Source organism: Listeria fleischmannii subsp. fleischmannii LU2006-1, assembly GCF_000344175.1.
Taxonomy (GTDB): Bacteria; Bacillota; Bacilli; order Lactobacillales; family Listeriaceae; genus Listeria; species Listeria fleischmannii.
Genome location: NZ_ALWW01000026.1, coordinates 1 through 40387 on the forward strand (window position 1 = coordinate 1; position 40387 = coordinate 40387).

Consider the following 40387-nt stretch of genomic DNA (forward strand, 5'->3'; position numbering starts at 1 on the left):
AACGTTCCGCACAAGATGTTTTTGACGAAGCGATTAAYRCGAGTTTTTTTGAAGCATCAAACGGAGGCGTTACCGTGAGTGGCGGAGAACCACTCTTACAAATTGATTTCTTGATTGAGTTCTTTACTTTATGTAAAAAAGCTGGGATTCACACGACGATCGATAGTTGCGGCGGATGTTTCACAAGAGAACCAGAATTCATTGAAAAATTAGACCGGCTCATGGATTTGACCGATTTAATTTTACTTGACATTAAACAAATGAATCCTGAGAAACATCTTAAACTCACAACGAAATCCAATGCGCCAATTTTGGACTTCGCGCATTATTTACGTGACAAAAATCAACCTATCTGGATTCGTCACGTTTTAATCCCAACAAAAACAGATGACCCTGCGGATCTAACATCCCTTCGCGACTTCATAGATACACTCCCTAATGTAAAACGCGTGGAAGTATTACCTTATCACACAATGGGTGTCTACAAATGGAAAGAAATGGGCATTCGTTATCCACTTGAAGGCATTGAACCGCCTGATGACGAAACCGTTAAAATGGCCAATGATATTTTAAAAAACGGCCACATACGCATAAAAAATAAGCCTTCCAGAAATGGAGGCTTATTTTTTATGGTTTAAAATATCTTCACACCAATCCATTTCTGCAAGAATTAAGTCGCGTCTTCGCAAATAGATTTGATAAGACATATTTTGCATAAAATCATCTTCACTTTCTAACCCTAATAACTTTTGAAAATGTTCTAAACTATCTTCAGCAAGCTTTAGCTGGCTCTTCAAATAGGCCACGCGTTCCTCTAAAAGAATCGCCGTTCGATCAGGATTTAACCAGTCAAGTTGCAGTTTGATAATAAATTCATCTCTGGTAACAGGGGTTTTTAAAGCTGTCTCAGACCATTCTTTTAATAAAAAAATACCTTTTTCAGTGATTGCATAAATTTTTTTATTCGGTTTACCTTCTTGGACCTGCGTATGTACAGTTAAATAGCCTTCTTCTTCCAGCTTTGCGAGCATCGGATAAATCTGACTGTGATTTGTATTTTGCATGATTCGGAGGCGATTCGCTAAATCATATCCACTGGATGCTTCCCGCGCAATCATTTCAAGTAGGGTAAAGCCTAGTAAATTAATATTCGTCTTCACAATCTTACTTCCTTTCAAGAACCTATCTATTGCCCATTGTAATCTATTTATTTCAAAAGTGCAAAGAGAAAACAAAAATTATACATATGTAAATATTGACATATAAAAGAAAAAGCGATACACTTAACAAGTTGAAAAAAATAGAAAGAAGTGGAAAGAAAATGTTAACTGAACAAGAAAAAAACACTGGCAAATGGATTACAGTAGCAGCCTCATTGCTAGCGTTTATGGGAATTGGGATTGTTGATCCGATATTACCAAGTATCGCATCAAGTATTGGCGCTACACATTCGCAAGTAGAAATGCTATTTACCGCATATATTTTTACAATGGCGATAATGATGATTCCAATCGGGATTGTCGCAAGCAAAGTGGGGGATAAAAAGTTAATCGTGAGCGGCCTTTTTTTTAGTCACGATATTCGCTCTTTTATGTAGTTTCTCTAATAGCATTGGTGCTTTATCTATCTTTAGAGCAGGGTGGGGACTTGGAAACTCCATGTTTCTAGCGACAGCCATGACTCTACTCATTTCGCTTTCACATACAACTTCTCACGCAATTGGCCTGTATGAATCTGCAATGGGACTAGGTATGGCGTTTGGTCCATTAGTAGGCGGCATTTTAGGGAATATGTCGTGGCGTTATCCGTTTTTAGCAACAGCTGCACTCATTTTCATTGCTTGTTTACTCATTTTATTTAAAGTAAAAGTACCTCAAAGTGTTGACCAAAAAACAAGTTCCAATCAAGCAAATGTTGCATTTGTTTACCTATAAACCATTTTTACAAATTTCCTTAAGTGGGATGTTTTACTACTACTGTTTCTTTACAATTCTCGCATTCTCGCCACTTGTCCTTGGTTTATCCGCGATTAAAATCGGTTTTGTCTTTTTCGCCTGGGGACTATGCCTTGCATTTGGCTCTGCCAAAATTGCGCACGATTTAGAAGCAAGATATAATTCAAAAACTATTTTAAAATTCACATTGATTGCATGTGCGATTATTTTAATTTTACTAGGTATCATTCATGTTTTATGGGTTAGAATTGCACTCATCATCATTTCCGGTCTAATTTTAGGCATAAACAACGCATTATTTACCACAACCGTTATTGAACATTCACCATACGCACGTAGCGTTACAAGCGGTGCATATAATTTCGTTAGATGGCTCGGAGCAGCATTTGCACCATTATGTTCCGGAATAATAAGTGAAACGCTAGGTACAAGTTATCCATTTTTAATTGCAGCCGCATTAGCAATAATCGGTATGGCTATTTTATTTTTAAAAGTCACACAACCAGCTGAAAAACAAATCGAAGTCATGGAATAATTGATTAAAAACGTTTTCTTAATGAGAAGGCGTTTTTTATTTTAGTTTACGATAATAACCATTACTTCCTATAATATATATTATGTAAACTAGAATTTTTTAGTTTTAAATAACGGACAGAACCTTGCCTTCCCTTACTTTTGAATTTGTTTTAGCATTAAAATGCCAACTTATAATGGAAGTCTAGCACTTATAGAATAAACTATTAAATTTGTTTTAATAGTTTATGGTGTTAATTGAATACCCTGTATTAAACTCCTCATTATAAAAAATCCCAAATGTTAGATTTCGATTTAACATTTGGGATTTTTAGCTATGCTTTTCCTCATTAACTTCTGAGTCCGCGTCCTTTTTCAATCAAATACCAGCAAAGAAAATAAAGGGCTGCGATAAATAAAACGAGTATGCTAATGGATACCCACAGCGAAACGTCTGTTTTTCCAAGGAAACCGTAACGAAAACCGGAAATCATATAGACAATTGGGTTGATCTTGGAGACAGCTTGCCAAAATGGTGGTAACATAGCCACGGAATAAAATACTCCGCCTAGATAAGTCAGTGGTTGCAACACAAAGGTTGGTACAATGGATACATCATCAAAAGATTGTGCAAAGATACCGTTTAATAAGCCGGCTAGAGAAAATAAAATGACAGTTAGTAAAAGCGCGATAATGATAATCGGCCATGAGAAAACCTGAAGTGGTACAAAAAATAAAGAAATTATCGTAACAAGTGCACTCACGAGAATACTTCTACCGAGTCCCCCGACGACAAATCCCCAAATAATCACGTGTGTGGGTACGGGTGCTATCATTAATTCTTCAATATTTTTTTGGAATTTTTGAGAGAAAAAGGAAGAAGAGACATTGGAATATGAACTCGTGATGGCAGACATCATAATCAGACCAGGAACGATGAATTCCATATAAGAAAATCCGTCCATCTCCCCGATTCTACCACCAATTAAATTACCAAAAATAATAAAATAAAGCGATGTGGTAATGACAGGTGGTACTAAAGTTTGAACCCAAATTCGCATATAGCGATTAGTTTCTTTAACAGCTAAGCTTTTTAATGCGGTGTAATAAAGACTAAACATTTTTTTCCTCCACTAAGTGTTTTTCTTCTGTTAATTTTTAAAAATAATTCTTCTAATCGATTGGATTTATTTCGCATGGAAAGAACTTTGACGCCCTGAGCAGAAAGTTGTTCGAAAATTTCGTTCACACCTTGATTTCTCTCGACTTCAACAGCAAGTGTGAGATCATCTTCAAAATACGTTTTATAACCCGAGATTTGTGGTTTGTTATCAGAAGCTGCCAAATCAAAAATAAAGGTTTCAAATTGCAATTTAGCTAGCAAAGAGCGCATACTTGTGTTTTCGATTAAAGTTCCAGATTGAATGATTCCGATATTACGGCAAAGCATTTCGGCTTCTTCTAAATAATGGGTAGTTAAAATGATGGTCGTCCCACCCTCGTTTAGTTCTTTTAAGTACTTCCACATTTCGCGGCGTAATTCAATGTCTACCCCTGCTGTCGGTTCATCTAGAATGAGCAATTTTGGTTCATGCATAAGCGCTCGTGCAATCATTAAACGGCGTTTCATTCCGCCTGATAGCATACGGGCACGCACATTTCTTTTCTCCCATAAATCGGATTTTTTTAGATAATACTCACTACGTTTTATGGCTTCTTTTCGTGGCACTCCGTAATAGCCTGCCTGATTGACTACAATTTGCTGCACCGTTTCAAACGGATTAAAGTTAAATTCTTGCGGAACAAGACCGATTTGTTGTTTCGCTCGAACTAAATCTTTATCAAGATCATAGCCAAAAACGTTTACCTTCCCAGAAGTTTTATTGACTAGAGAAGTAATGATACCGATTGTTGTTGATTTACCTGCACCATTTGGGCCGAGTAAAGCGTAAAAATCGCCCTCTTCCACTGTTAAATTAATGCCACGTAAGGCATGTACACCAGTCGCATAAGTTTTTGTTAAATTTTGTATTTCGAGTGCGTATGTCATTTGATATAACTCCTTTTTTCCGAGTATGGAATTTTGTTTTTCCAACTTTTCTATTATACATCAAATTAGGAAATTATGTTGTCAGTTTGATTGATACCCCGTTTGCAAAAAAGATTTTTATTGAAACTAAAAAAAGGCCCCTTCCAAAAGGCTCTTTTTAGTTTCATTTTCACCCATCTCAAAAGGTGATAGAGATTCATCAAAATAGCTTGATAAATCATGTTCACTATATCACAAAATTGAAAGCTATAGAGTAAAATTCCCTAGAAACCCTGTTTTTTGTCCTAAATAGCCATTTTTAGACTTAAAAACACTATTTTTGTACATTATCTTTATTTTTCTATGTTTGATTAGGCGATGAGCGGACATAGAAAAAAGACTACCATGCTAGTGGTAGTCTTTTAGGCTATACTTTACGATATACTTTCATCCCAGCGATATAGGAAATAATGAGGATTGCGGCAATCCAGATAAGCGAAACCCATGCATCGCTTGTTAGTGGCTGGGCATTAAATAAATTCCTTAATGTTTGAATAATGGGCGTCATCGGCTGATTTTCGGCAAATATCCGAACAATTTTTGACATCCCTTCGACTGGAACAAAAGCAGAACTAACGAACATTAGGAGTAAAATCACGTATGAGAATGCGCTTGCTCCCTCCACGCCTCCAGCCATCAAACCAAATGGGACTGAGAGCCATGTAAGCATAAAAGCGAATAAAACAAGAAATAGGATAATCATTAGCCATTCTAAAAAGCTTGCATCAGATCTAAAGCCAATTAATAGGCCTACTAATAACACTGCTGCACATGAAATGAGCATAAAGATTACGGAAGCGACAACATGGCCACCTAAAACTGCTGATTTAGCAATAGGCATCGATTTAAATCGCTCAAACATCCCTCTCGTTTTATCAAGGTTAATTCGTAGTGATGTATAGGCCGAGCTTGAGGCGATTGTAATGAGTAAAATACCTGGCATAATATAATCGACATAGTCTTGACTTTGAACACCTTGTAGCTGGATGGATCCTCCGAAAATATAAACCATTCCAAGCATAATCATAATGGGCATGATAACAACGGTTATCATTGTATCTACACTTCTTAAATTATGTTTAATAATTCGGCCAGAAAGCGCGAATATATCATTAAAATACTCTTTCATCATTTTTTCATCCTTTCGTAAGTGTTACAAATACATCATCAAGAGTTGGACGAATGGTTTCAAAATCCGTTGGTTCGAGTTGATTAGTATTTAACACTTTTAATATATTTAAAACGCTTACCATTTCTTCAGTTAGTTCGATTGATAACATGTCACTTTCAATCCGTTTTGGTTGGAAGTCTTCTAAAATTTGTTCGGCTTTTTCTATATCTTCTACTGAAAAAGATAAGTGCAAACGATTTTCGCCGGCTAAACGTTTCATTTCTTTCGGTGTTCCTGTCGCAATAATTTTCCCATCTTTTAAAAATCCAATGGTATCCGCTAATTGATCCGCTTCCTCAAGATACTGGGTTGTTAAAAAGATGGTTTTTCCATTTTCTTGAAGATGTCGAATTACTTTCCATAAATCTAGGCGACTTGTAGGGTCAAGACCCGTAGTTGGTTCATCAAGGAATAAAATTTTGGCATCTCCTACAAGGCTCATAGCTAAATCTAGGCGGCGTTTCATTCCACCAGAATACATCGATACAATTTTATCTTTTGCATCAAGTAAATCAAATTGTGCTAATAATTCGAGCGCTACTTTTTTCGGTTGATTGACATGGCGTAATTTTCCTATTAAAACTAGATTTTCAAAGCCGCTAAGCACTTCGTCGACGCTTGCGTGTTGAGCATTATAACTAAACAGTTTTTGCGCTTCACGAGGATTTTTATCAACTGGAAGCTGATCAATTTCAACCTGCCCCCCGTCGCTTTCGATGAGTCCAGTAATGATTTTTAATAGTGTGCTTTTTCCTGCCCCATTAGCGCCAAGCAGAGTATAAATACTTCCTCTTTCGACTTGAATAGAAACATCTTCCAAAACAGTCTGCTTTTTAAAATTTTTCTTAATATTTCGAATATCAATAATAGGCATCATGGCCTCTCCTTTCTATTTGAGCGTTTTCCGTAATTTATTTCGTTGCTTTTCCATCCATGTTTCTTCCGGGAATTCATTTAAAAGGCTATCTGCAAAATCAGCTAAATCTTCTTCTACAACATCGCGCACTTCTTGACCATCCACAACAGCATTCTCAAACATTTCGAGGACATTAGTTAAAACTTCCATCATGCCGGAGCCACCTGCAAAAGTCCAAAGATAGGTTTGAATCCCTTCCATTACATCGCGAAACTCTGCTGGCAAAGCATCGACTCTTTTCTTATAGGCTTTATACGCACGTTTTTCCGCACGATATTTTGTAAACCAATTTGTCATTTCGCTTCCCCTCCTTCTACTTCTTTCATTTTCAAAGCAATAAAGTTCCATTTTTCCCAAAAAACTTCTAGTTCTTCTTTTCCCGCATGATTTAATGTGTAAAACTTTCTAGCTGGGCCTAAAGCAGATTTTTTCTTCTCCACTTCAACCAATCCTTTTTTCTCAACTCGTAATAAAATGGTATAGACAGTTCCTTCCACAATTTCATCAAAGCCTAAGTCATTTAGATATTTTGTAATTTCATAGCCATACGTTTCGCCATTTGAAATCTTTTGTAGAATCATTCCCTCAAGAACACCTTTTAACAGTTCAGTTAGGCCTTTCATGTTTTCCACCTCTCTACTTTGTATTACTAAGTACAACTATATAGTAATACAAAGTAGATTAATTGTCAACAAAAAAAAACAACAGTTTTTTTTCTGTTGTTTTTTTGTTCCACGTATTTAGCTAAAAATAGTAGACATTTTTGGCGCATCGAAAACTTCATAATGAATTTTCTCTTCTAGAACACCAATTTCTAAAAGGGCTTTTTTAATACCTATAGTAAATTCAGGCGAGCCGCACAAATAAAATTGACCAAAAAGTTGTCCGTCCAAGAAATCTTCTAATTTATTTTGATCAAGTCGTCCCTCGGTCTCGCTAATATTTTGATACATTTTAACTGTACTCGGTAATTGAGAAATCTCCGCTTTTAAAGCAGAGCCAGAACTTTCTCGGTAGTTTTGAATCCATATTACAGCTTGGTTCTCTTCACTTGCCATTTTAGCCATTGGTAAAATCGGTGTCTCCCCTATACCGGAACTAATGAAAACTTGTCTAACATCCTTATGTAACTGAAAATCACCCGCTGGAGCACTTAAATAGATTTCATCATCAAGTTGCACTTTCTCATTTAAATAATTTGAAACCACACCTTGTCTCTCTACTCGAACAGCAATAAAGATTTGATTAGTTGCTTCATCAAACTGATATATAGAATAATGCCGATTTGAATAATAAGTGGCGTCCCTATCTTTTATTCGTACTGTTACGTATTGACCAGGTTCAATTTTTCCGATAGGGAAAGTAGACGCGAGCCCTAACTTAATGATCCCTTCTATAGGCTTATCAATATAAATAACACGAAAAGCCTGGAAGCCTTTCCAATTTTCAGCCTGGTACATCTCTGCTTCGACATCAATAAATACTTGGGCAATTTCAGAATATGTTTTTTCCCATGCTTCCATAATTTGTGTTGTTGCCCCGTCACCTAAAACAGACTGAATAGCCTCTAATAAATGATACCCAACAATGGGATAATGCTCTGCTTTTACTTGCAAAGCACGATGCTTATACCCAATCTGCTGAATATAATCTGCTAAAACAGACAAGTCATCAATATGTTTTGCAGCCGCTAGAACAGTATTAGCGAGTGCTTTTTGCTGTAATCCTTTTTTTTTGATTGTTTTCATTAAAAATATTCAGTAGCTCGGGGTGCGCTGCTAGCATATTCTTGTAAAAAAGACTGGTAATTTCTGTCCCTTTCGCTTCTAAAAAGGGAATTGTTTCTTTCACAGTTTGTTTCGTTTTTTCGTCCAACATGTTCCCACCTCATTCATTTAAATTTGTTTGGACAAAAAAGAACCCTCTTCCAAAAAGGTTCTTTTTTGCTTGTCTTCATCCAATTAATAGCAGACTTTTTATTAATTCAATTCCGACGTACTTATCAAAAAAAGGATTAACTATAGTTTACCATAGAATATAAGCCAAAAATCGATTTCACCCTAGAAAGCCTGTTTTTGACCCTAAATAGCAATCGGAAGCGCTTTCTGTATGTGTTATTGCATATAAAACTGAATTGTCTGTTAAAAAATTCACAAATAAATCACCCTTTTTAATAAAAAACACCACATGTAAACAGTATCATTCCCCACGCCAAGCATGCTATACTACTGTAGAAAGCGTATTTTATTTAAGGATGTGAAATATTTGAAAAAGATATTGGTTCGATCAGGAATGACACCATTAGATAATTTTTCAGCTAAAGACATTTACTTAAAAGACCGGACAGGATATAACAACGGAAATCTTGCGTATCAATTTAGCATATATCGCACGCTTTGGCAAGAAGATGTGGAGATGGATGCAGATGGATTAACTTCAAATCCCAATTTAGCAGCTAAAATTAACGAAGAGTATGATTTTTATATTCTCCCTTTCGCAGATGCTTTTCGCGAAGATTTCCGTGCTACCTTACGCAATTATACAGCTTTAATTCAACAACTAAAAATCCCTGTTATTGTCACAGGAATTGGCTTGCGTGCAAACTATGAACCAAATCTAAAAGAGGGATTCCCGTTTGATGATGATGTAAGAGCTTTTGTCAAAGCGGTTTTAGAAAAAAGTACTAAACTCGGTTTGCGCGGGCAAATCACGGCCGACTATTTACTACATTTAGGATTTCATGAAAGTGATTTCGAAATTATTGGCTGTCCTTCCCTTTATACATTCGGTCGGCATCTACATATTCGTGATTTGCAATTAGAAACAGATTCTTTACTGGCCATCAATGCCTCTCCTTTATCAAGAGAAAGCTCTTTACAATTTTTAAATCAAACCATTGACACTTACAAAAACTATTATTTTATTCCACAGCACCTTGACGAACTGTATATCGCCTATGCAGGTGGTCCTGACATTTCAAGTGAAGAGCCAAGTTATCCGACCTCAATCGCGCATAAATATTACAGAGAAGGACGCGTAAAATACTTTACCTCCATGCCAAGCTGGTATGATTTTATGAAACAAGTCGACCTATCAATTGGTTCTAGGCTCCACGGCAATGTTATCCCTACCATTTGCGGAACACCCAATATTTCTTTTGTCCAAGATGCAAGAATGCGTGAACTAGCCTCATACCACAATTTACCCCATGTCACAGCTGATAAGTTGGAAACGATTCATGACCTAGACGAATTACTCCAAACCGTCGACCTAAAATCAGCCGAAAAAGTACAAGCTAGAAATTTTGATAACTTTATCTCTTTTTTAGATGAAAATGAGTTAGCGCATATTTATAAAAATGATAAAAATCGGCTAGACGCTCCTTTAGATGCTGAAATAGCCCCAATTGAATTCAACAAAAGCCCAACCGTGGTCACACAATTAAAAGGCGATCAATTACTCGAACGAGTTCACCTCGCATCGAACCTGCAAAATGAACGACAAGATTATCGCCTTCGTTACCATATTAATTTGCGTCAAAATCAGATCAAACAACTGAAAAATAAAATTGAGGAAAATGGACAAATTATCGCAAAGCAAGACGTGACCATCCAAAACTTAGAACAAAAAGTAAATCAACTAGACAAACATCTGTCTGAAAAAGATGTCTTACTTCAGGCAGAACAAAATCAGTCTTTAAAATTAAAGCAAGATATTCAGCATTATCAAGGCACTTTAAATCGGAAAGCCGTCAAAACGACTCTTCGAATAGCCGATTCATTTGCCTCGCTTAAGAAGACATAATAAAAGGAAGTCGATATAAACAGTATTCAAAACAGCTTACAAAAAAGAGGCGTATTTAGGTGAGAATAAGTACGCCTCTTTTTATTTAGAAAATTATAATCAACAAACTGATACAAACGAGTAAAACGCCTTCAAAAAGAATAATACTCCATACATAACTTTTTCTTTTTATATCTACTAGACCTGTACTTAAAAAGGCTATTAATAATACTAGATGTAGCCATACAGGAAACCCGATTCCTTCATTATTTCTAATCATTGAAACGCTCATGGCAACACATATAACTGTCCAAATAACTAATACACTTGTCAAAATTACCTTCTTTGTCATGCAAATTTCTCCTCTTAATATGGTTTAGAACTAAAATACCAACTTCCAACACTTTTTAACAGCATCCCCATCAAATTCTTGTGTTTCTACAGTTGGTGGTAACATTCCAACCTATAAAAATAAGCACAGTATACACTAAGACAAGACTTAATGTAATTTTTGCTAAATTATTTGATTTACTTTTAAAACTACTTTTACGTTTCTATTTCGATTAAACGGCTACTATTCCCTAATCAAAGTATTTTTCTCGATGAAAATTTTCTATACATCCACTTTTAAATTCAGAAATTGGCTTTAATCGTATGAACTTATCCGCGCATAGGTGACAATTATATCTTTTTCCTCCCGAATTTCAAACCATTTATTTGACACCTTAATTTTACATTTAAAAACGGCAAAAAGCCATCTTTTTTATTTGTCCATTTAGGATATACCTTAAATGGACATTTAATGATTAAACTAATGTTGCATATTCTTATTTTATTCTCATTGGATTCCTAGTTCATTTTAAAGTTCAACCGATATACTAAGTTTATCAAATGAAAGACATCTATTTTTACTCCCTTTTTATAGATGTTTTTCTATCCCCTTTTTCACCAGTATGGTTTTCTCCCCTTTCCATATTGGTGTTTTTTTTGTTTATTTTAAATCTAATTTATCTTAAAGTGAGATTGCCTACATAGTTATTCAGCTTGGCAAATTACCTTTACTTTTATTTAGTTACTTCCTTTCCTTCAAAAGTAAACTTTTAAAAAATCACCCTACACATGCGGATTTTGAACAATTCTATTGAACATACTTTAAAATCGTGCATAGCAACAAATCTCTAACTGTACACTAGGTTATACTCTATTGGCACTTAAATTGTTTCCTTATCAAGAAGCATTGAATGTTTTCTCTTGCAAAATCCTCAAAAGTGCGTAGGCTTTCCCCGATAACTTTAAAAAATCATCCGTCACCCTTTTAGCGGTTCCCATTCTTGTCATAAAGTATAAAGCAACCGTTACATTCACATATCCTTTTTCAAGTACCTGTTTTTGAGTTGACTTCCGTTAAGATGGATTATGTTGATTAATTTTTATACATTAACATAAGAGTCATGAATATCCTCTTTAAGTAAATGCTAGATTTTTATTTTTTTCTTCTTAAAATCAAGCATCCTCCAAAGATAACTAGTGACATACCCGATAGCATAAAATAAGTCGTTTCCGAGTCCCCAGTCTTGGGCAGCCGTTTTTTATCTTCATTTAAACTTTTCTTATACGTTTTTTTCTCTGTTGTTTTTTGCAACGTTTCTTGTGCTTTTTCTGAAGAAATAACCTGCTCTTTATTGGATCCAACTACCTCTTCAGATTTTTTATTTACTTTACCTATCTCTTTCACTACTTCAGGATTTTCAAAATTTGTTATATCTTTAGTAACGACTACAACTTGTTTAAATTCTGCACGATTTCCATCTTGATCCACGACTTCATAAGTGACTGTATAGCTACCTTGCTTCGCTATATCGACTGGATTATCTATCATTTTCACACGACTAGTTAAATCGCCATCTTCTTTATCTGTAGCATGAATTGTTTCCATAGGGCTGTAAGTTTCATTTTCCGTTATCTCCACTTTCTCTTCTCCCGTAATAATCGGGGCTTCCGTTACAATAACTGTGCGAGTAAAAGTTGCTTCATGATTATCTAAATCAGTCACTTTATAAATGACTTCATAACTTCCAGATTGACTTGTATCCACTGTATTACTAACAATTTGTAATTGATTCGTTAAATCCCCATCTTCTGTATCTATTGCTTCTATGCTACTCATAACGTCAAAATCTTGATTAGGATTTAGACGTGTTTTTTCTTCCCCAGTAATAGTGGGGGCTTTATTCTCTAAAACCGTTGTTCGTGCTTGTAACCCTCCTGCTACTTGACTATCAAAAACAATAATTACATCACCACTATTTAAACGCTCACCTTCAGCTAGCGAGTAAGAATAATTTCCTTCACTATCAACCGGAATATTCAATCCCTTTTGCTCACGTTGTGTCGAATTTAAAAAGTTTACATAATGTCCAGGTATACCCTTCCCTGTAATGGTTCTACTCTTATCCTGAATTGGATCAACAGTTAATTCCTGCGTATCTATTTTCTCATCATTTGATCGTTCTGTGGCATAGACTGTATTTTCTTGAAAAGAAAAATTTCCCACAACCATAACAGAAATGATACAAAAACTTATAAGAATTTTTTTCAAAATAATACCGGCTCCTTCACAATGATTTTAATAAACTTAGCTTTTTAACCTATTTGTGCCATAATTCATGGTTTAATTGGCCTTTTTTATGAAAGAAGAGCCCTTAATTAATAAGGGCTCCCATTTTAGTTTCAAATTTTTCTTTGTTTATTTTGCATTTTTTTGTCGGCGAGTAAATAATGCCAATACTCCTAGTAATAACGCTCCTATACCTACTAATATACCGCTGTCTAATGTTTGATCTCCTGTTTTAGGAAGGCCAGTTTTTGATGTTGCTACCTTAGCTGAATTATTAGAAGTTGGATCTTTCACTGTATTTTTCTCTTGTACATTCATGTTTGTAGTTGGTGTGTTTTTGTCTGTTGTACCATTTTTATGGTTATTATTGTCTGCTGATTTTTTTTCATATACATACGTAACTGTTTGTGCTGCATTACTAAATGTTCCTGTTGCATTTGCTGGTGTTTCTTTTAATGTGTAACCATCAATTGTTTTTGCTTTAGATGCATAAGCATCACCTACGTTACCACTTAATGTTGCAGATGTTGCTAATTCATTACCATCGGCATCTACATATTTAACCGTTACATCTTGTCCTGCTACAACCACCGCATCTTTTTCATACACATACGTAACTGTTTGCGATGCATCGCTGAATGTTCCTGTTGCGTTTGCTGGTGTTTCTTTTAATGTATAACCATCAATTGTTTTTGCTTTAGATATATAGTCATCACCTACGTTACCACTTAATGTATCTGTTGTGGCTACTTCATTGCCGTCAGCATCTACATATTTAACCGTTACATCTTGTCCTGCTACAACCACCGCATCTTTTTCATACACATATGTGACAGTTTGAGCCGTATCACTGAATGTTCCTGTTGCGTTTACTGGTGTTTCTTTTAATGTATAACCATCAATTGCTTTTTCTTTAGCTGCGAATGCTTCACCAATGTTTCCTTTTAGTGTCTCAGCTACTGCAAGTTCGTTGCCATCTGTATCTACATATTTAACGATTACATCTTCACCTGCTACAGCATCTTTTTCATATACATACGTGACAGTTTGAGCTGCATCACTAAATGTTCCTGTTGCATTTGCTGGTGTTTCTTTTAATGTATAACCATCAATTGTTTTTGCTTTAGATGTATAACTTTCATCTATATTACCACTTAATATATCAGCTGGTGCTAATTCATTGCCATCGGTATCTACATATTTAACCGTTACATCTTGTCCTGCTACAACAGGATTTTCATCACTTATTTTTTTATAGTATAGTGTGACCACAGGTCTATCTTCACCCGGATACGTAGCTGGCATAATAGACGGTAGGGCAGGACTTTCTTTTACAAATTCATAAGAACCACCTGTTCCTATTGTACCATCTGCATATTGATATCCTTCGTCCATCCCTACATAAGTTTGTTGATAGGAGAAATCAATTGTATCTCCTACACTACCAGTAATATTATCAAATGATTTCAAACCTTGCTTTAGTTGATCTGGGTCAAATGGGTTATGAACATAAATACCTTTACCAGTGTCAATATCTTTATATAGAACTTGTATGTTCATAGCATTTTTGAAAGGTGTATATTCATATGTTACTGTTTGGGGCTCTGTAGAAAACGTTCCTATAGGATTTCCTGTAGTATTCGTAAGTCTCCAGCTATTTTTTCCATTTTTAGCACCTGCACTAATTAAATCCTCTGATGTATAAGTTTCACCAACTGTTCCAGTCAGTGTTTCAGTTTTGAAAATAGTTCCATTATATACATGATTGACTGTAATTGGTGCAGCTGTTTCAGCCTCTGCTCCTATTTTGTTATTTGTTACTACCTTTTCCTCACTTTTACTAACGCTAGCTGCATGAACTTGTAAGGGTGCTTGTACAACCAAAGCTGTTGCTAGTGTTAAAATACCAAGTTGACCTAATTTCATTTTTTTTGCTCCTTTGATAAGTTATTAAAAACCATATTTACTTCTACTTGAAAGACGGATATGATTTTCTCCAAAAGTATAGCATGGACTATGGATTGCCCTGTGGGTATTTTACACATAGCTAGAGTGTAAATGTGAAATTTCTGTGAAAGACTTCTAATAAATTACTTCTAAACACAGGCTCTGCCTCATATTCCTCATTTTATGAACTTTTAGTCACACAACCTACTTTTTATCTGTGTAAAATACACACTGTTCCGGACGTTACCTTTGCTATGATTAATGCTATTAAAGTAAAAGGAGCGCGAAAGATATGTTGAAAAATAAAACCTCTGAAATTTTACTAGACCTCAATCAAAATAAGGCTGATTCTGACTGGGTTCGTATTATGTCAATTCCCAAAACTTCTAGTATTCCAGGGAAATATTTTAAAGAAGAATTTATTATTGTATTAGAAGGCGTGCTACATTTAGGAAACAAAAACAAACAAATTATCCTCTTTTTTTCTGAAGGAGATGTTATCAACCAACAAGTATCTGATTTGAACATTACTAATAAATTAGAATTAATATGTGATACAGATGTAAAACTTGCCTTTGTTTATCGTGAGTATTTTCTCAACTTCGCAACGAATAAACCTTCCTATTTAGAATGGCTTCTTGAAATGTCTCTTTCTAATAATCTGAACTTATATAATGAAATTATGAAACATGATTATTCAACTGAGGATCGCTTAATGTACTCTCTTCGCTATTTAAGCGAAAAATTAAATATACCTTGCGAAGATGGCTTCTGTAAACTACCTCCTTTTATAAATAAAGTAAATTTATCGAAATATAGTAACTTATCACGAAAGTATTTGGATATAATGTTAGATTCTCTCGTCCAACAGAATTTAATTCGTATAGAATCAAAGTCTATATACGTTAAGGTTTAAGAGCAGCGTCACCATATATTTTTGAAGAAAAGATTTTACATTTCTAATAAATAGCTCCTTTTTATGATAAATATTTAAAAATTAAAAATTGTAGTATTAAAAACCACTCTATTCATTTGTTAGAGTGGTTCTTCAATATTGACTTATTTATTTTTTATTGCCAATATAAATGCTGACACTTCTGTTGCTCACATAATCATCAACAAATGACGGGTAAGATTCATTCGTTCCACTCGTTTCGTAAGGAAGGATTCTTCACACTTAGTATATTTTTTCGTCTTTTAATTAGGCCTCTTCGCTCTAATTTCTCTAAGTAGGTATACATACTCTTCCGTGATACATGACTATATCGAGAAAGGCTCTGTAGATTGATAAAATGAGGTAACTCATAAAAATCCCCTCTACTCTCCAAATTCAAACTGTGAATAAGCTGTTGAAAAGAATACATCAACTTATCTTCTCCAGTTATATCATTTCGCATAAGCTCAAACATAAATGAAGCTGCATTAGCCACAGTTGCACGCATAAGTTTTTCATAGTAGTGCGGTTTATTCGCCGCATAATTTAGAAAAAATTCTCGATGGAGTAAAACTATTTTAGCATCTACTTCAGCTACTAACATGAGCTTATCTTGCACTCTCAATTCATATGGCGACTGATATAAAACACTATCTGGCGCAAAATAATGTAAAATTTGCTTATTTTGATTTTCCAGCCGGAGTACTCCTTCTAAGATAAGAATAAAATGGGGTTCTAATTTTTGAATTTCAAAAGGTTTTGCTTCAGGAATATTTTCTCTAATAACCCAACTGGCTTCTGGGGAATTTGTTTCTAATTCATCAACTAAAGACAGCCAGGCCCGTGAATTTCTTTTCTCCAAATTTTCCTTCCCCTTTCATTTTGAATGTGGCATACGCAGATAAAAACAAATCTTTTTTTAGAAAAAGATTGCCTGAGTACTCCTCACAGTGAAGCTAGCTCCCGCTAGACATATTTAGTCATTCCCTTCTTATAGATATTCAAACCGATAGGCCTTGTTTTTTTGGTATAATTTCCCAAAGCCACTTCAAAATCAGACCATTTATCAGGATTTTCAGTTATTTCTTTATAAATATGATTTCTTTTTCTTTTTTCATCACGTAATTGTTTATAGAAATCACTAAATTTTGTTTTAAGACCTATTTCTATATCAAATCCATTACCAATAAGAAAAGTTATATTCATCTATATATTCCCCTATCTTTTATGATGTCCTTTCATTTATTAGAATATCGTACAATCATATTTATCGCATGTTAGTTAATAATTTTACAAATAATTCCCATACAAAGAGACATCGTATGTCAATTTTATTAAGAAAAAACTACATTTTATAATCGGCATTGACACTTGAATTTAAGGAGTCCAGCAATCATTACTGCTAAACTCCTTGTTTTCGAATTGACATCCTTTAACAGATGCTATGTTAAAGGAATGTTTATGCATATAAAAGGCAGGACGACCAGGATCCAAAATTTTTTTGAATCAGTCTTCTATCATTCGCCAAGACCAATCAAGCATTTCTTCAATACTTTCCCAGAATCTTTTTCCAAACACAAAACAAGAGACCGGTTCGGCGGCCTCTTGTTTTGTGTTTTATTCTACACCTTTAATAGCTTCAATCATATCTAACTTGCGGATTCGACGTCCAATTAAGAAACTGGTTGTTAATGAAGCGACGATTGTAATAATTGAGGCGATGATAATGCTGACCACTGAAATTTTGGGATAATATGTGATTTGATAAGTGGAAAATGTACTCACATATTGATCTAAAAATAAAAATCCAAGTGGTAATCCGATAATCCAACCAACCACGGTAGTAAAAATATTTTCTTTAATGGCAAGCGAACTGATTTGGCTTTTTTGATAGCCTAAAACGCGTAAGGTGGCATACTCTCTTCTTCTTTCTGTGAAGCTAAGCGCTCCTAGGTTATATAGGATGACAACGCCTAGTAAAATAGCAAATACTTTGATGAGCATAAAAATACTTTCTAAACTATCAACTAGTTCTGTTGCAACCTTGCGCTGTTCTTTCATGGAAATAATTTGATGAATTTTTGTATTTTGGTCTAATTGCTTATAAGTTACATTATCCCCAACCATTAAAATCGTCGGTTGATAGGTCCCGTCCATTTTTTTCCACATTTTTTCGGTGATATAGGCGCCTTGCGGGACACTTGAATGAATAATACCGCTTATTTTTAGTTTATACCTTTCTTTTGACCTTGAGACGAGTAATTCAATGGTCTGTCCTTTTGCTAAACCAGCCGCATCAGCCACACCTTCTGTCACATAAACGCCATCATCCGAAATACTTTTTCCGTCGGTTGTTTGGACATTTACATAATTTCCTTTTCCAAGAATATTTAACACATAATCATAACCATCATCTGGATAAATACGTGTGGATACACTCTGAATGGACTGCGCATCAGGCAGCTCTTTTTGTAATGCGGGAAGATCATTTGCTGTTGTTTCAACTCGGTAAGTATATGTAAAATCTTCTCCGTAAGAATCTGTCACTTGGCCGTTCATAGAATCAGGCATTCCAAATCCTGCCATAAGAAGCATCATACAACCCGTTACACCGATGATTCCCATAAGAACGCGAACTGGGCTAGACATCGCATCACGTAGAGCCCATCTGTCACCATAACGTAACGCATTCCAAAATCGGGTGTTTTTTTTCTAAGAAAATATGTTTTGAATTTTTAACAAGGTTTCCTCTAAAGTATTTGACGGGAAGTCCTTTAATGGCTTTTCTAGAAGCAAAAAAAGCGGCGAGCATACAAATTGCGAGCACTAAAAGGGTTACTCCGACAGAAGACGCTGTATAGGCTATGTGCCAGTTATCTAGAGCAAACATTTGTTTTTGCGTGCCAAGGACAAAATTGGACATGATAGGCGCTATTCCCCAACCTACTAATGCTCCAATACCTCCGACTGCTAAACCGAAAGATGTATAATGCCAACCAAGTTTTGCATTTGAATATCCTAATGCTTTTAAGGTAGCGATATCTTTTGTTTGTGTTTCGATAAGGCGTTTAATGGTTGTATACATGGCTAAAATGGCTAGTAAGATAAAAATAAATGAAAAGAGTAAGGATAAATTTTGAATTTGTCCCACGCGGTCGAGTGCAGCTGAAACATCAGGCAGTGTATGTTGATTGTAATAGGCCACGTAGCGGTCGCCCAAAATGTCTGGGGCCTCTTTTCGTACGTTTGTTTGGCCACCTTTTACTTCTAGAATGTTTGGCGTGTTATTTTCATCCAAAGTAGCTAAACTCTCTTGATTCATTATTCCGTAGCCGTAAAGATGAGGTACAGGGGCAACAAACTCCGGTGTGCCTGTATAATATAAGCGATCGGGTGATAAAATCAGGCCAACAACGGTTGGATTCGTGGTTTGATTTTGATAATGCAATCTGATTTTATCACCTAATGAATCTGATTTGCCTTGGCGTAATCTTCGTTTAAAAGAATGCTACTTGAATCCCCTTGTTTAAGTTGTTTCCCAGCGACTAAAATAGGTTTCGTAATCTCGCCATCAATCGGTGTATCGAGGTAGAGATAATTATTTTTATCTTTTGTTAAAGCTTCTGCTAGAATACGCTTTTTTGTTGCCGTTTCATTCACATTTTTAATGGACTTAAAGGAATCAACATCTTCTGTAGTAAAATCGGTGCTCATCACCCACGAGTCTGCTAAATCTCCTCGTTTGGTGAAATCATCTACACTTTTCTCCATACCATGATAAGCACCTTCAAGCCCTACATAAATTAAAACACTTAGTAATGCCATTAAAAAAACTGAAAAAAACTGGCTCCAATTTTTTAAAATATCGCGTCGTAGTTTCTTGTTTAAAAATTTCATTTACCAAGAAACCTCCTTCACCGTAAGCGGCGTCTCGTTCTCGGTAATGGATTCAATTTCTCCGTCGTGTAACCGGATAACCTTATCCGCGATATGAGCTACTTCCGCGTTATGTGTCACGAGAACAACAGCAGTTTGTTTATCACTCGCCGAATGTCTTATCAGTTCCAATATGCTTTTCCCTGTCTCAGAATCAAGTGCACCAGTTGGTTCATCGCAAAGTAATAAACTAGGTTCTTTTGCTAAAGCTCTGGCGATGGCAACGCGTTGCATTTCACCTCCTGATAATTGGCTTGGGAAATTATTTTTGCGTTCGCCTAAACCAACTCGTTCAATAAAGTTTAGTGAATGATTGCTTTTGCCTGTTAGTTGAGCTGCAATTCCCACATTTTCAAGGGCGGTTAAATTAGGAATTAAGTTATAAAATTGAAAAACAAAGCCAACCTGATCTTTTCGATAGTTTGAAAGTGCTTTATCGTTATAATCGGTGATATCTTCCCCGTCAAGCAAAATTTTCCCACTTGTTACTCGGTCCATCCCGCCAAGCAAGTTAAGAAGGGTGCTTTTCCCAGAACCTGAGGGGCCTAAAATGACCGTGAGTTGTCCTTTCTTGATTTCAAAACTTACTTTTTTTAATGCTTCCACTTTTTGCTCCCCAACGTAATACGTTTTCTCTACTTCTTTAAATTTTAGCAAGGTAATGCCTCCGATTTTAATATTTTGAAAGTATTTTTACTTTTTCTTTTTAATGTTGGCTTTTCATATTGTTCGATTATTTTTTTAGAAACAGCTTCCCGATTTGTTGCAATGATTTTTTCTGCGCGAAGAACAGCTTCTTGTATGGGTACCACAACTGGCAAATCTAACCAATCAATAATTTGTTCTAAACGCTCTTCTTGTGTTCCCCTTACTTCATATTGCGGGAAATGATATTTTGCGAACTCTTGGCGGATATCCACTTCGGAAATTTGACGATATTTTTCTGAAACAGGCCTGTGACCATCTTTTTTCATTTCAAATTCGATAGGAAGATGGACGACATGTGTATACGTTCTTTCCGTGTGAAGGGAAACAACTTGCTCATAGGCTTGCATATATTTTTTTAAAAAGGATTTGGCGGGTATGCCGAGGACGGCTTTTACCATTTGATGAAAAAAAGCTGCGCCTGGATTAATCCCAATTTTCAAACGAACTGTACCATATATCCATTCGTTCAAAACAGACCCATCTGAAATAAAGCCTTTTTGGAGCGTGTCGAGTTCAGCTTCAGCTTTAATTCGCTCCTCCATTCTTTTTAAACCGAGAGCCATCAATTCCGTTAAATTCATATCTTGAAATCGTCTTCCTGGATACAAATCAGTTAATATTTCACGTGCTGATAAAGCATTAATCATCGGTATACCTGTTGCAATTGACAATGCCGTTGTTGTTGTCGTTTTTCCAGTAGAGTATGTCCCAGAAATGACTAAGTTTAGTGGTTTATAATCTTTATTCATTGCGCCTTAACTCCTTTATGTGATGGCAACTGATGAGCCACTTTTGCTTCAAAAATAATCTGGTTCTTGGCATCTTGCCCTATCATATGTAATGTTCGCCAGTTGACTCCGTGTAACGGAAGCAATTTAGATTTTTTTATATGAGCTTGAATTAAAATAGGTTCTTCATTATCAAATATTGGAATTTTATTTGTAGCTTTTACTTCTCTCATCCAAAAGTTTTCAGATTCATCCCGATTTAATTGATCATGATGATAGGCTATAATTTGTCCAATTTGAGAAAAAATGACAAGCCATTCCACTAATGAAATTTCAAATTGATGGCCACTTTGTATCCCTGTAAATTGTTCTACACGATTTTCATTGAAAGAATGAACAACACAATTCATTTCTTCTTTATCGAAAGTAATTTTAGATATTTCCTGTTTTTTATCTATTAAATGATGGCTGATAAATGCTTTTTTTGTACTACCCTCTGCTTCGCTTAAGCTTTTATGTTTCACATAATCGAGTTCTACTTGTACACGCATATCCTCCACAAAAATGGTAGCCTTCACGCCTTTATAATCCCAAGCTATTTCCTCTGTACGAATCTTGATATGCGTAAGATCTTCGATTGCTTCTGCCCCTGCTTTAATCGCAAAAGATGTTAGAAATAAATTTTGTACACAATACTCACTATTTTTGGTAGAAATATACATTTCAATATGCATTAAACTTAAAATCAAACAATCGATGGTACTTACATGTTTCTCCAACTGCTTTCCCTGCTTTTCCGACCAAAGCCCTTCATGATACACTTTTCCAATTTCACCATTTGTTGATATGGCATATCTTGCACTTCGATGTCCGTCTCCGAAATACCGATGTCTAAAATCTCCTAGAAAATCATCTGCTGTATACATAATATCCCCTCCAGTTATTCTTTTTGTACATGAAAAAGCAAGTATTCTAGATGTTTTGCGTATGAGACAGTTAATCGTCTTATAACGATTATGTAAATAATATCACAATTAAACTTTCGATTGTGAAAAATTCCCCAGAAACCCTATTTTTAATCATAAATAAAAAAAGAAAGCGTTTTCCTTTATTTTTTTGCGCATAAATTGTAATTTTCCGGCTAAAAATAGTCAATAGTTAAAAGCCAATAACAAAGTTATTGGCTTTTAACTAGATGCATATGTTTAAAAATAACTAAATTCATTTGAATAAGAAGGTAACCAAGCATTATGCCAAAGACATTTAGAAAAATATCCCCCGTATCGAAGTAACCAAGTGAGAAAATAAACTGCAAGCCTTCAACCGTGAAAATGAGACATAGTGCCAGTATAAGCGCTGGAATGAAGCGTAATTGATAAAATAAAAAACCAATCGGCATAAAGAGAATAATATTCCCTAGGGTAATCACGCGTAGATTTCCTTCTAGAAAAGGAAGAATAAAATCAAAAGTTTGAAACGAGGCTCCTTGAACATGTGAAGCTTTCCCAAATAATAAAAAGATTAAGCAGGCAAAATAAAGTACATAGATGATAATCGTTAGCTTTTTAGAAAATTTCCATTCGATTAGTTGGATACCAATCAAATAAATAAAGAGCGCGGTTAGACCAATCACAATATAATCAATACCTCTTATCGTTTCCATAACATGATGTAAATAAAAAACCATCCATCCTTTAAAAAAATAAAGGTATAAATAAAGCGCAGCAGCTACGGAAACAAAAGGGAAAATACCTATAGATGCAACTTTTTTCATTTTGTCTCCTCCTAACATCATTGTTTGTCCTAGTATAGCTTTAAATCATAAACAAATCGTTAAAAGGAACTAAAGAAAGTTTAAATTTCTTTTTCACGAACAAAAAGAAATAAAGTGCCCCCTATTATGAAAAGAACAATTAAACTAGCAACCCCGTAAGAAGTATTTCCTGTAAGTTGCGTAATCACACCTAATAAAGCCGGCCCAATAATCGCTGAAAATTTGCCAAAAATATTATAAAACCCGTAAAATTCATTTGAACGTTCTTTCGGAATAATTTTCCCATAAAAGGAGCGACTAAGGGCTTGAATACCACCTTGGCTTGTACCAACCAGTATCGCTAAAATCCAAAAATCAACCACAGTATCCATAAAAACAGCATAGATACAAATGATAAGATAAATAATAATAGCAACTAAAATCATACATTTTGCTCCCCATTTTTTGGCAAAAAAGCCGTATAAAATAGTAAATGGAAAGGCAATCAGTTGCGTGACGAGCAAAATTAAAATAAGCGTTGTAGCCGAAATACCTAAATCGATCCCGTAAGAAGTGGCCATTCGAAAAATAAGTATCCACACCATCAATATAAAAAAAGTAAGCAATTAAAAATAACGCAATCGTTCGGTAAGAACGAATTTTTGCCTAAGCGTATTAAATAGACGCTTAAAGCTCGCCTGAATGGGTTTTTTCGCCTTTTTAAGATAATGATTTTGATGGACATTTTTAAAAAATGGTATGGTGAAGCCTAACCACCAAATAGCGGTCATCAAAAAACCGATATTAACAAGCGTCACCTCTTCAATTGGCAAAATCCCCGTTACTTTTAAAACAATAAAAGTAATAAAAGGGATTGAGCTTCCTAGGTAGCCATAAGCATATCCCGCAGAAGAAATCCGGTCCATACGCTCATTCGTTGTCACATCAATCAAAAAACTATCATAAAAAATATTTGCCCCCGAAAAACCAATTAACGATAACGCATACAAACCAAGTAACATTAACCAGCCATCATAAGGCACAAACATAAACGAAAGCGTACAAGCCACCCCTAAAAAAGTAAATAAACTAAAGAATCTCTTTTTGAAAAATTGATAGTCTGCTATAGTTCCTAAAATAGGAGCCAAACAGGAAATAAGTAAGGTGCCAACCGAATTGGTGTAGCCCCAATACGCCGTAGATAGCGAATCACTAATTCCAGCATTTGCGGCAACACTTTTAAAATAAATCGGTAAAATTGCCGTTGTAATCATGATTGAATAGGCAGAGTTTGCCCAATCCTGTAAAATCCAACTTTTTTCCTCTTTTGTATACATGCCGTTTATTCTCCCTCAAATAAGTCCGAAATAACCTTTCCTTCCACATTAGGCATTTGAAAACCTAATATTTTAGCAAAAGTTGGCGCTTCATCAATTAATTGCGCGTTGTCGATTTCTTCCCCGCGTTTTATTCCGGGACCACTCACAATGAGCGTTGTCTGGTAATCTTTTTTATCCGGATGATAGCCGTGAACTGCACGATAATAATCCGGCTGCCCGATTTTTTCATCCGTCACTTCTTCTACTAAAGGCCCCTCAACATTTTCCATAAAGTAGCAGCCTGGTATCGCTTCAACCATGAATGTAGCCTCAGAATCTGCCCCTAAATGAACAATTTCCGATGTAGTGTACACTTTTTCAATGCCAGGAAGCTGATTTAACGCCTCGTAAACATGATTTTGAAGTGCTTGGTTTTTTATGTAAATATAACTTGACCCGTCACAACTTTTTGCATACACTTCCCATTCGATAATCTCATTTGTTGCATCTATTGTTAACCAATTTTGCTCAGCAAATAGAATATTTAATCGTAATATCGTATTCACATTTATTTGATAATGATCCCCTAAAATAGCAAATGTACTTTCATCAAAAATACCCGCTTTTTTAGTAGCCGTAATCAACTCGCCTAAACGATTATCGTGCCGTTTGAGCGCCTCATTTGCCTCGTTTGAGGTTACGCCATATTGATGTCGCATGCTATCTAAATCAACAAAATGAGCCATCAAAAGACCCGGTTTTCTAGTCAGAATCGTATCAATGACCGAAGCCGTTATGAAATCATCTAATTGGGGTTGTTTAATGCCCTTTCGCAGATGACCAAATTTTTTATTCATATGGAGAAGAAAAAAAAGGCGAACTTCCCCAAAGTGAAACGAGAACCTGATTTAGCCAAAAACGGTTTGGAAAAATCTCAGCAATATTGTAATCAATACCGCTTTGAGCAGCAACTGGCCATAAAAAAGAGGCCGTTTTATATCCTTTTGCCTTCGCGATTTCATACAATGTAGGTACTTTAATAGCATCTTTATACCAATACCAGTCAGGTGAAGTTCTGTTAGGTTGAATCTTTGTATTATTCACAATTCCATGTGTAATAGGATAATGACCCGTAATAATAGACGTATGGGCTGGATATGTAAGAGAAGGATAAATTGAACGAACTTTTTTAAATATGTGTGCCAGTTTCTTTTTATTTTTTTTAAAATTAGGTAAACTTTCAATATCTTCTAAATCTTTCGCGCCTAAAGCATCAAAAGAAAGGATAAATAAATAACGAGTCAACGTTTAAACACCTCTTTCTATTCCTATTGTAACAAAAACAGTTTAAAATTACTCAACAAAAAACCTAGGCAATACCTAGGTTTTTTGTTTTTTTTTCAAGTAAATGTTCAGCTTGATCGGTTACACCAAGAACGTCCAGGAAGAACATCACAACTGGAATTCCTACAATTAAGCCCCAAACGCCAAAGAAATGTTCACCAAAAATTAAAATGACAAACGTATAAAAGACAGGTAAGTCCGTTTTAGCAGACATTAATTTAGGGTTTAACACATACGATTCTAGCGCATGAATAACTAATACAACGAGTAAAATATAAAAAACATACTGGAAGCCGCCAACAGAATACGCAATTATGGTTAGCGGAATCATTGAAATAATAACACCCGCAACGGGAATTAATCCTAATAAGAATACCATAATAGAAAGTGTTAATAGTTGAGGGAATCCCATAATCCAGAGTGCAATGGTTGTTAACACACAGTTCACAACTGCAATAAGGAACTGGGCTTCAATCACTTTCCCGAACGTACCAACAAACTTTGTCCCAAAATATTTAATCTCATCGTAAACGAAAGAAACTTTACTAGTCGCAAACTGATTGGTAAATGTAATGAGTTGGTCTCTTCCAAGAGAGAAGAAAAGACTTAAAATCAGTGCAATAAACACATTAAATGCCACAACACTTATATTCGTTAAATAGGTCACGATAATTTGAACGCCTTGTTCCGTATACTTCATCACATCAACTTCATTCGCCACTGTAATCACATAATTAACAAAATCATTATTCGAATCCTGCGTAAAGAATGTGTTTATAAATTTAACTAGCTGACTAATTTGTTCGGTTAAAATAGGTATGTATTTCACAACGACAAATGCTAGTCCTAGTGCAATAAGCGCATAGAGGATTAATACAATAATCTGCCTATAAATCGAGATTCGCTTTAAAATAAAGTTTTCAAGTCTCGTTATTAAAAATGAGAAAATAAAGGTTAATAAAATGATATCCATCATACTACGAAGCAAATAAAGAACGAAAACGACTGCTAAAAAAACAAGTATGCGTCGTGTACTTTTTTTACTTAAAATTTGAATTAAACTATCCAATAAACCACCCTCCAAATTCATTTGCTAAACTCATTGTAACAAAATAATACTGAATAAACCGTTTTCTGGTAAAAGATACATCGCAAGTAGGATTTTTATGAAAGAATGCTAAGCATCTTCCCCAATGATTCGTACTTCAGTCTCTAAATCCACATCAAAATTGCGTTTAACCGTTTCTTGAACGTGTTTAATTACCTTCATATAATCCGTTGCTGTTGCTCCGCCAACATTTACAATAAAGCCGGCATGTTTCTCGGAAACTTGGGCACCACCAATTTGAAAGCCTTGTAAATGACTTTCTTGAATCAATCGACCAGCAAAATGACCGGGTGGTCGTTTAAAAACACTTCCACAAGATGGATACTCAAGCGGTTGTTTCGATTCTCTTGCTTCTGTTAGTTCTGCCATCTTTGCTTCGATGGGTAGTTTTTCTGAAAGCTCTAATTGAAACGCTGCTTCTAGGACAATATAATTTTTTTCAGCAACTGTACTATGACGATATTTTGCCGCTAAATCAGCTCGTTCCAAATGTAGCAACTCGCCTTTCGTTGTTAAGACTGTCGCTTTGTGCAAACAATCACTAATTTCTCCCCCATAAGCGCCTGCATTCATATATAGTGCCCCGCCAACAGAACCCGGAATACCACAAGCGAACTCAAGACCCGTTAAACTTTCATCTCGAGCAAAACGTGATACATCAATTAATTTGGCACCACTTCCTGCATAAATCATCGTATCTTTGCGGTAAATTGTGTTTAATAAATCTAAATACAAAACAATTCCACGAATGCCCCCATCTTTTACAATTAGATTGGAGCCATTTCCCAAAATAGTTAAGGGTACATTTTCCTCGCTACAAAATTGAACGACACTTTGCACTTCCTCATTTGTCTTTGGCATTACAAATAAGTCTGCGTTACCCCCAGTTTTCGTGTACGTATATTTCGCTAAACTCTCATTTTTTTTAATCAGTAATTCAGGTGCAATTTCATTTAATTTTTTGGCTATATTCTCCATTTATTATACCTTCCATTCACGTTGTTAATTTTACTCCTTCTATTCTATCATGAAGCTAGTTTTTTACAAAATAATGTAAAATAATTGTTTTTATGGTTAAAAAATGTTAAATTCGGGTATAGGAACAAATATTCGCTTTTTACTATGGAGATTGGAGGCTCTTATGATACGCTTTGACAATGTCACGAAAAAATATCAAGATAATGAGATTGCAGTCAATCAAGTCAACTTGAATATTGAAGATGGAGAATTTTTTGTTTTTATCGGCCCGAGTGGTTGCGGGAAAACAACCACTTTAAAAATGATTAACCGATTAATTCCGCTGACGACTGGAACAATTTACATAAATGAAAAACGTATTAGTGACTATAATATTCATGAACTGCGTTTTGATATTGGTTATGTATTACAGCAAATTGCTCTTTTTCCACATATGACTATCGCAGAAAACATTGCCATTGTTCCTGAACTAAAAAAATGGGACAAAGAAAAAATTTATAACCGCACTACTGAATTACTCGAAATGGTCGGGCTTGACCCGGAAACCTATCGTAATCGTAAGCCAAAGGAACTTTCTGGTGGAGAACAGCAACGTATCGGTGTAGTACGCGCTCTAGCAGCGGATCCGAGCATTATTTTAATGGATGAACCATTTAGTGCTCTTGATCCCATATCACGTCAAAAATTGCAACAAGATATTTCACTTTTACAAAAAAAGATTAAAAAAACCCATCGTCTTTGTCACGCATGATATGCAAGAAGCTCTCGCGCTTGGTGACCGCATTTGCCTTATGCAAGATGGAGAAATCGTGCAATGTGATACACCGAACAATATTCTAAAAAACCCGAAAAATGATTTTGTTAGACATTTCTTAGATTCTGGGAATATCGCGAAACCTCATCTTCTCCCGGAAAATAAACAAGCCAAAGATATAATTACTAGCCTACATCTAGTGGGGAAAAATGCGCCTGACTCCCCTGTTCTAAACGATGATGCTAAAATAAGCGATGTTATTGTTGCCCTTTCAAAACAAGATGCCATCCAAATTCAAAATGAGCAAAATGAAATTACAGGAGTCATTACAAACGCTGATTTAACTAAGTTTTTAGCCAACCAGCTAGAAGAGGTTGGTGAGACAAAATGAATACTCTTATTAATACATTTATTGATCGCAAAGATGTACTTTGGACGGCACTCATTCAGCATATCCAAATTTCCTTTATCTCACTCTTTATTGCTGTTTTAATCGCCCTTCCGCTTGGCATCTACTTAACTAGGCATAAGCGATTAGCTGAACCGATTATCCAAGTCGCAGCTATTTTTCAAACCATACCATCACTTGCGCTACTTGGTCTTTTAATTCCTCTCGTTGGAATTGGGATTATTCCCGCGATTATCGCGCTCGTCATTTATGCCCTTCTTCCAATCTTGCGCAATACATATACAGGTATAAATGAAGTTGATCCGGCGTTAATCGAAGCGTCCAGAGCCATGGGGATGAATAAATGGCGGAGACTTTATAAGATTCAACTCCCCCTCGCAATGCCTGTCATTATGGCCGGTATAAGAACAGCGATGGTCCTAATTATTGGAACCGCTACACTCGCTGCTTTAATTGGAGCTGGCGGACTGGGAGACTTAATTCTTCTCGGAATTGACCGGAACAATAACAGCCTTATCTTACTCGGCGCTATTCCTGCCGCACTTCTCGCTATCTTATTTGATGTGCTTTTACGTTTTTTGGAAAAAGCAAGTTTCAGAAGTACCATTATAACAGTGTCCGTAGGCGTTCTACTCACTGCCGCACTAATTGTTGTCCCGTACTTTGCATCAGATAAAAAAGAAATTACCATTGCAGGAAAACTTGGTGCCGAACCAGAAATCCTAATTAATATGTATAAATTAGTCATTGAAGACGAGACCGACTTAAAAGTTAATTTAAAACCGAATATGGGTAAAACCAGCTTCTTATTTAACGCTCTTAAGTCCGGAAACATCGACATCTATCCAGAGTTTACCGGCACCGTTTTAGAAACCTTCACAAAAGAGCCCGCTAAATCGCATGACGCGAATCAAGTTTACGAGCAAGCAAAAGACGGGTTAGCGAAGCAATTTAATATGACCTACTTAAAACCAATGCAATATAATAACACCTATGCTCTCGCGGTATCGAATGATTTTGGCACACAAAATAATTTAAAGACAATTTCTGATTTAGCCCAAGTTGAAGATCTCGTTAAAGCTGGCTTCACACTCGAATTTAAAGACCGTGGTGACGGGTATAAAGGTATTCAAGATACGTACGGTTTACAGTTTGACAATTTGAAAACGATGGAACCAAAACTACGTTACAATGCCATTTTAGCGAATGATATCAACTTGATTGATGCCTATTCAACAGATAGCGAACTCGCACAGTACAAATTAAAAGTGTTACAAGATGATAAAAAACTGTTCCCACCGTATCAAGGAGCACCACTAATGTTAACGAAGACCATTGAAAAATATCCGGAAATTAGAAAGCCTCTTAATCGATTAGCTGGAAAAATTACGGATGATGAAATGCGAAAAATGAATTATGAAGTCAACGTAAACGGAAAGTCTGCAGAAGAAGTGGCGCGCAACTATTTGATTAAAGAAAAAATACTTCAAAAATAAAAAAAACAACGATTCGCCTGATCTAGTGGCGGATCGTTGTTTTTTAGTTCGATTTTACTTTAAAATAGATTTTTCTAAACCTCTCAGTTCGCTTACTATTCACTCGTTTCGGATAAGCTCACTAATTTTATTCGTATTTGGTTTATAAAAGCGACAATGTGCTTCATATTCCATATTAAACTCTTGTGCTCGTTTTGGTAGCGGATTTGATTTATCAATTAATAAACCATCTTCAAGTAGTGGAAGTAGTGAAATAATTTGATCAAACACAAGTCCACCATTTGTATCACTCAAAACATTTATCATCTTCGCGAGCGCTTTTCTTTCTTCAGCGGGAATTTGTTTTTGATTTTGATGGAACCACTTCGCAAGAGCTGCTCGATTGTCTCTTGTTGCTTCCAAATAAATCGTTTGAGCATAGGCTGCTATCATAAAAGCAATCGATAAGTCTTCCGCTGATTTCCAGTCCTCTTCTTTGATGAGCCCCTGCTCTTTAATTTTTTCATTTAATAAGGCGATATCTTCTTGGTAAATATCCATTTTATGTTGCTGTTGTTTATAAACTTCAAGTGCCAAACTAAGTTGGTCAATTTCCGGTTGAAGTTTTTCCCCAAAAAGAATATTGTTGTTTAAAATGAGTTGCGCTTGCTCAATTCGTTCCGCTACAGTGCTATCACGTTCCTTAACAATACTCGTGCGTTTCGTCAAATATTCAAAATAAAAATTGTATTTCTGTAATTTTTGAACAACGGCTAAAGCCTCTTCTTTACTAGCTAATTCATCTTCACTTCTTAGCACAGTAATTCCAGAAATCTTTCCTAATTTTGTAAAAATGACAACTTGAAATAAATAACCTTCCACATCAATCTTATAAGGTAACACATGGTCTTGCTCTAAAAGTTTTTTTTGTGGTTTTAACATTTTGCCAGCCATTATAATCAACACCTTTACTACGCTTATTTCTGTTAATCTCATTATAACGAATCTAGGTGAAAAATTCGAGGGAAATTATTAAGATGTTTCTAATTTATAGTTTACATAATGATATTATATTAAACAAACGTATGAATAAGTAAATAAATATTTAAAGCTGCGATAAAAACGGCGACCGTCCACGACAAAATTTGCAACCACCGCGGATTAACAAAGACCCCCATTTTTTTCTTATCCCCTGTAAAAAGGACTAGTGGAATGACAGCAAATGATAATTGCATGGATAAAACGACTTGACTCAGAATAAGTAATTCATTCGTCCCCGTAACACCGTAAATCGCAGTTACAATCACAGCTGGAATAATCGCTAACATACGTGTTAGAAGCCTTCTTAACCATGGTTTTAAGCGTATGTTAAGAAACCCTTCCATCACGATTTGGCCGGCTAAGGTACCTGTTAATGTGGAGTTTTGCCCGGAAGCTAGTAATGCGACTGCAAAAAGTGTACTTGCAATGCTACTCCCTAGCGTCGGATCAAGTAATTTATAAGCATCTTCAATTCCCGCTACTTCGCGGTGCCCAGTAAAATAAAAGGCAGAAGCTGATAAAATTAAAATCGCTGCATTAATAAAAAGAGCCATGGTGAGTGAAAAAGTGGAGTCAATAAATGAAAATTTGATGGCTTCTTTCCGTCCTTTTAAGTTGCGCTCATATTGCCTAGTTTGGACAATGGACGAATGTAAGTAAAGATTATGTGGCATAACGGTAGCGCCTAAAATCCCAAGCGCAATATATAACATCGCCGGATTTGTAACGATTTCTTTTTGAGGGATGAAGCCTTTTGCAACTTGAGCCATATTAGGATGACTCATGACAAGCTCAATTCCAAAACAAACTAAAATAGTTACCATGAGCGTAATGACAATAATTTCAATATAACGAAAACCACGATGCTGTAATAGCAGAACTAGAAAAATATCAAGGGATGTGATACAGACGCCCCAAATTAATGGGATACCGAATAGGAGGTTTAGCGCAATGGCACTCCCAATAACTTCTGCAATATCGGTCGCAATAATAGCCAGTTCTGCTAAAATCCACAAAAGAAATGAAACGCCTTTTGAAAAGCTATCTCTTGAAGCTTGGGCTAAATCGCGTCCGGTGACAATGCCTAACTTGGAGGCAAGTGATTGCAATAAAATCGCCATGAGATTGGACAAGAGGATGACTGAAAGCAGGACATAACCGAACTCTGAACCGCCGGCAATGCTTGTTGCCCAATTACCTGGGTCTACGTAGCCGACGGCAATCAGCGCCCCGGGGCCCATAAACGCAAGTAATTTTCTAAAAAAGGAAGCATTTTGAGGGACTTTGACGGAATTGTTTACTTCGCTTAGCGAGGACTCTGATTCTTTCTGCCGCCATGCTTGTTTTTCCTTTTTCAAAAGCATTCTCTCCTCTCTTTTTTGTAGTAAAAAGGCAAATGTAGCAATATAACACCACATTTGCCTATTTGGCTTAAAGCGCTTCGGTTAGTTTTTTCTTTTTATTTTTGACTGGATTTAAAGAGCGTTCGATAAATCCTAGCACAAGATCCACAATAATTGCCATCAGGGCAGTTGGAATAGCCCCTGCTAAAATGATTGCTGTTCCGTTTGTTGCGTTTGTTCCGCGTACAATGATATCACCTAGTCCACCGGCACCAACAAATGTCCCGATTGCGGCAACACCAATGGCGATAACAAGTGCATTTCGAATCCCTGCCATAATGACGGAAAGCGCAAGTGGTAATTCAATCATCCGTAACACTTGCCATTTGGTCATTCCCATCGCTTTCCCTGATTCAAGTAGTGCGCCGTCTACATTTTGTATACCCGTATATGTATTTTTTAAAATAGGCAATAGCGAGTATAAAAAGAGTGAAAGTACGACGGTGTTTGTGCCAAGCCCCATGATAAGCATTAAAACTGCAAGCATCGCAAGCGCTGGAATCGTTTGAATTATGTTTGCAATCTGAATGACCCAATTAGCCAGCCTACGTTTACGAGCGATATAGATACCAAGCGGGATAGCGACAATACTCGCAAACAGCACACCATAAATACTCATTAGAAAATGGCGCCAAAATGCTTCTGCTACATATGCCCCGTTAGTTGCATAATAGTCGATTAATTGATTTAATGTATTCATTTGCCTTCATCCTCAAAATAATTATTTTTTGAAGAAATTCTTCCGCAACGACAGATGGTTCTTTCAATTCGCCATCCGCCTGATAGTTTAACTTTTGCATTTCTTCTGTAGAAATTTTTCCGACGAGTTTGTTTAAAGTCGTTTTAAGTTCTGGATGTTTCTTTAAAACTTCGTCAGTAGCTACTGGTGACGCGTCATATGGCGGGAAGAATTTTTTGTCGTCCTCTAGAACCTTCAAATTATAGGTCGGAATACGTCCATCTGTAGAGTATCCAAGCGCTACGTCCATTTGGTCATTTTTAAGTGCCGTATAAATTAAACCAATTTGCATTGGAAAAATCTTTTTAAAATTAATATTGTAGTCTTTTGAGAAGGCTTTATATCCATCCCCAGCACGCTCCATCCAAGAATTATCAACACCAGCTGTTAGTTCATTTTGAACCGGACGCATATCACTAATTGTTTTCAAGTGATATTTTTCGGCTGTATCTTGACGAACCATAAATGCATACGTATTGGCGAATCCATAAGAATCAAACCAGGTCTGCTGGAATTTCTTTTCAAAGCCTTCTTGAACAGCTGCTAAAGCTTTCTTAGGGTCTTTAATGGGTTCTTCTCCAAGCGGTCCTACTAAATCTGTTCCGGTATATCTTGCCGCTGTAATGTCTACATCACCATTCACCATCGCCTGATGTTGTACAACGGATGACCCTAAATTATTGACCATCTCTACTTTGAGATTTGTATCATGTTCAATCATTTGTTTAACAATATTGGCTACAATTTGTGACTCCGTTGTTGACATTGAGCCAACTCGAATGGTATTTGCTGAACCTCCGCCTAAACCAGGAAGTGAGCACCCTGCTAAAAGGACGAAAGAGGCACATAAAACAGCAAATAAAGTTGTGATTTTTTTCATTATTCGTCCCTCCTAACTGTTGTTTCTTGCATCGCGAAGTGGTTTTGGTGTTAATACATTTTCTAGCTTTCCAAGGAAAAATTCAACAAGCAAAGCTAAAATTGTAACAGGAATGGCTCCGCCTAAAATTAAATCTGGACGATATAAATTTAAGCCATTGAAAATAAAGTCTCCTAGACCACCAGCGCCAATATAAGACGCAAGCGTTGCCCAAGCGATAATATAAACCGCTGATAAGCGAATACCAGCCATAATAACAGAAATTGAGTTCGGAATTTCAACGTTTATAATGAGCTGAAAACTTGTCATTCCCATACCGCGCCCAGACTCAATTAAGTTTTTATCTACGCCCCGGACACCAATAAAGGTATTCCTTAAAATTGGGAGTAACGCATAAATAAACAAGGCTATAATGGCCGGGAATGTTCCTACACCTAAAATAGGGATGATAAACGCGAGAATCGCGAGTGAAGGAACTGTTTGCAAGACACTAACAACGCCAATAACAAAATCGGCTATTTTTGGAGAACGCGTTAGTAAAATACCTACAGGAACTGCTACAATAATACCTAAAATCACTGCCGCAAGTGATATGTAGAGATGCTGCCAAGTTTGAACAAGCAAATTATGCCCATTTTCTTGGAAAAATTGCGTAATCGCATCCATTATTCTCCCCCCTGACTGTTATGCACAAGTTCTTCGCCTTTCTGCTCGGTGGAAGTTGTATCCGTATCATCGCCCCAAATCGAGTCATACACCATATCAACTAGACTTGCTCGCGTCACAATTCCCACCAGTTTTTTATGATTATCAACAACTGGCACGTATTTATAACCACGTTTTAAAATCCGCTGAACGGTATCCCGAAGCAATGCATCTTCTTTTACATAAAAAACGTTTTTCTCTAAAATATCCACAACTGATGTGGCGGTTCTACGATTGGAATCAATTTGTTCTACATCTATAAATCCTTTTAAAATATTTTGTTCATCCACTACAAGAAGTGTATCCACTCGCCGCTCTTTCATTAACTGAATAGCCGCTTGTAAAGATTTATCCGCTGTAATCGAAACAGGGTTCGCATTCATAATTTGACTGACCATCGTCACGTTAGGCTGCGCTTCAATTAAACGATCTTTTCCGATAAAGTCTTCCACAAATGAATCAGCTGGATGGCGTAAAATCTCATCAGGTGTATCAAATTGTACGACTTGACCATCGCGCATAATCACAATGCGGTCAGCTAACTTTAAGGCCTCATCCATATCATGTGTCACGAAAATAATCGTTTTTCCGAGTTCTTGTTGCAAATTTTTAAACTCTTCTTGGAGCGCATCACGTGTAATTGGATCGAGTGCGCCAAATGGTTCATCCATTAAAATAAGCGTCTGATCTGCAGCAAGTGCGCGAAGTACGCCAATCCGTTGCTGTTGCCCACCACTCAGTTCATAAGGATATTTATCTAAATACTCCTCTGGTAGATCGACTAATTTAATGAGTTCTTTTGCACGTTCATGTTTTTTTTCATCTGACCATTTTAGTAGTTTAGGAACTAAAACGATATTATCGCGAATTGTCATATGCGGCATTAAACCGATTTGCTGAATGACATAACCAATTGAACGACGAAGTTTTACGGGATCTTCTTTTAAAATATCTTTATCATTGATTAAAATTTTACCTTCTGACGGCTCAATCAGGCGATTAATCATTTTCATCGTTGTCGTCTTCCCGCAACCACTGGGACCTATAAAACAAATAAATTCTCCCTTCTGAATATCCAAATTCAAATCTTTAACAGCCTTTTTCCCACCTTTATACGTCTTCGTAACGTGTTCAAACTTTAACACGAAGAACACCTCCATATGTATTTCTATTTATAACAAATCTCTAGTTATTTTCCCTACTTTCTAATAGCTTAAACAAAAACTCCTTATAGATGGCGCTATAAGGAGTTTTCCAATTTATTTAGGCAGAAACAACTGCGGTTTCACTTTCATTATAACCGAGATAACAAGTCCACAAACAATGACGGTTGCAAGACAACTTATCCCGTTCATGACAATAGAGAATAGTTGGGCGCTCCACCCAGAAAATGCGTAAGCTCCCCAGAACAAAACACCAGCAAGGTAGTGCCAAAAATATCTAGCCACTCCGCCGATAAACATGGCAATCCAGGCGTAGACTAAAGCTTTATTTAGCTCTTTCGCTAATAAATAAGACCGGATTTTTTTAGAATAAATCCCAGAAAAAGCAATAAAGGCGAATGCTAAAATATACTCGATAAGCGCCTGACTCCACATTAAAATGTACGCTTTACCAGTTAAAAAATGGAGCAACCCCCAAAGTAAACCAGAAAATCCGGCGGCGAAAAATCCCCTTCTGATTGCAATCACATACATTGGAATCATCCCTAGTGAGATAGAAAAACTAGAACCAATATCGAGTGGTATAAAGCTCAAAACCATTGCAATAGCAGCAAAAATCGCACATTCGAGTAAAACAATTAAGCGTTTGTTTGACATAAAAAATAAACTCCCTTCTTCTTTTGGACATACACGCACCGCAGAAGAAAGCAGTTTTCCTAATGAAAAATGCAATCGCCACAATCCCTACGCTCGTATTAACGAACAGGTTCAAAGGGTCAGAGTGAAACACTCAATCTCAGCTTAAAGCCCCCCCTGTGGTAACGTAATATGAAATTCTTTACAAAAACTATTATAACATGCCAAAACTAAAAGTAAACCCTAATCTTGATTTGAAAAAAGCACCGCGTTTTGTTTCTGCTTGCTCAGTTTCGCAAAAATCAGTTGGTAACTATTTTCCAAAATAGCCTTTACAAGTTCATCCGGCACATCGCATTCGCCGTCATACATCAAAGAAATCCAGTGCGTCTTGTTTAAATGATAGCCCGGAACAATCGACCGATATTCTTCTTTTAAGCGTTCCGCCCGTTCAGGTTCACATTTGGCACTCACAAAAAGTACACCTTTGTGAAAATGAATAAGCGCAAACATTTTATCTGAAAGTTTCATAACACTTGCTTCTTTACCAAATGGGAAAGTCAAACGTGCACCTTGAAGTGATTCACAAAAGGCCACCCATTTTATTCGTTCCAATTCAAGTTCCATATGCCCCACCTCTTTTTCTAGTATAGCACGTTAAAAGCTTTATTTACGAGCGGTAGCATGGTAAAATAGGGATAATGTGCTTTTTTATAGGAGGAAAATAATGTTAACAGTGAATAACGTCGCACTTCGTTATGGCGATAAAAAGCTATTCGAAGATGTATCGATTAAATTTACACCAGGTAATTGCTACGGCTTAATTGGTGCGAACGGAGCCGGAAAATCAACATTTTTAAAAGTTTTATCAGGAGAAGTGGATTCGCAAGCCGGAAACGTTCATATCACACCAGGCGAGCGTCTTGCTGTACTTCAACAAGACCATTTCCAATATGATAATGAACTTGTTTTAAATACCGTGATTATGGGTCATAAAACGCTTTATGACATCATGGAAGAAAAAAATGCCATTTATATGAAACCAGATTTTAGTGATGCAGATGGTATTCGTGCTGCTGAACTTGAAGGCGAATTTGGCGAACTTGGTGGTTGGGAGGCGGAAGCTGATGCTGCGGTCCTTTTAAACGGTCTCGGTATTCCGTCTGAACTCCACAGCAAATTAATGAAAGACTTAACGGGTTCTGAAAAAGTAAAGGTACTACTTGCTCAAGCTTTATTTGGTAAACCAGATATCCTGCTTCTAGATGAGCCCACCAACCACTTGGATATTCGGGCCATTCATTGGCTGGAGGAGTTTTTGATTAACTTTGAGAATACCGTTATTGTTGTATCGCATGACCGTCACTTTTTAAACAAAGTATGTACGCATATTGCTGATCTTGATTTTAGTAAAATTAAACTTTATGTCGGGAACTACGATTTCTGGTATGAGTCAAGTCAACTAGCGCAAACGATGATGAGCGACCGCAACAAGAAAAAAGAAGAAAAAATGAAAGAACTTCAAGACTTCATTGCACGTTTTAGCGCGAATGCCTCAAAATCCAAGCAAGCTACGAGTCGTAAGAAAATGCTCGAAAAAATTACACTGGAAGATATCCAGCCGTCCAGTAGACGCTACCCTTTCATCCAGTTTAAACCAGACCGTGATGTCGGAAATGATCTTTTAACGGTTGAAAATTTAACCAAAGAGATTGATGGCGTAAAAGTGTTGGATAATGTGTCCTTTACTATTAATCGTGATGATAAAGTAGCTCTTGTCGGTGATGATGAAGTCGCTAAAACGGTTCTTTTCCAAATTTTAGCTGGCGAAATGGAACCAGATTCTGGAACATTCCGTTGGGGTGTCACAACAAGCCAAAGTTATTTCCCAAAAGACAATTCTGAGTTTTTCACAGAAAATAATCTTAATCTTGTTGAGTGGTTACGCCAGTATTCGCCGCAAGATGATTCTGAGGCCTTCCTGCGTGGTTTCCTCGGTCGCATGCTCTTTAGTGGTGACGAGGTGCTAAAAAAAGTTAAAGTGCTCTCTGGGGGCGAAAAGGTACGTTGTATGTTGTCGAAAATGATGCTTTCAGGTTCCAACGTACTACTGCTTGATGAGCCTACCAACCACTTGGATTTAGAGTCCATTACAGCTTTAAATAATGGCCTACTTAGTTTTAAAGGCGCTATGATTTTAGCTTCCCATGACCATCAACTATTAGAAAGTATTGCAACACGTATTATCAACCTTTCAAAAGATAATTTTTATAATAAAGAAATTAGTTATGATGGCTATTTAGCAGAAGTCATGCAAGTAAACGAATAATATAAAAAGCGTAAATCGTTTAGGATTTACGCTTTTTATGTTGGAAATAATCGGTTAAAATAACCATTTGATTTTGATTAAAAAGAGGTGGAATATTCGGTTCATCTATCCATTTTAAAGCAAGTGTCTCTTCATTTTTAAAATTCAAATCCACCTGTTCTGTTGTATAAACTTGATAAACTAAATCAATGCACTGCGCCAGATCTCCATTTGGGTAGCGCAGTTCAGGCGTTATATAGACACCCTGGAATTTTTCAATGATAATATTTCGAAGACCCGTTTCTTCCAAAATTTCACGACGTAAAGTGTCTTCCGGATTTTCTGAAAGCTCCATAGCACCTCCGATTATCCCCCACAAATGACTATCACCACGTTGTTGCATTAAAATTTGTCCCTGGTCATTTCGAATAATACCCGCTGCATAATTTAAAATAATTTTGTCATGTCCAACTTTTGAACGAATCCATTTGATGTAATCCATCGTTAGCCTCGCTTCTATTTTAAATTTATTTTTCCTGTATCAAATGTAATTGGGGTGGTTTCTTCCCCCACGTAAGAAAGCCATGAAAGCTCGACCCATTTGATGTCGCTCACTTTTTCAATTTTATTAAGGGGAAACACAATCTCACCTGAGATCGACTTGCCCTTTTCAATTTTGCTATCATCAAATGTAGAAAGGAGCGTTTCTCCGCCATTTACCGTTTCTTTTGCAGTTGTTAATTCACCTTGATTAGGATATGTGGTAATCGTTTTTTCGCCATTATTTTTAATTTCAAGCGATACGGTCACACTTCCAGGCAAATCTTTTCCGTCTAATGTAGAATAAACTTCTTTTTTCTCTACTTTAATTTTCGTTATTTTACTCTCTATTTGATTTTCTGTTTGCTTCAAATTCACATCATATACTTTACTTTCTGTTTGACTACTTTCACTCGAGTTTGTTCCAGATGAATAGTTGATAACGCTATTTGAAACATCATTTAAACTTTTAAAGGCAATAAAAAATCCCAACAATGGAGGCAATCATTAATACCATACCACTGCCAACCATGAT

Annotated in this window: 36 protein-coding genes, 6 pseudogenes and 1 riboswitch; of the genes and pseudogenes, 8 read left to right on the forward strand and 34 right to left on the reverse strand. The window is 36.2% G+C overall.

Annotated features, from left to right (window positions below):
- Window positions 1-638, forward strand: a 638-nt coding sequence (pflA, locus tag LFLEISCH_RS08770; RefSeq protein ID WP_007475563.1) for a pyruvate formate-lyase-activating protein, incomplete at its 5' end; no start/stop codon positions are given.
- Here pflA and LFLEISCH_RS08775 read toward each other — a convergent pair.
- A complete protein-coding gene (locus tag LFLEISCH_RS08775; protein ID WP_051057302.1) occupies window positions 621-1118 on the reverse strand; it encodes a PadR family transcriptional regulator in 498 nt (165 codons plus the stop codon). The genes pflA and LFLEISCH_RS08775 overlap by 18 nt on opposite strands.
- A gap of 203 nt (window positions 1119-1321) precedes the next feature.
- On the opposite strand from LFLEISCH_RS08775, the gene LFLEISCH_RS16495 reads away from it, so the two are divergent.
- Both LFLEISCH_RS16495 and LFLEISCH_RS08780 read left to right on the forward strand, forming a co-directional pair.
- Entirely contained in the window at window positions 1322-1597 is a 276-nt protein-coding gene (locus LFLEISCH_RS16495; RefSeq protein ID WP_420912439.1) for an MFS transporter, read from the forward strand.
- A 13-nt stretch (window positions 1598-1610) separates the two neighbouring features.
- Window positions 1611-2490, forward strand: a pseudogene (locus LFLEISCH_RS08780) (MFS transporter).
- Window positions 2491-2818: 328 nt separating this feature from the next.
- Here the strand turns inward: LFLEISCH_RS08780 and LFLEISCH_RS08785 are convergent.
- The 7 genes and pseudogenes from LFLEISCH_RS08785 to LFLEISCH_RS08815 all read right to left on the reverse strand — a co-directional run bounded on the left by LFLEISCH_RS08785 (window position 2819) and on the right by LFLEISCH_RS08815 (window position 8392).
- Entirely contained in the window at window positions 2819-3589 is a 771-nt protein-coding gene (locus tag LFLEISCH_RS08785) for an ABC transporter permease (RefSeq protein WP_007475569.1), read from the reverse strand.
- Window positions 3582-4518 (reverse strand): annotated as a pseudogene (locus LFLEISCH_RS08790) (ABC transporter ATP-binding protein). Before LFLEISCH_RS08790 ends, LFLEISCH_RS08785 begins: the two are co-directional and overlap by 8 nt.
- A 406-nt stretch (window positions 4519-4924) precedes the next feature.
- Complete coding sequence (locus LFLEISCH_RS08795; RefSeq protein WP_007475573.1) at window positions 4925-5686, reverse strand: ABC transporter permease; 762 nt, start codon at window positions 5684-5686, stop codon at window positions 4925-4927.
- A gap of 7 nt (window positions 5687-5693) precedes the next feature.
- Window positions 5694-6602 carry an ABC transporter ATP-binding protein gene (locus LFLEISCH_RS08800; protein ID WP_007475575.1) on the reverse strand — a complete coding sequence of 303 codons (909 nt, stop codon included), beginning with the start codon at window positions 6600-6602 and terminating at the stop codon, window positions 5694-5696.
- Window positions 6603-6617: 15 nt separating this feature from the next.
- Window positions 6618-6941, reverse strand: coding sequence for a DUF1048 domain-containing protein (locus LFLEISCH_RS08805; RefSeq protein WP_007475577.1), 324 nt, complete (start codon window positions 6939-6941; stop codon window positions 6618-6620).
- Window positions 6938-7267 carry a PadR family transcriptional regulator gene (locus LFLEISCH_RS08810; RefSeq protein WP_007475580.1) on the reverse strand — a complete coding sequence of 110 codons (330 nt, stop codon included), beginning with the start codon at window positions 7265-7267 and terminating at the stop codon, window positions 6938-6940. The genes LFLEISCH_RS08805 and LFLEISCH_RS08810 overlap by 4 nt, the downstream gene beginning before the upstream one ends.
- A 117-nt stretch (window positions 7268-7384) precedes the next feature.
- A complete protein-coding gene (locus LFLEISCH_RS08815) occupies window positions 7385-8392 on the reverse strand; it encodes a globin domain-containing protein (RefSeq protein WP_007475582.1) in 1008 nt (335 codons plus the stop codon).
- A gap of 517 nt (window positions 8393-8909) precedes the next feature.
- Between LFLEISCH_RS08815 and LFLEISCH_RS08820 the strand changes: the two genes are divergently transcribed.
- Entirely contained in the window at window positions 8910-10448 is a 1539-nt protein-coding gene (locus LFLEISCH_RS08820; protein WP_007475584.1) for a polysaccharide pyruvyl transferase family protein, read from the forward strand.
- Window positions 10449-10533: 85 nt separating this feature from the next.
- On the opposite strand, the gene LFLEISCH_RS08825 is transcribed toward LFLEISCH_RS08820, so the two are convergent.
- From LFLEISCH_RS08825 to LFLEISCH_RS14695, 3 genes are all read right to left on the reverse strand, one after another.
- On the reverse strand, window positions 10534-10779 hold the full coding sequence (locus tag LFLEISCH_RS08825; protein ID WP_007475585.1) for a hypothetical protein: 246 nt from the start codon (window positions 10777-10779) through the stop codon (window positions 10534-10536).
- Window positions 10780-11910: 1131 nt separating this feature from the next.
- Window positions 11911-13026 (reverse strand): immunoglobulin-like domain-containing protein, encoded by a 1116-nt coding sequence (locus LFLEISCH_RS08830; RefSeq protein WP_007475586.1) that lies wholly within the window; start codon window positions 13024-13026, stop codon window positions 11911-11913.
- A gap of 147 nt (window positions 13027-13173) precedes the next feature.
- A complete protein-coding gene (locus tag LFLEISCH_RS14695; protein WP_007475587.1) occupies window positions 13174-14970 on the reverse strand; it encodes a MucBP domain-containing protein in 1797 nt (598 codons plus the stop codon).
- Window positions 14971-15283: 313 nt separating this feature from the next.
- On the opposite strand from LFLEISCH_RS14695, the gene LFLEISCH_RS08840 reads away from it, so the two are divergent.
- A complete protein-coding gene (locus tag LFLEISCH_RS08840) occupies window positions 15284-15907 on the forward strand; it encodes a cyclic nucleotide-binding domain-containing protein (protein WP_007475588.1) in 624 nt (207 codons plus the stop codon).
- 220 nt (window positions 15908-16127) lie between these two features.
- On the opposite strand, the gene LFLEISCH_RS08845 is transcribed toward LFLEISCH_RS08840, so the two are convergent.
- The 13 genes and pseudogenes from LFLEISCH_RS08845 to murB form a co-directional block, all read right to left on the reverse strand.
- Window positions 16128-16787 (reverse strand): cyclic nucleotide-binding domain-containing protein, encoded by a 660-nt coding sequence (locus LFLEISCH_RS08845; protein WP_007475590.1) that lies wholly within the window; start codon window positions 16785-16787, stop codon window positions 16128-16130.
- A 104-nt stretch (window positions 16788-16891) separates the two neighbouring features.
- Window positions 16892-17131: an AbiH family protein gene (locus tag LFLEISCH_RS08850; RefSeq protein ID WP_007475592.1), complete on the reverse strand. Its 240-nt coding sequence runs from the start codon at window positions 17129-17131 to the stop codon at window positions 16892-16894.
- Window positions 17132-17542: 411 nt separating this feature from the next.
- Window positions 17543-18574 (reverse strand): ABC transporter permease, encoded by a 1032-nt coding sequence (locus LFLEISCH_RS14700; protein ID WP_051057298.1) that lies wholly within the window; start codon window positions 18572-18574, stop codon window positions 17543-17545.
- A gap of 22 nt (window positions 18575-18596) precedes the next feature.
- Window positions 18597-19373, reverse strand: a complete 777-nt coding sequence (locus tag LFLEISCH_RS14705) for an ABC transporter permease (RefSeq protein WP_051057299.1) — start codon at window positions 19371-19373, stop codon at window positions 18597-18599.
- 14 nt (window positions 19374-19387) lie between these two features.
- Window positions 19388-19822, reverse strand: coding sequence for a hypothetical protein (locus LFLEISCH_RS14710; protein ID WP_051057300.1), 435 nt, complete (start codon window positions 19820-19822; stop codon window positions 19388-19390).
- Window positions 19823-20524, reverse strand: a complete 702-nt coding sequence (locus tag LFLEISCH_RS08860) for an ABC transporter ATP-binding protein (RefSeq protein WP_040504816.1) — start codon at window positions 20522-20524, stop codon at window positions 19823-19825.
- Window positions 20512-21318, reverse strand: a complete 807-nt coding sequence (locus LFLEISCH_RS08865; RefSeq protein ID WP_007475597.1) for an AAA family ATPase — start codon at window positions 21316-21318, stop codon at window positions 20512-20514. The genes LFLEISCH_RS08860 and LFLEISCH_RS08865 overlap by 13 nt, the downstream gene beginning before the upstream one ends.
- The gene (locus LFLEISCH_RS08870) at window positions 21315-22223 is read right to left on the reverse strand and encodes an AvrD family protein (protein ID WP_007475599.1); all 909 of its coding nucleotides are present in this window, start codon (window positions 22221-22223) and stop codon (window positions 21315-21317) included. The genes LFLEISCH_RS08865 and LFLEISCH_RS08870 overlap by 4 nt, the downstream gene beginning before the upstream one ends.
- Window positions 22224-22474: 251 nt before the next feature.
- Window positions 22475-23071 (reverse strand): VanZ family protein, encoded by a 597-nt coding sequence (locus LFLEISCH_RS08875; protein WP_007475601.1) that lies wholly within the window; start codon window positions 23069-23071, stop codon window positions 22475-22477.
- A gap of 80 nt (window positions 23072-23151) precedes the next feature.
- A pseudogene (locus LFLEISCH_RS08880) lies at window positions 23152-24387 on the reverse strand (MFS transporter).
- A gap of 5 nt (window positions 24388-24392) precedes the next feature.
- Window positions 24393-25674, reverse strand: a pseudogene (locus tag LFLEISCH_RS08885) (alkaline phosphatase family protein).
- A 64-nt stretch (window positions 25675-25738) separates the two neighbouring features.
- Window positions 25739-26803: an AI-2E family transporter gene (locus LFLEISCH_RS08890; RefSeq protein WP_051057301.1), complete on the reverse strand. Its 1065-nt coding sequence runs from the start codon at window positions 26801-26803 to the stop codon at window positions 25739-25741.
- Window positions 26804-26890: 87 nt separating this feature from the next.
- A complete protein-coding gene (gene murB / locus LFLEISCH_RS08895; RefSeq protein WP_007475613.1) occupies window positions 26891-27799 on the reverse strand; it encodes a UDP-N-acetylmuramate dehydrogenase in 909 nt (302 codons plus the stop codon).
- Window positions 27800-27962: 163 nt separating this feature from the next.
- Between murB and LFLEISCH_RS08900 the strand changes: the two are divergent.
- Window positions 27963-28944, forward strand: a pseudogene (locus LFLEISCH_RS08900) (ABC transporter ATP-binding protein).
- Entirely contained in the window at window positions 28941-30458 is a 1518-nt protein-coding gene (locus LFLEISCH_RS08905; RefSeq protein ID WP_007475616.1) for an ABC transporter permease/substrate-binding protein, read from the forward strand. Before LFLEISCH_RS08900 ends, LFLEISCH_RS08905 begins: the two are co-directional and overlap by 4 nt.
- A gap of 99 nt (window positions 30459-30557) precedes the next feature.
- On the opposite strand, the gene LFLEISCH_RS08910 is transcribed toward LFLEISCH_RS08905, so the two are convergent.
- The 8 genes and pseudogenes from LFLEISCH_RS08910 to LFLEISCH_RS08945 all read right to left on the reverse strand — a co-directional run bounded on the left by LFLEISCH_RS08910 (window position 30558) and on the right by LFLEISCH_RS08945 (window position 37631).
- Window positions 30558-31391, reverse strand: a complete 834-nt coding sequence (locus tag LFLEISCH_RS08910; protein ID WP_007475617.1) for a hypothetical protein — start codon at window positions 31389-31391, stop codon at window positions 30558-30560.
- A gap of 119 nt (window positions 31392-31510) precedes the next feature.
- Window positions 31511-32836, reverse strand: coding sequence for an Nramp family divalent metal transporter (locus LFLEISCH_RS08915; RefSeq protein ID WP_007475618.1), 1326 nt, complete (start codon window positions 32834-32836; stop codon window positions 31511-31513).
- Between the two features lie 73 nt (window positions 32837-32909).
- Window positions 32910-33581, reverse strand: coding sequence for an ABC transporter permease (locus LFLEISCH_RS08920; RefSeq protein WP_007475619.1), 672 nt, complete (start codon window positions 33579-33581; stop codon window positions 32910-32912).
- Window positions 33578-34500, reverse strand: a pseudogene (locus tag LFLEISCH_RS08925) (osmoprotectant ABC transporter substrate-binding protein). Before LFLEISCH_RS08925 ends, LFLEISCH_RS08920 begins: the two are co-directional and overlap by 4 nt.
- A 12-nt stretch (window positions 34501-34512) precedes the next feature.
- Window positions 34513-35166: an ABC transporter permease gene (locus tag LFLEISCH_RS08930; protein ID WP_007475621.1), complete on the reverse strand. Its 654-nt coding sequence runs from the start codon at window positions 35164-35166 to the stop codon at window positions 34513-34515.
- A complete protein-coding gene (locus LFLEISCH_RS08935; protein ID WP_007475622.1) occupies window positions 35166-36350 on the reverse strand; it encodes a betaine/proline/choline family ABC transporter ATP-binding protein in 1185 nt (394 codons plus the stop codon). The genes LFLEISCH_RS08930 and LFLEISCH_RS08935 overlap by 1 nt, the downstream gene beginning before the upstream one ends.
- A 114-nt stretch (window positions 36351-36464) precedes the next feature.
- Window positions 36465-37025 carry an energy-coupled thiamine transporter ThiT gene (gene thiT, locus LFLEISCH_RS08940; RefSeq protein WP_007475624.1) on the reverse strand — a complete coding sequence of 187 codons (561 nt, stop codon included), beginning with the start codon at window positions 37023-37025 and terminating at the stop codon, window positions 36465-36467.
- 66 nt (window positions 37026-37091) lie between these two features.
- A riboswitch (TPP riboswitch) is annotated at window positions 37092-37192 on the reverse strand.
- Window positions 37193-37247: 55 nt separating this feature from the next.
- Window positions 37248-37631 (reverse strand): MmcQ/YjbR family DNA-binding protein, encoded by a 384-nt coding sequence (locus LFLEISCH_RS08945; protein WP_007475626.1) that lies wholly within the window; start codon window positions 37629-37631, stop codon window positions 37248-37250.
- Window positions 37632-37731: 100 nt separating this feature from the next.
- On the opposite strand from LFLEISCH_RS08945, the gene LFLEISCH_RS08950 reads away from it, so the two are divergent.
- Window positions 37732-39333, forward strand: coding sequence for an ABC-F family ATP-binding cassette domain-containing protein (locus tag LFLEISCH_RS08950; protein WP_007475627.1), 1602 nt, complete (start codon window positions 37732-37734; stop codon window positions 39331-39333).
- A gap of 19 nt (window positions 39334-39352) precedes the next feature.
- Here the strand turns inward: LFLEISCH_RS08950 and LFLEISCH_RS08955 are convergent, their stop codons facing one another.
- A complete protein-coding gene (locus LFLEISCH_RS08955; protein ID WP_007475629.1) occupies window positions 39353-39814 on the reverse strand; it encodes an NUDIX hydrolase in 462 nt (153 codons plus the stop codon).
- 14 nt (window positions 39815-39828) lie between these two features.
- The gene (locus tag LFLEISCH_RS08960; protein WP_159099763.1) at window positions 39829-40347 is read right to left on the reverse strand and encodes a DUF4352 domain-containing protein; all 519 of its coding nucleotides are present in this window, start codon (window positions 40345-40347) and stop codon (window positions 39829-39831) included.
- Window positions 40348-40387 lie beyond the last annotated feature (40 nt).

What these genes read in the sequence shown, in the direction of transcription:
- LFLEISCH_RS08910 (WP_007475617.1), bottom strand. Translation starts at nt 31,391, where the DNA reads ATGGCTGGCAAAATGTTAAAACCACAAAAAAAACTTTTAGAGCAAGAC.
- LFLEISCH_RS14710 (WP_051057300.1), bottom strand. Translation starts at nt 19,822, where the DNA reads ATGAAATTTTTAAACAAGAAACTACGACGCGATATTTTAAAAAATTGG.
- LFLEISCH_RS08890 (WP_051057301.1), bottom strand. Translation starts at nt 26,803, where the DNA reads ATGAATTTGGAGGGTGGTTTATTGGATAGTTTAATTCAAATTTTAAGT.
- LFLEISCH_RS16495 (WP_420912439.1), top strand. Translation starts at nt 1,322, where the DNA reads ATGTTAACTGAACAAGAAAAAAACACTGGCAAATGGATTACAGTAGCA.
- LFLEISCH_RS08875 (WP_007475601.1), bottom strand. Translation starts at nt 23,071, where the DNA reads ATGAAAAAAGTTGCATCTATAGGTATTTTCCCTTTTGTTTCCGTAGCT.
- LFLEISCH_RS08800 (WP_007475575.1), bottom strand. Translation starts at nt 6,602, where the DNA reads ATGCCTATTATTGATATTCGAAATATTAAGAAAAATTTTAAAAAGCAG.
- LFLEISCH_RS08825 (WP_007475585.1), bottom strand. Translation starts at nt 10,779, where the DNA reads ATGACAAAGAAGGTAATTTTGACAAGTGTATTAGTTATTTGGACAGTT.
- thiT (WP_007475624.1), bottom strand. Translation starts at nt 37,025, where the DNA reads ATGTCAAACAAACGCTTAATTGTTTTACTCGAATGTGCGATTTTTGCT.
- LFLEISCH_RS08955 (WP_007475629.1), bottom strand. Translation starts at nt 39,814, where the DNA reads ATGGATTACATCAAATGGATTCGTTCAAAAGTTGGACATGACAAAATT.
- LFLEISCH_RS08795 (WP_007475573.1), bottom strand. Translation starts at nt 5,686, where the DNA reads ATGAAAGAGTATTTTAATGATATATTCGCGCTTTCTGGCCGAATTATT.
- LFLEISCH_RS08870 (WP_007475599.1), bottom strand. Translation starts at nt 22,223, where the DNA reads ATGTATACAGCAGATGATTTTCTAGGAGATTTTAGACATCGGTATTTC.
- LFLEISCH_RS08920 (WP_007475619.1), bottom strand. Translation starts at nt 33,581, where the DNA reads ATGAATACATTAAATCAATTAATCGACTATTATGCAACTAACGGGGCA.
- LFLEISCH_RS08775 (WP_051057302.1), bottom strand. Translation starts at nt 1,118, where the DNA reads ATGATTGCGCGGGAAGCATCCAGTGGATATGATTTAGCGAATCGCCTC.
- LFLEISCH_RS08905 (WP_007475616.1), top strand. Translation starts at nt 28,941, where the DNA reads ATGAATACTCTTATTAATACATTTATTGATCGCAAAGATGTACTTTGG.
- LFLEISCH_RS08805 (WP_007475577.1), bottom strand. Translation starts at nt 6,941, where the DNA reads ATGACAAATTGGTTTACAAAATATCGTGCGGAAAAACGTGCGTATAAA.
- LFLEISCH_RS08785 (WP_007475569.1), bottom strand. Translation starts at nt 3,589, where the DNA reads ATGTTTAGTCTTTATTACACCGCATTAAAAAGCTTAGCTGTTAAAGAA.
- LFLEISCH_RS08950 (WP_007475627.1), top strand. Translation starts at nt 37,732, where the DNA reads ATGTTAACAGTGAATAACGTCGCACTTCGTTATGGCGATAAAAAGCTA.
- LFLEISCH_RS08945 (WP_007475626.1), bottom strand. Translation starts at nt 37,631, where the DNA reads ATGGAACTTGAATTGGAACGAATAAAATGGGTGGCCTTTTGTGAATCA.
- murB (WP_007475613.1), bottom strand. Translation starts at nt 27,799, where the DNA reads ATGGAGAATATAGCCAAAAAATTAAATGAAATTGCACCTGAATTACTG.
- LFLEISCH_RS08815 (WP_007475582.1), bottom strand. Translation starts at nt 8,392, where the DNA reads ATGAAAACAATCAAAAAAAAAGGATTACAGCAAAAAGCACTCGCTAAT.
- LFLEISCH_RS14695 (WP_007475587.1), bottom strand. Translation starts at nt 14,970, where the DNA reads ATGAAATTAGGTCAACTTGGTATTTTAACACTAGCAACAGCTTTGGTT.
- LFLEISCH_RS08810 (WP_007475580.1), bottom strand. Translation starts at nt 7,267, where the DNA reads ATGAAAGGCCTAACTGAACTGTTAAAAGGTGTTCTTGAGGGAATGATT.
- LFLEISCH_RS08865 (WP_007475597.1), bottom strand. Translation starts at nt 21,318, where the DNA reads ATGAATAAAGATTATAAACCACTAAACTTAGTCATTTCTGGGACATAC.
- LFLEISCH_RS08930 (WP_007475621.1), bottom strand. Translation starts at nt 35,166, where the DNA reads ATGGATGCGATTACGCAATTTTTCCAAGAAAATGGGCATAATTTGCTT.
- LFLEISCH_RS14700 (WP_051057298.1), bottom strand. Translation starts at nt 18,574, where the DNA reads ATGTCTAGCCCAGTTCGCGTTCTTATGGGAATCATCGGTGTAACGGGT.
- LFLEISCH_RS08850 (WP_007475592.1), bottom strand. Translation starts at nt 17,131, where the DNA reads ATGAATATAACTTTTCTTATTGGTAATGGATTTGATATAGAAATAGGT.
- LFLEISCH_RS08840 (WP_007475588.1), top strand. Translation starts at nt 15,284, where the DNA reads ATGTTGAAAAATAAAACCTCTGAAATTTTACTAGACCTCAATCAAAAT.